This window comes from Vreelandella arcis (assembly GCF_900103865.1).
In the GTDB taxonomy this organism is placed as follows: domain Bacteria; phylum Pseudomonadota; class Gammaproteobacteria; order Pseudomonadales; family Halomonadaceae; genus Vreelandella; species Vreelandella arcis.
On record NZ_FNII01000008.1, the window covers coordinates 113,224 to 170,894 of the forward strand.

Annotated in this window: 46 protein-coding genes and 6 tRNA genes (1 of these 52 running past the window's edge); 16 read left to right on the top strand and 36 right to left on the bottom strand. The window is 57.0% G+C overall.

Features of this window, described 5'->3' with window-relative positions:
- Positions 1 to 15 precede the first annotated feature (15 nt).
- The 5 genes from BLR97_RS11280 to BLR97_RS11300 form a co-directional block, all read right to left on the bottom strand.
- Positions 16 to 92: transfer RNA gene (locus BLR97_RS11280), tRNA-Asp, on the bottom strand.
- Positions 93 to 161: 69 nt separating this feature from the next.
- Positions 162 to 237 (bottom strand) — tRNA-Val (locus BLR97_RS11285).
- A 40-nt stretch (positions 238 to 277) separates the two neighbouring features.
- Positions 278 to 354 (bottom strand) — tRNA-Asp (locus BLR97_RS11290).
- Between the two features lie 63 nt (positions 355 to 417).
- Positions 418 to 493, bottom strand: a tRNA-Val gene (locus tag BLR97_RS11295).
- Between the two features lie 90 nt (positions 494 to 583).
- The gene (locus BLR97_RS11300; protein ID WP_244511292.1) at positions 584 to 1,339 is read right to left on the bottom strand and encodes an alpha/beta family hydrolase; all 756 of its coding nucleotides are present in this window, start codon (positions 1,337 to 1,339) and stop codon (positions 584 to 586) included.
- A 116-nt stretch (positions 1,340 to 1,455) separates the two neighbouring features.
- On the opposite strand from BLR97_RS11300, the gene hemN reads away from it, so the two are divergent.
- Together hemN and fnr are read left to right on the top strand one after the other, a co-directional pair.
- Positions 1,456 to 2,871: an oxygen-independent coproporphyrinogen III oxidase gene (hemN, locus tag BLR97_RS11305; RefSeq protein ID WP_089706499.1), complete on the top strand. Its 1,416-nt coding sequence runs from the start codon at positions 1,456 to 1,458 to the stop codon at positions 2,869 to 2,871.
- Positions 2,872 to 2,937: 66 nt separating this feature from the next.
- Positions 2,938 to 3,675 carry a fumarate/nitrate reduction transcriptional regulator Fnr gene (fnr, locus tag BLR97_RS11310; RefSeq protein ID WP_170833018.1) on the top strand — a complete coding sequence of 246 codons (738 nt, stop codon included), beginning with the start codon at positions 2,938 to 2,940 and terminating at the stop codon, positions 3,673 to 3,675.
- Here the strand turns inward: fnr and ttcA are convergent.
- The 4 genes from ttcA to BLR97_RS11330 form a co-directional block, all read right to left on the bottom strand.
- Positions 3,672 to 4,583 carry a tRNA 2-thiocytidine(32) synthetase TtcA gene (ttcA, locus tag BLR97_RS11315; protein WP_089706503.1) on the bottom strand — a complete coding sequence of 304 codons (912 nt, stop codon included), beginning with the start codon at positions 4,581 to 4,583 and terminating at the stop codon, positions 3,672 to 3,674. The two genes, fnr and ttcA, sit on opposite strands and share 4 nt — an antisense overlap.
- Positions 4,584 to 4,703: 120 nt before the next feature.
- A complete protein-coding gene (locus BLR97_RS11320; protein ID WP_089706505.1) occupies positions 4,704 to 5,930 on the bottom strand; it encodes a cation:proton antiporter in 1,227 nt (408 codons plus the stop codon).
- A 174-nt stretch (positions 5,931 to 6,104) separates the two neighbouring features.
- Complete coding sequence (locus tag BLR97_RS11325; RefSeq protein WP_244511293.1) at positions 6,105 to 6,743, bottom strand: 3'-5' exonuclease family protein; 639 nt, start codon at positions 6,741 to 6,743, stop codon at positions 6,105 to 6,107.
- Positions 6,740 to 8,569: a putative nucleotidyltransferase substrate binding domain-containing protein gene (locus tag BLR97_RS11330; protein WP_089706734.1), complete on the bottom strand. Its 1,830-nt coding sequence runs from the start codon at positions 8,567 to 8,569 to the stop codon at positions 6,740 to 6,742. The genes BLR97_RS11325 and BLR97_RS11330 overlap by 4 nt, the downstream gene beginning before the upstream one ends.
- Positions 8,570 to 9,230: 661 nt before the next feature.
- Here BLR97_RS11330 and BLR97_RS11335 point away from each other — a divergent pair.
- The 4 genes from BLR97_RS11335 to BLR97_RS11350 all read left to right on the top strand — a co-directional run bounded on the left by BLR97_RS11335 (position 9,231) and on the right by BLR97_RS11350 (position 15,965).
- A complete protein-coding gene (locus BLR97_RS11335; protein WP_089706508.1) occupies positions 9,231 to 9,491 on the top strand; it encodes a DUF4212 domain-containing protein in 261 nt (86 codons plus the stop codon).
- 6 nt (positions 9,492 to 9,497) lie between these two features.
- On the top strand, positions 9,498 to 11,294 hold the full coding sequence (locus tag BLR97_RS11340) for a sodium:solute symporter family protein (protein WP_089706511.1): 1,797 nt from the start codon (positions 9,498 to 9,500) through the stop codon (positions 11,292 to 11,294).
- A 106-nt stretch (positions 11,295 to 11,400) separates the two neighbouring features.
- Complete coding sequence (locus BLR97_RS11345) at positions 11,401 to 11,916, top strand: hypothetical protein (RefSeq protein ID WP_089706514.1); 516 nt, start codon at positions 11,401 to 11,403, stop codon at positions 11,914 to 11,916.
- 107 nt (positions 11,917 to 12,023) lie between these two features.
- The gene (locus BLR97_RS11350; RefSeq protein WP_089706517.1) at positions 12,024 to 15,965 is read left to right on the top strand and encodes a NahK/ErcS family hybrid sensor histidine kinase/response regulator; all 3,942 of its coding nucleotides are present in this window, start codon (positions 12,024 to 12,026) and stop codon (positions 15,963 to 15,965) included.
- A gap of 112 nt (positions 15,966 to 16,077) precedes the next feature.
- Here BLR97_RS11350 and BLR97_RS11355 read toward each other — a convergent pair whose 3' ends face one another.
- The 3 genes from BLR97_RS11355 to BLR97_RS11365 all read right to left on the bottom strand — a co-directional run bounded on the left by BLR97_RS11355 (position 16,078) and on the right by BLR97_RS11365 (position 19,674).
- The gene (locus tag BLR97_RS11355; RefSeq protein ID WP_089706521.1) at positions 16,078 to 16,740 is read right to left on the bottom strand and encodes a LuxR C-terminal-related transcriptional regulator; all 663 of its coding nucleotides are present in this window, start codon (positions 16,738 to 16,740) and stop codon (positions 16,078 to 16,080) included.
- 264 nt (positions 16,741 to 17,004) lie between these two features.
- Positions 17,005 to 18,954, bottom strand: a complete 1,950-nt coding sequence (acs, locus tag BLR97_RS11360; protein ID WP_089706525.1) for an acetate--CoA ligase — start codon at positions 18,952 to 18,954, stop codon at positions 17,005 to 17,007.
- Between the two features lie 180 nt (positions 18,955 to 19,134).
- The gene (locus BLR97_RS11365; protein WP_089706527.1) at positions 19,135 to 19,674 is read right to left on the bottom strand and encodes a SprT family zinc-dependent metalloprotease; all 540 of its coding nucleotides are present in this window, start codon (positions 19,672 to 19,674) and stop codon (positions 19,135 to 19,137) included.
- Between the two features lie 68 nt (positions 19,675 to 19,742).
- Here BLR97_RS11365 and BLR97_RS11370 point away from each other — a divergent pair, with 68 nt between their 5' ends.
- Positions 19,743 to 20,402, top strand: a complete 660-nt coding sequence (locus BLR97_RS11370; protein WP_089706532.1) for a YecA/YgfB family protein — start codon at positions 19,743 to 19,745, stop codon at positions 20,400 to 20,402.
- 145 nt (positions 20,403 to 20,547) lie between these two features.
- On the opposite strand, the gene BLR97_RS11375 is transcribed toward BLR97_RS11370, so the two are convergent.
- The 7 genes from BLR97_RS11375 to ampD all read right to left on the bottom strand — a co-directional run bounded on the left by BLR97_RS11375 (position 20,548) and on the right by ampD (position 29,818).
- Positions 20,548 to 21,669, bottom strand: coding sequence for a phospholipase D-like domain-containing protein (locus tag BLR97_RS11375; RefSeq protein ID WP_089706535.1), 1,122 nt, complete (start codon positions 21,667 to 21,669; stop codon positions 20,548 to 20,550).
- A gap of 18 nt (positions 21,670 to 21,687) precedes the next feature.
- Positions 21,688 to 22,395 carry a class I SAM-dependent methyltransferase gene (locus tag BLR97_RS11380; RefSeq protein ID WP_089706537.1) on the bottom strand — a complete coding sequence of 236 codons (708 nt, stop codon included), beginning with the start codon at positions 22,393 to 22,395 and terminating at the stop codon, positions 21,688 to 21,690.
- The gene (gene tsaB / locus BLR97_RS11385) at positions 22,392 to 23,090 is read right to left on the bottom strand and encodes a tRNA (adenosine(37)-N6)-threonylcarbamoyltransferase complex dimerization subunit type 1 TsaB (RefSeq protein WP_089706539.1); all 699 of its coding nucleotides are present in this window, start codon (positions 23,088 to 23,090) and stop codon (positions 22,392 to 22,394) included. The genes BLR97_RS11380 and tsaB overlap by 4 nt, the downstream gene beginning before the upstream one ends.
- A gap of 113 nt (positions 23,091 to 23,203) precedes the next feature.
- Positions 23,204 to 23,857 (bottom strand): adenylate kinase, encoded by a 654-nt coding sequence (adk, locus tag BLR97_RS11390; protein ID WP_089706541.1) that lies wholly within the window; start codon positions 23,855 to 23,857, stop codon positions 23,204 to 23,206.
- Between the two features lie 237 nt (positions 23,858 to 24,094).
- A complete protein-coding gene (aceF, locus tag BLR97_RS11395; RefSeq protein WP_089706543.1) occupies positions 24,095 to 26,134 on the bottom strand; it encodes a pyruvate dehydrogenase complex dihydrolipoyllysine-residue acetyltransferase in 2,040 nt (679 codons plus the stop codon).
- Between the two features lie 57 nt (positions 26,135 to 26,191).
- The gene (gene aceE / locus BLR97_RS11400) at positions 26,192 to 28,864 is read right to left on the bottom strand and encodes a pyruvate dehydrogenase (acetyl-transferring), homodimeric type (protein ID WP_089706545.1); all 2,673 of its coding nucleotides are present in this window, start codon (positions 28,862 to 28,864) and stop codon (positions 26,192 to 26,194) included.
- Positions 28,865 to 29,239: 375 nt separating this feature from the next.
- Positions 29,240 to 29,818, bottom strand: a complete 579-nt coding sequence (gene ampD, locus BLR97_RS11405; RefSeq protein ID WP_089706736.1) for a 1,6-anhydro-N-acetylmuramyl-L-alanine amidase AmpD — start codon at positions 29,816 to 29,818, stop codon at positions 29,240 to 29,242.
- Between the two features lie 82 nt (positions 29,819 to 29,900).
- Here ampD and nadC point away from each other — a divergent pair, with 82 nt between their 5' ends.
- The gene (nadC, locus tag BLR97_RS11410; protein ID WP_089706547.1) at positions 29,901 to 30,755 is read left to right on the top strand and encodes a carboxylating nicotinate-nucleotide diphosphorylase; all 855 of its coding nucleotides are present in this window, start codon (positions 29,901 to 29,903) and stop codon (positions 30,753 to 30,755) included.
- 11 nt (positions 30,756 to 30,766) lie between these two features.
- Here nadC and BLR97_RS11415 read toward each other — a convergent pair whose 3' ends face one another.
- Complete coding sequence (locus BLR97_RS11415) at positions 30,767 to 31,288, bottom strand: GNAT family N-acetyltransferase (protein WP_089706552.1); 522 nt, start codon at positions 31,286 to 31,288, stop codon at positions 30,767 to 30,769.
- A gap of 116 nt (positions 31,289 to 31,404) precedes the next feature.
- Here BLR97_RS11415 and tsaA point away from each other — a divergent pair, with 116 nt between their 5' ends.
- A complete protein-coding gene (gene tsaA, locus BLR97_RS11420; RefSeq protein WP_089706555.1) occupies positions 31,405 to 32,142 on the top strand; it encodes a tRNA (N6-threonylcarbamoyladenosine(37)-N6)-methyltransferase TrmO in 738 nt (245 codons plus the stop codon).
- Here the strand turns inward: tsaA and purC are convergent.
- The 3 genes from purC to dapA all read right to left on the bottom strand — a co-directional run bounded on the left by purC (position 32,139) and on the right by dapA (position 34,848).
- A complete protein-coding gene (gene purC, locus BLR97_RS11425; RefSeq protein WP_089706558.1) occupies positions 32,139 to 32,855 on the bottom strand; it encodes a phosphoribosylaminoimidazolesuccinocarboxamide synthase in 717 nt (238 codons plus the stop codon). The genes tsaA and purC overlap by 4 nt on opposite strands.
- A 32-nt stretch (positions 32,856 to 32,887) precedes the next feature.
- Positions 32,888 to 33,883: an outer membrane protein assembly factor BamC gene (locus tag BLR97_RS11430; protein WP_089706561.1), complete on the bottom strand. Its 996-nt coding sequence runs from the start codon at positions 33,881 to 33,883 to the stop codon at positions 32,888 to 32,890.
- Between the two features lie 80 nt (positions 33,884 to 33,963).
- A complete protein-coding gene (gene dapA, locus BLR97_RS11435) occupies positions 33,964 to 34,848 on the bottom strand; it encodes a 4-hydroxy-tetrahydrodipicolinate synthase (protein WP_089706564.1) in 885 nt (294 codons plus the stop codon).
- Between the two features lie 249 nt (positions 34,849 to 35,097).
- Here dapA and BLR97_RS11440 point away from each other — a divergent pair, with 249 nt between their 5' ends.
- Positions 35,098 to 35,571: a peroxiredoxin gene (locus tag BLR97_RS11440; protein WP_089706567.1), complete on the top strand. Its 474-nt coding sequence runs from the start codon at positions 35,098 to 35,100 to the stop codon at positions 35,569 to 35,571.
- Positions 35,572 to 35,615: 44 nt separating this feature from the next.
- On the opposite strand, the gene BLR97_RS11445 is transcribed toward BLR97_RS11440, so the two are convergent.
- Together BLR97_RS11445 and BLR97_RS11450 are read right to left on the bottom strand one after the other, a co-directional pair.
- Positions 35,616 to 36,716, bottom strand: a complete 1,101-nt coding sequence (locus tag BLR97_RS11445) for an AI-2E family transporter (protein ID WP_089706570.1) — start codon at positions 36,714 to 36,716, stop codon at positions 35,616 to 35,618.
- Positions 36,713 to 36,976 (bottom strand): sulfurtransferase TusA family protein, encoded by a 264-nt coding sequence (locus BLR97_RS11450; RefSeq protein ID WP_089706573.1) that lies wholly within the window; start codon positions 36,974 to 36,976, stop codon positions 36,713 to 36,715. The genes BLR97_RS11445 and BLR97_RS11450 overlap by 4 nt, the downstream gene beginning before the upstream one ends.
- 150 nt (positions 36,977 to 37,126) lie before the next feature.
- Here BLR97_RS11450 and BLR97_RS11455 point away from each other — a divergent pair, with 150 nt between their 5' ends.
- Positions 37,127 to 38,584, top strand: coding sequence for a M48 family metalloprotease (locus BLR97_RS11455; RefSeq protein ID WP_089706576.1), 1,458 nt, complete (start codon positions 37,127 to 37,129; stop codon positions 38,582 to 38,584).
- Between the two features lie 57 nt (positions 38,585 to 38,641).
- Here BLR97_RS11455 and nadA read toward each other — a convergent pair whose 3' ends face one another.
- From nadA to radD, 7 genes are all read right to left on the bottom strand, one after another.
- The gene (nadA, locus tag BLR97_RS11460) at positions 38,642 to 39,670 is read right to left on the bottom strand and encodes a quinolinate synthase NadA (protein WP_089706578.1); all 1,029 of its coding nucleotides are present in this window, start codon (positions 39,668 to 39,670) and stop codon (positions 38,642 to 38,644) included.
- 244 nt (positions 39,671 to 39,914) lie between these two features.
- Positions 39,915 to 39,990, bottom strand: a tRNA-Lys gene (locus tag BLR97_RS11465).
- A 39-nt stretch (positions 39,991 to 40,029) separates the two neighbouring features.
- A tRNA-Lys gene (locus BLR97_RS11470) sits at positions 40,030 to 40,105 on the bottom strand.
- Between the two features lie 103 nt (positions 40,106 to 40,208).
- A complete protein-coding gene (gene rluB / locus BLR97_RS11475; RefSeq protein WP_089706581.1) occupies positions 40,209 to 41,072 on the bottom strand; it encodes a 23S rRNA pseudouridine(2605) synthase RluB in 864 nt (287 codons plus the stop codon).
- Positions 41,059 to 41,886, bottom strand: coding sequence for an SMC-Scp complex subunit ScpB (gene scpB / locus BLR97_RS11480; protein ID WP_089706584.1), 828 nt, complete (start codon positions 41,884 to 41,886; stop codon positions 41,059 to 41,061). The genes rluB and scpB overlap by 14 nt, the downstream gene beginning before the upstream one ends.
- Positions 41,883 to 42,869, bottom strand: coding sequence for a segregation and condensation protein A (locus tag BLR97_RS11485; RefSeq protein ID WP_089706587.1), 987 nt, complete (start codon positions 42,867 to 42,869; stop codon positions 41,883 to 41,885). Before BLR97_RS11485 ends, scpB begins: the two co-directional genes overlap by 4 nt.
- Positions 42,870 to 42,980: 111 nt before the next feature.
- Positions 42,981 to 44,759, bottom strand: a complete 1,779-nt coding sequence (gene radD, locus BLR97_RS11490) for a DNA repair helicase RadD (RefSeq protein WP_479694208.1) — start codon at positions 44,757 to 44,759, stop codon at positions 42,981 to 42,983.
- 122 nt (positions 44,760 to 44,881) lie between these two features.
- Between radD and BLR97_RS11495 the strand changes: the two genes are divergently transcribed.
- The gene (locus BLR97_RS11495; RefSeq protein ID WP_089706590.1) at positions 44,882 to 45,115 is read left to right on the top strand and encodes a hypothetical protein; all 234 of its coding nucleotides are present in this window, start codon (positions 44,882 to 44,884) and stop codon (positions 45,113 to 45,115) included.
- A gap of 55 nt (positions 45,116 to 45,170) precedes the next feature.
- Here the strand turns inward: BLR97_RS11495 and purL are convergent, their stop codons facing one another.
- A complete protein-coding gene (purL, locus tag BLR97_RS11500) occupies positions 45,171 to 49,106 on the bottom strand; it encodes a phosphoribosylformylglycinamidine synthase (RefSeq protein ID WP_089706593.1) in 3,936 nt (1,311 codons plus the stop codon).
- 184 nt (positions 49,107 to 49,290) lie between these two features.
- Between purL and mltF the strand changes: the two genes are divergently transcribed.
- Complete coding sequence (gene mltF, locus BLR97_RS11505; protein ID WP_089706596.1) at positions 49,291 to 50,754, top strand: membrane-bound lytic murein transglycosylase MltF; 1,464 nt, start codon at positions 49,291 to 49,293, stop codon at positions 50,752 to 50,754.
- 12 nt (positions 50,755 to 50,766) lie between these two features.
- Entirely contained in the window at positions 50,767 to 52,725 is a 1,959-nt protein-coding gene (locus tag BLR97_RS11510) for a GGDEF domain-containing protein (protein ID WP_089706599.1), read from the top strand.
- Between the two features lies 1 nt (position 52,726).
- On the opposite strand, the gene tadA is transcribed toward BLR97_RS11510, so the two are convergent.
- Positions 52,727 to 53,194 carry a tRNA adenosine(34) deaminase TadA gene (gene tadA / locus BLR97_RS11515; protein ID WP_211605125.1) on the bottom strand — a complete coding sequence of 156 codons (468 nt, stop codon included), beginning with the start codon at positions 53,192 to 53,194 and terminating at the stop codon, positions 52,727 to 52,729.
- A gap of 85 nt (positions 53,195 to 53,279) precedes the next feature.
- Here tadA and BLR97_RS11520 point away from each other — a divergent pair, with 85 nt between their 5' ends.
- Positions 53,280 to 54,101 carry an acyl-CoA thioesterase gene (locus tag BLR97_RS11520; protein ID WP_089706602.1) on the top strand — a complete coding sequence of 274 codons (822 nt, stop codon included), beginning with the start codon at positions 53,280 to 53,282 and terminating at the stop codon, positions 54,099 to 54,101.
- Between the two features lie 69 nt (positions 54,102 to 54,170).
- On the opposite strand, the gene BLR97_RS11525 is transcribed toward BLR97_RS11520, so the two are convergent.
- Both BLR97_RS11525 and rpmE read right to left on the bottom strand, forming a co-directional pair.
- On the bottom strand, positions 54,171 to 55,442 hold the full coding sequence (locus BLR97_RS11525) for a malic enzyme-like NAD(P)-binding protein (RefSeq protein ID WP_089706605.1): 1,272 nt from the start codon (positions 55,440 to 55,442) through the stop codon (positions 54,171 to 54,173).
- A gap of 372 nt (positions 55,443 to 55,814) precedes the next feature.
- The gene (rpmE, locus tag BLR97_RS11535; RefSeq protein WP_089706610.1) at positions 55,815 to 56,030 is read right to left on the bottom strand and encodes a 50S ribosomal protein L31; all 216 of its coding nucleotides are present in this window, start codon (positions 56,028 to 56,030) and stop codon (positions 55,815 to 55,817) included.
- 144 nt (positions 56,031 to 56,174) lie between these two features.
- Here rpmE and BLR97_RS11540 point away from each other — a divergent pair, with 144 nt between their 5' ends.
- On the top strand, positions 56,175 to 57,671 hold the 5' portion of the coding sequence (locus BLR97_RS11540) for a primosomal protein N' (protein WP_089706613.1). The gene runs 726 nt beyond the window's last position; only the first 1,497 of its 2,223 coding nucleotides appear in the window; the start codon lies at positions 56,175 to 56,177; the stop codon falls past the right edge of the window.

Genomic DNA, 57,671 nt, shown 5'->3' on the forward strand with positions numbered 1-57,671 from the left:
CGAATAAATGCTTAATGGCGGACCGGACGAGACTCGAACTCGCGACCTCCGGCGTGACAGGCCGGCATTCTAACCAACTGAACTACCGGTCCACGTTAAAGCACAAACATCAATCTGGGTCTTGCATCGCTACCATTTAAACGCGTCAGAGCGCTTTCAAATGGTGGGTGGTACTGGGTTCGAACCAGTGACCCCCAGCTTGTAAGGCTGGTGCTCTCCCAACTGAGCTAACCACCCAAGCCGTTGGAATACCAACAGTAATACAGCGTGTTTATCGTGGCGGACCGGACGAGACTCGAACTCGCGACCTCCGGCGTGACAGGCCGGCATTCTAACCAACTGAACTACCGGTCCGCTGTATCGCACTATTAACGCACTGCGTTTTCCTTACTATCACGTATCCAGATCATCATAAGATGGTGGGTGGTACTGGGTTCGAACCAGTGACCCCCAGCTTGTAAGGCTGGTGCTCTCCCAACTGAGCTAACCACCCGCTGGTTACGTGGCGCTGAATTCTACAGCAGATGCGAAGGAAGTCAATACGCTACGTTCAAATACTGTGTCCACAAACCAGGTTTACAGACTAAGATTTAAACGCACGCTTGGCTGACGCCTTACTGCAGGTCTGAGCGCGCACGAAGGATGCCCCATGAGCGGCAGCTTCGTCAATCAAAATCGTTTGATTCAGCCCCGATGCCCGACGGGGTTTAAAGTCATGATCACCATCGGACAGCCAGGCCAGGCGCAGGTTAGTTGGCAGCGCATACTGAGCCACCTCTTCGCGACCACCAAAGGGGTCACGCTCGCCCTGTAGTATCAAAGCTGGGGCGCTCACGTCCGGCCAGTGCGCCAGACGCAGCTTGTCAGGCGCTTTAGGCGGATGAAACGGATAACCGGCGATTAGCAACCCAGGGCACGACTGTTCACTGGCCAGCATGCTCGCGGCACGACCTCCCATCGACTTACCACCCAGCCAGAGCGGCAGCGGCGTTAGCGGTGCCAAACAGGCATACCAGCGCGCCAATTCTGCCACTGTGCGGGCAATGGCGGGCGGCGGACGGCGTTTACCCGTTGCCTGCATCTGCTGCATGTAGCCAAAATCAAAGGTGATGACCTGGAGCCCCTGTTGCGCTAAGGCGCTTGAGAACTGCTGCATAAACGCTGAGCGATGCCCGGCCCCCGCCCCGTGGGCCAACAATAAGCTGCCGTGAGTTGCCTGCCCATAAAGCCTCAGCGGGCCCAGGCCCTCGAGCCAAAAACAGCCGCTGACTTGCTCAGCGAGCGCCCCGCTTAGCACCTGCTCATCTACCACGGTTTCTTGCGGCCACTCGGCGTCCACTTCCCACCTCCCCTGTTGTTGCGCCCTTTAGCGCCTCTTTGTTTGACATGGCTCAACATTCGCCCGCCCCCCAGCGGCTACTATCGCTATAAGCTTTTGATTTGGAGCACGGCCCTATGCCAGCCAACATTCCCACAGCGCCTAACGACGCGCCAACCTCAGCGGCGTGGGCCGACGAGTTAATCCACCGCTATGCACAAAGTGGCCCACGGTATACGTCTTACCCCACGGCGCTTTCCTTTAGCGAAGGGTTTACCGCGGGCGACTTTACCGCCGCACTGGCCCGCAGCAACGCTGGTCAAAGGGCGCTGTCGCTTTATGTGCATATCCCATTCTGCCGTAAAATTTGTTTCTACTGTGCATGCAATAAAATCGCCACAAAAAACACCGCACTCGCCGAGCCTTACCTTGAGCGGATCGACCAGGAAATGGCTCTCACCTCGCGCCACCTCGACCACCAGCGCCCAGTCCAACAGCTGCATTGGGGTGGCGGTACGCCGACATTTTTAACCCTCGACCAGATGAGTCATTTAATTGACCGCCTGGACACTCGCTTCGGACTTTCCAGCGACCCTGATCGCGATTACGCTATCGAGATTGACCCTCGTGAAGCCGATGTATTGACACTGCGCCACCTGCAGTCGCTGGGCTTTAATCGCTTGAGTCTTGGCGTGCAAGATCTTGACCCGCAGGTGCAGCAAGCGATCAATCGTCATCAACCGCGAGTGCTGACCGAAACGCTAATGGACGAGGCTCAGCGGCTAAGGTTCCGCTCGCTCAACCTCGACCTGATCTACGGCCTGCCCCTGCAAACGGCGGACAGTTTTGCGAAGACCCTAGGCCAGATTATCGAGTTAAATCCAGCGCGCCTGTCGGTGTTTAACTATGCCCACCTGCCACAGCGCTTTCCCCCACAGCGGCGCATTAACCGCGATGACATGCCCAGCGCCGACGAGAAACTGGCCATGCTGCGTATCACCATTGAAATGTTAACCGCAGCGGGCTATGTGCATATCGGCATGGATCATTTTGCCCGGCCGGACGACAGCTTGGCCGTTGCCCAACGCAACGGCACACTACAGCGCAATTTCCAGGGCTACTCCAGCCATGCCCAGTGCGACTTGATCGGCCTTGGCGTCTCGGCGATTTCACGCATCGATGACAGCTACGCACAAAACAGCAGCGTGCTTGACCACTATGCAGCCGCCATTGATGAGGGACGTCTGGCCACTCAGCGTGGCCTACGCTTGAACCGCGACGACTTAATTCGACGCGATGCTATCGAGCGCTTGATGTGCGACATGCGACTGGATTTAGCCGCCCTCGGCGAGCGCTGGCAGATCGATGCCCCAGCATATTTCCGTCCGGCATTGGCATCGCTTGATCAGGCCCAGCAGGACGGACTGATCGTTCTACAAGACAATCAACTGCAGGTTACCCCTATGGGACGGTTACTTATCCGTCACTTAGCCATGGCGTTTGACACACACTTGCCTAATCAAGACAAACCGAATTACTCGAATATTGTTTAATGGTTGTTAATGATGCGCTCCAGCTTACATAATGAAGAGACGCCATCCCTCTCGGAGACTCTTATTATGGAACCCGTGCGTCGGCGTCGTGCCGTATTACACGAAGCGCGCTGTCAAACCTGCAGCCTAAGCTCGCTGTGCCTACCTCTGTCGCTCGAGATGGAAGATATGGATCAGTTTGACGCGATCATCCGACGGCGTGCTCCGCTTAAAAAGGGTGAGCACCTTTTCCGCCAAGGCGATGACTTTACCAGCGTTTATGCGGTGCGCTCGGGCAGCCTAAAGCAAATCACCAGCGAAGGGGCTGGCGTTGATCAATTGACCAATTTTTACCTGCCCAGCGAACTGGTCGGGCTGGATGCTATTGATGAACGCCACTATCCGGGTAGCGTCATTGCCCTGGAAACCACCACCGTATGTGAGATTCCCTTCGACCGTCTGGATCAACTATCCGAAAAGCTGCCCGAGCTACGCAACCAACTCTACCGCAGCATGAGCAAAGAACTGCGCGATGACCGGCGGATGATGCGCTTGCTATCGCGCAAAACCGCCGACCAGCGATTGGCGAGTTTCCTGGTTAAGCTCTCTGACCGCTTTCGTCGCCGGGGCTACTCACCCTACAGCTTTCGTCTCTCGATGCCTCGGGCAGACATTGGCAGTTACTTAGGTCTCGCCGTCGAAACCGTCAGCCGAATTGTGAGCCGCTTCCAGGCTCAAGAGATCCTGGCCGTCTCAGGCCGTGAGGTGCAGATTCTCAACATGGCGAAACTTCAGCAGTTCGCCGAAGAGGAAGACGTGTCTTAGCCGACGTTAAACGCCTGTATCCGCCCCGCCATCAGTTCGGCTTGCTTGGCTTCCAGCCCGGCAAAGTCGAATAAATCGCGATCCGCCAGCTGTGAGGGCGCCACGTTGGTGACCGCTTTGAACATGCTCTCTAAGCGGCCGGGGTGTTTTTTACCCCACTCCGCGAGCATGTCTTTCACCACTTGACGCTGCATATTGGGCTGGGAGCCACATAGGTTGCAGGGAATAATCGGGAACGCCATTTGCCGCGCATATTCTGCGATATCCGCTTCTTTGCAATACGCCAGCGGCCGAATTACAATATTCTTGCCATCATCGGAAAGTAATTTCGGCGGCATTGATTTCAGCGTACCGCCAAAAAACATATTCAAAAACAGCGTCTCAAGAATATCTTCGCGGTGGTGGCCCAGAGCAATCTTGGTCGCGCCAATTTCCTCGGCAAAGCCGTATAGCGACCCTCGCCGTAAGCGCGAGCACAGCGCGCAGGTGGTTTTGCCTTCGGGGGTTTTCTCCTTCACCACCGAATACGTGTCGCGCTCCAGAATATGGTATTCGACGCCGCGAGCGTCGAGATAAGCAGGCAATACATGCTCGGGAAAACCCGGCTGTTTTTGGTCCATATTGACAGCGACCAGCGAGAAATTCACCGGCGCGTTGCGCTGCAGGCTAAGCAGAATTTCCAGCATGGTATAACTGTCTTTACCACCGCTCAGGCATACCATGACGCGGTCGCCTTCATTGATCATGCGATAGTCGATAATCGCATTGCCCACTTCACGACGCAGACGCTTTTGCAGTTTATTCAGCTCACGCTTGCGCTTGGCATCGTCAAGCTCGGACGAGCCCTTCAGGTTATCAGCAAGCGTCGCCTCTGACGTTGCGGGGTCAAATTGATCTGGTTGTTGCATGGGGAGTAACCATTGCCGACAGTAGAAGAATGAACATATTCTAACAACTCTACGGACGCTCACCCAACACAACCCCAAACAATGCCGTTTAGAGACGACACCGAACACCCCGACGGCCGCTCAATAGGTATCGTTTTTGCCTGTGTCAGCCATGACGCGCTTGACCAGCAACGGGCCAAATAGCTCGAAGATGATGGTAGAGGTTACGACCGTCGCAACGATCAGCTGCCCTTGCTGGGGAAAGCGCTCGGCGGCGAGCAATGCCATCCCCATTGCGACCCCTGCCTGAGGCAATAGCGCAAGGCCGATGTCGGTATTTAAGCGCGGTTCTCGTCGGCGCATGGCCAACACCCCAAGGTACCCACCGAGATAGCGCCCGATACTACGCAGCACGATATAAGCGGCCACCAGGCCTAATGCCGTGCTCAAATACGCCAAGTTGAGACTCGCCCCGGCCAACACAAAGAAAAACACCAAAAACGGCCACTCGATTTGTTCAATTTCGCTAAACGAGCGCGTGTGGTGCGACGAGACATTGACGATCACAAATCCTGCCACCATCGCCGCCAGTAGCGCGGAGACATTGAGATAGCTTGAAAGTCCGGCTATCAAGAGCATCAGCGCCAAGGCCTCCGCCTGGGTTGGGCGTCCCGGCTTGAGCTGGCCCGTCAGCCACGCCGCCGGAAAGCCAAGTGCCGTTCCCAGCAGCAGCGCCCCGCCTAGCTCCCACAGCGCGTGTACTAAAGACGCCCCTCCGCTGGTGGCTCCTAACCAACTAAGCAGCGCCATGCTCAGGCCGAATACGATAATGCCCCAGGCATCGTCGATGGCCACAATGCCCAGCGTCACGCGGGCGGCAAGGCTTTTCTTACCGCTCTCCTGAATGGCCTCGCTTACCGCTGCGGGGTCGGTCGCCACGGAAATGGCGGCTAGGGATAGTGCCACGGCAAAGGAATAGTCCAATAGCCACAGACCGGTGAACACCATGGCCAGTGAACCGATCACTACTGCCGCAGAAAGCGCGAAAATTAATGGCCCTGTCGATTTAAGCCGGGATAATGTCAGCTCGCCACCCAGCAGAAACGCCACCATCACGAGGGCAAGGTTAATCAACGGCTCGCGTAGTCCGTTGAGCGGCTCAGCATTACCCCCTAACAGACCCTGCTGTATCAGTGCAAAGGCCACCCCCACCAATACAAGCAGCGAAATTCTGGGCAACGCGGTTCTACGCGAAATGGTGTCCACCACGATGCTAAGGGATAACAAAACACCAAGCATCAGCAGCGTCCACGCGCTTGTACTCATCGATTGGCTCTGCTCACTGACATACACCCATAGCGCCTCCATGAAACAAGCCTCTCCTTAGCTAAAAACCACCACAAAGAACCATGGTGGCAGAAGCGAAGACGACTAGTCACGCTTGCCAACACTGGCATGGCGTCGTCGCGTGTAAAAAAATTGACTCACGCTCTGCTATGCAGAGATGCTCAAGAGCGGGATGGCCGCCTAATTCGCCATCTATCAGACGACCTGATCGGCGTCACGCCTCAAATGCAGATAAAGCAGTGCACTAGCCGTCGCATCTTCAAGCGCCCGCTGAGGGGCCGCACTGGGCACTTGCCAGCAGCGTAGCGCACACGCTAGTTCGGCCTGCTGCTCAGCCTGGGGATGCAAGCGCCGCAAATAACGCTGGTGAAGCTTGGTGACATCTACCCGCGCATTGGGCAAGCCAAACCCCAGGTGTCGGCGTAGCTGTTGCTCAAGGGGAGCGAGACGCTGTTCGAGCTGCCAGCCAAGAATCGGCCGGTTACCAATAAACTCTATCAGCGAGCGCAGGCTTTCAATATTCAGCGGCAGCGTGGTGTCAACACTGTAGAGCAACTGATGGCGGCGCTCGGCCGCGGCGCTACCCGATGCAGTGTTGCTTAGTGCTGCCACCCAGGCACCGCTGGTGAGGATTTGATGTTGACGCAGCGTGACCGCCGCGACGCTGATTACCCCATGGTGGGCAAAGCACGAAAGCGCCACCAGCTCATTACCCAGGTAAGGCTGAAAGAGCCATGCATAGGGAGAGGCCGCATAGCGGCGGCGCTCGCTTCCCCGTCGTAGCATGCTGCCAAGCCAACCCAAGGGTGCGTCTAACGCGTGTCGACTGATCACGAATACTCCAGGTGGTAACGGTGCGATAGACGCTGTTTGAAATCTTTGACGATATGCAGGGCTTCTCTTAATAGATCTCGCTCTAACGACGATAAATCTTGCACGATGACCCGGTTAGAGCGTTCCTGCTGGTCGGCGGGTGTACCGTCGGATATATCCTGCAATTGGCGTCTGAGTCGTAACTCGGTAAATAGTGCAAGGGCTTCGCCAAGGTCGTCGGCAAAGCGTCGGTTAAGTCGGCCATCCTCGGCCAGCGCGTCTAGCCGATCAAACGTCGAGGTAGCGTAAATACGCCGCTCAAGCGCCATGGTACGGACGCCGTGGACAATCGGAAAAATGCCGCCTTTTTTAATATCGATACCGTGCTGGGGTTTCTTGAGGGAACCGAACAGCGTCAACGGGGTGGAAAAGCGCAGTGCCGTGCGGGCGAAGTAAGACAGCAGCAGCTCATCCCGTGAACAGCGCTCAAACAACTCTTCCCGGACGCTCTCCAGCAGGCTCGGGTTGCCCGCCACACCATGGGCATCCAACATAATCGCCAGCTTCATCAGACTATCGCCGTCCCGTGAGCTGGCCCACCGGGCGATGTGCCCTTTCCACTCGCTCACTGTGCCAACCCAGGCAGGGTTCGAGACCATGATATTGCCCGGGCAAGGTGGGTACCCCAGTTCAATCAAGGTGTCGGTGAGGCGTTGCATGTCGTCGCTCAAGCCAGGCCATTCGGCATCATCGGCCAAGATCAAGCCATTGTCCTGGTCGGTTTTTAGGATCTGCTCACCACGCCCCTCGCTGCCCATGACCATCATGCAGCTGTGCTGATGATGCGTTGTATCGATCGTAAACTCCCAGGCCTTGCTCATAATGCGGCCATTGAGAGCGGCCAGAAGATCCATGGCAAAGCGCAGTTTTACCCCTTGGGCCATTAATGCATTGACCAACTCTGGCGTGCGGTGGCTAGCGGCGGCCAAAGACGGCAAATCACCGGCCTGTTCAACCTGAAGGCTGACCACATAGCTACGGCTTGAGAAATAACTCAGCACGTCGGTTAACTCGACCACGCCGACGACCTGGGCATCATCAATCACCACCACACGCGTTACCTTGTGGCGCGTCATGCTGACCAAGGCTTCAAACAGATATTGGTTGGGTGTCACCGTTACCAGCGTGTACTGAGCGATATCGGCAAGCAGGGTGGTCACCGGATGCTCCGCCAGCACAATCGCATTGAGCAAATCGGTTTTGGTCACAATGCCCGGCTGGCTGGCGGTTTCCACTAACAGACTATCGGCATGACTGTCGTTGAGCGTGCGTACCGCTTTGCCGATATCGGCATCACTGGGCAACAGCAAAGGCGCGCGCATACACTCGCTAACACGAGCCAGCATAAACCCAGCCATCGTCACGCCGCCTTCCGCGCGCTTTTCTGTCAACAGGCGCGCCTTGTGGGCTAATGATTGGTGGAAGAATTGGTTAAAGTCGGGGTATTGGTCGCACAAGGCCTTAAACAGCGCCTTAGGCATCAGGTAGCACAAACACTCCTGCTCGGCTTGAAAGCGGTAGCGGCTTTTACCGTTCAATATGCTAATCGCACCGAATAGATCGCCCGCCGTATAGTGCCCAATACGCGAAACCGAGGCCGGCAAGGTGGGATCGAGCTCGGCGACTTCACCTTTATGGATTAAATAGACGTATTCACCCGCCTGGCCTGTCTCAACAATAATATCGTGGCGATCAAAGTAAGCCAGATCCATGCCGTGGCGCACTTGTTCCTTCCCCTTCGCATCCAGCAGCGAGAACGGGGGCTGGGAAAGGTCTACATCTACCATGGGCATGACCTCGTCAATATGGATGTGAAGTAAGCGAGCCTCGTTTACCTGAGGATTTTGAGCAGTGCTTATTAATGGTTGAGTAAACCAGCATACTTAACCCATATATCGCCACTAGACACTAAATTGAAACAAGCCAATAAACCGACTAATACTTTAGGTTATTGCGCTAATGTCTAATCACTGGATTAACATCTTGCATTCACTTCGGGGCACGAAAGAAACAAAACAAACTGCTGCTTTCTGACTTATTAAAAAACACCTGCTGCCCACTCTTTGAACATAGCAAACATCGCCGCCTTCCCCCCATATAGACCATCGTCCCATGAAGCTAAGTAAAACTTACTCAAAGACACTAAAAGCCAATAAATAAGCTCATTTTCAACTGATTGGCTACTTTTTGCTCACCACCAAAGTTTATTGATACCAAAGTCTGGGATTTATTTTTTGGATTTATTGCCCAGTATTGTCAGTAAGTCATGCAGGGTAATCACACGTCATTGCGCCACTCGAAATCCATCTTCGCCAAGTGACGTGTTAACAAACAGCTGATTCATGACAACGATAGCGAGTGGGTCGCAATACGTGCGATTGGCCTGATGGGTCATACGCTATTCCGAGTGAACTTTCCAACCTAAAAACACAAGTGGAGAGCAACACAATGGCAGACGACAAATCCAATGCTGCAGAATACTGGAAAGCCAACGTCCGTACGATTATTGGATGCTTGGCAGTCTGGGCATTCGTTTCTTACGGATGCGCTATTCTCTTTCGCCCGCTACTTGCCTCTATTCCAGTCGGTGGTACCGATCTGGGCTTTTGGTTTGCTCAGCAAGGATCAATTCTCACCTTCATCGTCTTGATCTTTTTCTATGCCTGGAAAATGAACAAGCTCGACGAAAAATTTGGCCTGGGGGAGTAAGCCGGTATGAGCCAATTTGCAATCAACCTACTCTTCGTAGGTGCCTCCTTTGCCTTGTATATAGGCATCGCGATCTGGGCACGTGCGGGTTCGACGAAAGACTTCTATGTCGCGGGGGGCGGTGTACACCCGATCACCAACGGGATGGCCACCGCGGCCGACTGGATGTCAGCGGCGTCGTTCATCTCAATGGCGGGTCTGCTGGCCTCAGGTGGCTACGCTAACTCGACCTTCCTAATGGGCTGGACCGGCGGGTACGTTATCCTCGCCATGCTGCTGGCACCTTACCTGCGTAAGTTCGGCAAGTTCACCGTGCCCGACTTCATCGGCGACCGGTTCTATAGCAACACCGCACGCCTTGTAGCGGTTATCTGTTTGATCGTGGCCTCGGTCACTTACGTTATCGGTCAGATGACCGGTGCGGGCGTGGCCTTCTCACGCTTCCTGGAAGTACCTAATACCGCTGGTATCTGGATCGCAGCAGCAATTGTGTTCTTGTATGCCGTCTTCGGCGGTATGAAAGGCATTACCTATACCCAGGTGGCTCAGTACGTTGTGCTGATCGTCGCCTATACGATTCCAGCGGTGTTCATCGCCCTGCAGCTGACCGGCAATCCCATTCCGATGTTTGGCATGTTCAGCACGCATACCGAATCGGGAATTCCGCTGCTTGCCAAGCTCAATGACGTGGTCAACGCATTAGGCTTCCAGGATTACACCGCCGACGTCGACAACAAGCTCAACATGGTGCTGTTTACCTTGTCGCTGATGGTCGGTACCGCGGGTCTGCCCCACGTTATCATTCGCTTTTTCACCGTACCCAAAGTCGCTGATGCACGCTGGTCAGCCGGTTGGGCTCTGGTGTTCATCGCGCTACTTTACCTCACCGCACCGGCGGTTGGCTCCATGGCGCGCTTAAACCTCGCCACGACAGTCTACCCAGAAATGGCGGGGCAAGTAGAAGACTATGACGCCGCTGCAGAACAGGCACTTATCTACGAAGATCGCCCTAACTGGATCCGCACCTGGGAAGAAACCGGCCTCATCAACTTTGATGACAAGAACAATGATGGTCGCATTCAGGTCTACAACGATAGCAATGAAGAATATGCCGAGATTGCTGAGTCGCGTGGTTGGGAAGGTAGCGAGCTGACCGTCAATAACGATATTCTTGTACTCGCAAACCCCGAAATTGCCAACCTGCCCGGCTGGGTCATTGGCTTGATTGCAGCAGGCGGTATTGCGGCAGCGCTATCGACGGCCGCCGGTCTTCTGCTCGCGATCTCGTCGGCCATCAGCCACGATTTGATCAAGACCATGATTAATCCCAAAATCACCGAGAAAGGTGAAATGTTGGCAGCGCGTATTTCCATGGCGGGTGCCATCCTGGTAGCAACGTACCTTGGCCTTAATCCACCCGGATTTGCCGCGCAAACCGTGGCCTTGGCATTCGGTATCGCAGGTGCATCGCTGTTCCCTGCACTGATGATGGGTATCTTCTCCAAGAAGATGAACAACTCAGGCGCCGTTGCCGGTATGCTCGCCGGTCTGGGCTGCACCCTGCTGTACATCTTTACCTACTTGGGCTGGCTCTTCATCCCGGGCACCAATATGCTGGCCAACACGCCCGAAAACTGGCTGTTCGGCATTTCACCACTGTCCTTTGGTGCGGTTGGTGCGATGATCAACTTCATCGTAGCCTTCAGTGTCCGCAGTGTGACCCAAGAGCCGCCGCAAGAAATCCAGGACTTGGTCGAAAGCGTTCGCTATCCGAAAGGCGCTGGCATGGCAGTCGACCATTAAGTCATAATTATTCCCTTACCTGCTGACCCAAGCGTCACAGGCTTTGGAATCGACCCGCCATCGGGCTTCCTCCGGGAGGCCCGATGGCTTTTTAGAAGGACATATTATGATTTGGCATCTGATTGCCGCGGTGTTTGCTGGTCTAGCGGCAGCGGGGATTGGCTTGTTGCTGCGCGTACTGAGCGGTAAGCGACTTCCCAAGTGGATCGTCCCCGTGTGTGGTGGGCTGGGAATGATCAGCTACCAAATCCATATGGAGTATTCATGGTTTGAACATAAGCAGGAACAGCTTCCCGCCACCGCTGAGGTTATCTCTAGCGATGTTAGCCAACAGGTATGGCGCCCCTGGACGTTCTTCTTCCCGGTGACCACCAAGTTCAGCGTCATCGACAGCGACAATATTCAATTGGGTACCAGCGGCGATGACCGACTGGCAGAGTTTATTCTCTACCAGTTTGAACGCCACTATACCGATGTCATCACCCACCAGCCGTATTTGCTCAACTGCGATACTCGTGAGCTGATTCCTCTCGAACAGAATACTCAGGAACCACAAGTCGACCAAATGCGCACCTTACGTGACTCCTCACCCCTGCTTATCAATGTGTGCGACGGCGCGTAACATCACCCGTTTCACGCCTGACGATCAACGACTTTTCCCCTAGAATAGTGCGCTGGACGAGCAGCCTCATAGTGGCTTGATCGATAAGCATAAGGCGGGAGAAGGCTATGTTTCATGGTGGCGTGTTAGTCGCGGTATCGCTAGTGTATATCGCGGTGCTATTCGCTATCGCCTGGTACGGCGACCGTCGAGCCCGCACCGTCGGGTCTACCCGGCGCCGACCGATCATTTATAGCCTTACCCTGGCTATTTATTGCACCTCCTGGACGTTTTACGGAGCCGTGGGACAGGCGGCGACGGACGGCTGGTCGTTTGCCAGTATTTTTGTGGGGCCCATCCTCACCTTTTTATTATTTTGGCCCGTGCTAGCGAAAATGATCCGCGTGGCCAAGCATCAAAACGTTACCTCCATCGCCGATTTTATTGCTTCGCGCTACGGTAAAACTCAGTCACTCGCGGCCTTTGCCAGCCTTATTGCGCTGGTCGGCACCCTGCCCTATATCGCCCTACAGCTAAAAGCCGTGTCGACGACCTTCAGCGTATTAACCGCCGAAGGCGATATGACCAATACGCCGCTGTTTGGCGACACCGCCTTTTATGTGGCGGTGGTCATGGCGATTTTCGCCATCTTGTTTGGCACGCGGCACACCGATGCCACCGAGCATCACGAAGGGTTGATCCACGCGGTAGCCTTTGAGTCGGTGGTCAAATTGCTCGCCTTTGTCGTGCTCGGCGCGTTCGTCACCTGGGGCATGTTCGACGGTTTGGCTGAGCTGATGGGCTATGCGGAAACGCAACTGGAACTCCAGCGCCAGCTTGCCAACCAGGACTTTGGCCAAAGCTTTTGGGCACAAACGCTGCTCGCCATGCTGGCGATTCTCTGCTTGCCCCGCCAGTTCCATGTGGCGGTCGTGGAGAACACCCACCGCGACGACGCCACCAAAGCGCGCTGGCTGTTTCCGCTCTACCTAATTGCCTTTGCCTTTTTTGTCGTGCCGCTAGCCGCCGCCGGGTTAATGCTGTTTTCCGACAGCTCGGTTGAGCCCGACACTTACGTACTGGCGCTATCAATGGCGTCCGGCCATGAATGGCTAACCCTACTGACGTTTATCGGTGGCTTTTCCGCCTCCACTGGGATGGTCATCGTCGCCGCGGTGGCCGTATCAATCATGATTTCCAATGAAATCGTGATTCCCGCCCTATTTCGTCTGCGCTGGTTCGATACCAAAGCGCGCGATTACGGCCGTTTGGTACTGCGCGCCCGTCGACTGACCATCGTGGGCGTATTGGCGATGGCTTACGGCTTCTACCAGATGATTGCCGAGTTCACCACGCTGGCCTCGATTGGCATGCTGTCTTTTGCGGCAGCGGCCCAGTTTGCCCCAGCGCTAATCGGCGGGCTGTATTGGAAGCGCGGCAACCGGCTGGGGGTTATTGTCGGCCTGAACGTGGGCTTTGCCATTTGGGTTTACAGCTTGCTTATGCCGGCCATGATCAACGCCGACGTACTGCCTGCCAACTGGCTGGACGGCGGCCCATTAGGTCTTGCCTGGCTGTCGCCGACGGCGCTTTTCGGCCTAAACATGGGCGATAGTTTTACCCACGGTGTGATGCTCTCCCTGGGGCTCAATCTGTTTGGTTATATTTTCATCTCTCAGGTGACCTCTCAGCGGGTGGTCGAGCGTATTCAAGCATCGCTGTTTGTGGATAGTGTTGAAACCCGCCAAACCTCGGTCAACCGCCCTTGGACAGGGGCCACCACGGTGGGCGATTTAAAAGTGCTCTGCGAGCGCTTCCTAGGCGCCGGGCAAGTCGGTCGCGCCTTTGAGGATTACGCACGGCGGACGGGCAAACCACTGGATGACGGCACCCGCGCCTCCATCGATGTTATTCAGTTCACCGAACGCTTTCTTGCCTCCGTGTTGGGCGCGTCATCGGCACGTATTGTGGTCAACTCTGCCCTCCAAGGCCGTGGGATTGGCATTTCCGACGTTATCTCGATTGTCGACGAAGCCTCCCAGGTACTGGAATTTAACCGCGCGCTGCTTCAGGCGACGATCGAGAACATTAACCAGGGCATTAGTGTTGTCGACCAGAACCTACGCCTGGTGGTTTGGAATCAGCGTTATTTAGAGCTGTTCCGCTTTCCTGACCACCTGATTCGCGTGGGCGCGCCGATAGACCGCATCTTCCGCTACAACGCCCACAGCGGCGAGTACGGCCCCGGTGACCCCGAAGAACACGTCCAACTGTTGCTGGACAACATTCGTGACGGCCAGCCCCATCGCTATGTGCGCTATCGCCAAGACGGCAGCGTGCTGGAAGTACAGGGCAATCCGATGCCTGGCGGCGGTTTCGTGTATACCTATCAGGACATTACCCAGCAAAAACGCATCGAAGAAGCACTGATTCGTTCCGAGAACAATATCCGTATTTACACCGATAATGTTCCCGCTCTGATCGCCTATTTTGACAAGGAGTGCCGCTACTTATTTACCAACCGCGCCTACGAGCAGGCCTTTGGTATCGACCGGAACGCGGTAATCGGCAAGCGTTACGAGGATGTTCTGCCCGCGCGACAGGCCCAAGAACGCGCCCCCTGGGTAGCCCTCACGCTGAACGGCGAGCGAGTCAGCTTTGAGGTAGCCATGCAGATGAACGACGCCATGCGCTACATGCTGGTGACCTACACGCCCCACTTCGGGGATAGCCAGTCGATTTTGGGCTTTTTCGCCCTCTACCAAGATATTACCGAACGGCGGCAGGCGGAAATCGCCCTCAAAGAAACCAATGAAACTCTTGAAGAGCGCGTCCGCGAACGTACCCAGGCGCTCTCAGAAGCCAACGCGGCGCTGCGCCAGGAAAACCGCGTGCGTGCCGAAGCCGAGCAGGCGTTACGCCAAGCCAAGCAGTTGGCCGAAGATGCCAACGCGTCCAAAACCCGCTTTTTGGCGGCGGCAAGCCACGACTTACTGCAACCGCTGAATGCCGCAAGGCTGTTCACGTCGGCGCTAATGCAAAATGTCACGGTACCGGATACTCAGCGCACCATTGGCCATATCGATAATTCGCTGCAAGCCGCGGAAGAACTACTAAGCACCTTGCTGGATATTTCCAAACTCGACGCGGGCGCCCTGACACCGCGTCGCAGCCACTTCGCGCTATCCGATATTTTCCGTCCGCTACGCGCCGAGTTTGACGTCATGGCCGATGACCGAGGGCTTGACCTGGTCGTGGTGCCCACCCGGCGGTGGGTCGACTCCGACCCGCAAATGCTGCGCCGTATCGTGCAAAACTTTCTCTCCAACGCGATTCGCTATACCCAGGAAGGTCGCGTACTGCTGGGCTGCCGCCGTCAAGGCGACCGACTGCTCATCGAAGTATGGGATAGCGGCCCGGGTATTCCCGACTCGAAACTTAGCGAAATTTTTCAGGAGTTTCGTCGGCTTGATCAGGCCTCACGGCATAAAGAGAGTGAAAAAGGCCTCGGGCTTGGGCTCTCGATTGCCGACCGGATGAGCCGCGTACTCGACCACCCCATCAAGGTTCGCTCATGGGAAGGCATCGGCACCGTTTTCTCGGTCAGCGTACCCTGCGTTGAAGCAAGGGAGACGAAAGCTGACGATCATGAACAGGGCCCGCGCCGCAGCGGCAATAAGCTCGCGGGCACCCGCATTGTGTGCATCGATAACGAAACGCTGATTCTCGAAGGAATGACCGCCATGCTCACCGGCTGGGGCTGTGAGGTATTCACCGCGACGAGCATTGGCGGCGCCAAGTCGATTCTGCGCAATATGGACGGCGACCCGGATGCGATTTTAGCCGACTACCACCTAGATAATGAAGTCACCGGCTTAATGGCATTGGAGGCGCTCAGCGAGCGTTTGGAGGGTGCCGTTCCCGGCATCGTGATTACCGCGGATCGTACCGAAGGGGTGGCCGAACAGGTTAAGCGCGGCGGGTATCAACTGCTGCTTAAGCCAGTGCGTCCAGCGGCACTGAGAGCGTTGTTAACGCGTACGCTGCAGGCGAGCCGCGCCAAGCCATAACAACTCTATAACAACAAATTGAGAGGCCAAAACAATGACACCGCGCTTGTGTCGCCACAAGCGCGGTGTTCGGGAGGCTACCGGAGAAGACGCCGCAAGCAAGGCGTAGTAACTACGACTCGACTTTCGGTGGCTCAACTTCCAGTTTCTGCGCCGCAATAACTGCCTGGGTACGCGAGTGAACGCCCAGCTTACGCAAAATAGCCGTGACGTGGGCTTTGATAGTCGCTTCGGAAACGTTAAGTTCGTAGGCGATCTGCTTATTCAGCAAGCCTTCCGTCAGCATATTAAGCACACGAAATTGCTGTGGCGTTAGCGACGCAATCGCTTCAGCAAAGCGCGATTCTTCTTCGCTGGTTTCTTCCAGCACGCCGGCCAAGGCCTCAGGCAACCATACCTCGCCCTGCAGGATTTCCCCCACCGCTTCGGCAATAAGCTGTAACGACGACGATTTGGGGATAAAACCAGACGCGCCATAGTCGATCGCACGACGCACTACGTAAGGTTCGTCACTACCCGACACGACCGCAACGGGAACATCGGGCATCTGGCCACGCAATTGGATGAGGCCTGAAAACCCATGGGCACCCGGCATATGCAAATCCAGCAGGATGAGATCAGCGTCCGGGTGTCGATTGACCACGTCAGTGGTGGCCTCCATGGTATCGGCTTCGACGATTTCTGCCTGCGGCGCCAGCTGGCGCAACGCCTGGGTGAGCGCTGCGCGAAACAGCGGGTGGTCGTCTGCGACGATAAATTTGTGGGCTACTGCCATGGATATTCCTCCGGTTCCTCAAGCAGCGGGGTTTGCTGCTGCCGCGACGCTAGGCTCATACGGTTGAAGCATGGTACCCCATGGGCTTCCTCATGCCCAAGCATCACATGCACAATTTATGATGGATTATTCATCACACTCAACATAGCAGTGCCGGCTCGTTGGCCGGCACTGACATTTCACTGCCCTTAGGAGGCAGGCCGAAACGCTCGGCCTGCCCTCTCTCACTCGCCCTTCCGTGATAACAGCGGGCAAGTGAGTGGGCTATTGATTAACGCGATGCTCGATGAGTTCATCCACTACCGAAGGATCGGCCAGCGTGCTGGTATCCCCCAAGCCATCGCACTCATTGGCCGCGATCTTGCGCAGGATACGGCGCATGATCTTGCCCGAGCGGGTTTTGGGGAGCCCCGGTGCCCACTGAATGACATCCGGCGAGGCAATGGGCCCGATATCCTTGCGCACCCATTGAGTGAGCTCTTTTTTCAGCTCGTCAGTCGGGTCGATTTCATCGTTCAAGGTAACGTAAATATAGATACCCTGACCTTTAATATCGTGAGGAAAACCCACCACCGCGGCTTCGGCCACGGCGGAATGCGCGACGAGCGAAGACTCAATCTCGGCGGTGCCCATACGGTGGCCCGAGACGTTCAAGACGTCATCAACACGGCCGGTAATCCAGTAATAGCCGTCTTCATCACGGCGACAGCCATCACCAGTGAAGTACATGTTGTCGTAGGTCGAGAAGTAAGTTTGCACAAAGCGATCATGGTCACCCCAAATAGACCGCGCCTGACCAGGCCAGGCATCCAGGATCACCAGGTTGCCTTCCGCAGCCCCTTCCAGCAGGTTGCCTTCGTTATCGACCAGCGCCGGCTGAACGCCAAAGAACGGCTTGGTCGCTGACCCGGGTTTCAGCGGTGTTGCGCCGGGAAGCGGCGAAATCATGATGCCGCCAGTCTCGGTCTGCCACCAGGTATCTACAATCGGACATTTTTCGTTACCAATCACGCGGTAAAACCATTCCCACGCTTCAGGGTTAATCGGCTCGCCGACCGACCCCAGCAGGCGCAATGAATCGCGCTTGCTGGAATCCATAACGTTTTCGCCATGAGCCATTAGCGCGCGCACCGCCGTTGGAGCGGTATATAGGATGTTGACGTTGTGCTTGTCGACAATGTCACCCATCCGACCATGGGTCGGGTAGCTGGGCACACCCTCAAACATCAGTGTCGTAGCACCATTGGCAAGCGGGCCGTAAACGATATAGCTATGCCCGGTCACCCAGCCCACATCGGCGGTGCACCAATAGACTTCGCCGTCTTGGTAGTCGAACACGTACTGGTGGGTCATCGCCGCAAAGGTGAGATACCCGCCGGTGGTGTGCTTCAGGCCTTTGGGGGCACCGGTAGAACCCGAGGTGTAAAGGATAAATAATGGATCTTCCGCGCCCATTGCTTCGGGCTCGCATTCTGTGGACTGTTTGTCGACCAGGTCGCCAAACCACAGGTCGCGGCCTTCTTTCCATTCGATATCGCCACCGGTGCGCTTGACCACCAGCACGTTTTTGCACACGTCGGTGCCATCGCGGGTCAGTGCCGCATCAACGTTGTCTTTCAACGGTACTTGCTTGCCACCGCGAACCGACTCGTCAGCGGTAATCACTAGCTTAGAGTCGGCGCCAATGACCCGCTGGGCCACCGCGTCGGGCGAGAAGCCGCCAAACACGACTGAGTGAACCGCGCCAATGCGGGCGCAGGCCAACATCGCCATCGCAGCTTCAGGGATCATCGGCATGTACAGCGTAACGGTATCGCCTTTGCCGACACCCAGCTCTTTCAAACCGTTAGCCAACTGATTGGTACGTTCGTAAAGCTCGCGGTAGCTAATATGCTTGGAGTCGTTCGGATCATCGCCTTCCCAAATAATCGCGGTCTGATCACCGCGTTTCTCAAGGTGGCGATCCAAACAGTTCGCACTTACGTTGAGCTGGCCGTCTTCAAACCAGCGAATATCGACATTGTCACGCGCGAAGGAAGTATTCTTAATACGAGTAGGCGCTTTGATCCAGTCAAGCCGCTTGGCCTGCTCGGCCCAGAAGCCTTCCGGATCGTCTACCGATTGCTGATACATGGCCTGGTAAGTGGCTTCATCAGCCCATGCGTTGGCGGCGATATCTTCGCGCACCGGATAGACGTTCTGCTGTTCGCTCATGAAATTGCCTCTGTCCGTGGAAATGCACTCTCTAAAGAAATGTAGCCGATATTAGCGTTTATGTTATCGGCACCTCATAATGACACCCAGCATAAACCTCTCAGCGCAGGCTTCCCTTTAGACATTGGTATTAACATTTTTAACCTAAATTACAATAACTTATAATAAAATACTGCAGAATTATTCGGCACAGTAGACCAAGGTCTGAGCACAGTGGCGGCAACGATAGCGGCGTCCTTTTACCACCAAAGCATGACGCCGTGGGGTCAACTGATGCTGCTGGCAGCCACACTGGTATCGGTATGGCGCTGGCTGCGCCCGGGAGATATCAAAGCGATGGGTAACCCGTGGGGTTAAGCCAAACAGATCGCGCATGACGGTCTTCCATTCCCGCCCGTGGGGCTTTAAGCGAGTACCATCCTGTAAATGAAAAACCAGCCAGTGCGCCATCTCATGGGGAATGACCTCATCGAAGAAGGCGCGACGATTTTCATTTAGCAGTACCGAATTAAAGCGCAAGCCGCCACGGCCCAGGTGCGCCTGACCGGCGGATGCCCCAGTTAAGTCAAACCATACCGATGGATTAGGTAGCGCTGGGTAGACTTCACGACAGAGCTGCCATGCAATAGCAGCACGTTCACGCGCGGCCTGATGCAATGCGTCAGGCGACAAGTCCGCTAGCGCATCATCGCTCCAAGGGGGGAGTGGCGTGGTCTTCATAAGTGATAAACTAGCTGTCGTTGTGTCATGTTGACTGTTTGTATCCGATGCTTATTGACGAGGCTCTTATGCCAGCGCCCCCCCAAACTCCCGAAGACTCCAACCCACCACAGCCGCTGCTTGACGACGAGCAGCTCGACAGGCTGGACGATTTCCTCGCTTCCGAGCAGGTCGATGAAGATGCCCTCGACCTGATTTCGGCGCATGGGTTTCTCGTAGCGCTAGCCGTCGGCCCTAGCGAGGTTCCCCCCGCTCAGTGGCTCGCCGAGCTATTTCATGGCGAACCACGCTACGTCGATGATACCCAGCGCGATGACATTATCCAGCTACTGAGCCGGTTACGCGATAACGCCATGGCCGTGTTGGAACAAGGTGGACTGCCCGAGCTACCTTTCGAGCTGACCCTTGACGGCATGCCCGCCGAAGAAACGCCCATCGGTGACTGGTGCGCCGGGTTCATGGAAGGCGTGTTCTGCGACGAAAGCGCTTGGTTTCAAGACGATGAAGAAACCGCTGCCACGCTGCTATTGCCCTTTATGTTGCTGTCGGGGCTATTCGACGACGAACCCGACATGGCCGACATGGTGGGCGACTTACAGCGCCAAGAAGCTCTTGTAGCCCAGCTGCCGGAGCTGGTGCTCGACCTGTATCTGCACTATCGCGTGCCACCAGAAACTACCAAACCCAAGCCGCGTAAGAAAACGCCCGCCAAAGGCAAAAAACGTTAGGCTTTGTCTGAAAAGTCGGCGAGCGAAGGCCAGACAAGGCAAAAATCGGCGAAAAGACGGAGTTTACGTAGTGTAAATGAGTACTTTGAGCCGATTTTTAACGCCGTATGGTCGAGCGCAGCCAGTTTTCAGATAGAGCCTAGGGTTATTTAAGCCGGGTTATCAACCCATCTAGCGTGCCGAATAGCCACTCTTTAACACGTTGCGGCCATGGCCGAGCCGCCCAAGCGGCGGCATCTACTTCGTCACTGGTGACAAAGTTACGCTCAAACAGGTCGCGCACTTCCTTAGCGAAGTGCGGATCATCGACTTCCTGATTGGCTTCTAAATTCCAATGCAGGTTCCAGTGATCGAAATTACATGAACCGATACTCACCCACTCATCGGCCAGCACAAATTTGGCATGAATAAATGTCGGTTGAAATTCAAAAATACGCACCCCGGCTTTGAGCATCGCCTGATAAAACCGCTGCCCCGCATAACGCACGCTGGGATGATCGTGTTTAGCACCGGGTAGCAACAGCCGCACATCGACGCCACGCTTAGCAGCACGCGCCAACCGCCAGCGTAATCGAAACGTGGGCACAAAATAGGGCGTGCACAGCCACAGTTGCTTCTGGGCCAACCCCACGCGTTGGTGCAGCGAATAACGAATCGCCTGGTAGCGATAGCCCCTTGCCGGCATCACCCGCCCGCGTACGCCGTCATTAAACGGGGGCGGCGTGCGCGAGACAGGTAACGGTTGGCGGCGCGCTTGCCTTTGATCAGCCTGCGTCAATTTGGAGCGCCACAGCCGCCTGAACAGGGCTTCCCAGTCGGCCACCACCGGCCCATCAGCCCGCAGGGCAACTTCATACCAAGCGCTTAAAAATTCGTCGACCGCGCCAAATCCGCCGGTGAACGCAACCTCGCCATCCACTACCACGATTTTGCGGTGATCCCGGCTCAAATTGCGCGCCAGGGAATGAAAGCCCAGTGGGTTAAAAAAGCGCAACTGCACGCCCGCTTGCGTCAGACGCTGGCGGTCTGCGTTGGACAATCCCATGGAGCCAAAACCGTCTAATAGCAAGCACACCGGCACGCCCCGCTCGGCAGTACCGATCAATGCATCGCTAACTTGACTGGCCAATGTCCCCGTCTCCATTAAATAGAGCTCCACCAGCACATAATACTGCGCATGGTGGATAGCCTCGAACATCGCCGGCAAAAAGCGCGAGGCCTCGGGAAGCAACGTAAAGCGATTGCCCTCACGCCACACGGGCTGCATAAGGACTCCTTGATAGGGTTAGCGGGTCAGGGCGCGATGTACATACATATCGTACCGGCTGGTTTTGCCTTCCAGGGTGTGGTGGGGCGCAGGCCCGTTAATCGGCGGCGCTTTGCGTGGGCGCTTTACCACCACCCGATGCGTCGCTACGTCCAAGGCGGCTTCCAGTAGACGCGGTGCGTCGTCGTCATCCCCGGCCAGTTCACGAAACAAACGCATTTCCTTTTTGACCAGCGCCGATTTTTCGCGGTGCGGGAACATCGGGTCAAGATGGATCACCTGAGGCTCAAAACCAGCGTCAGCCACCAGCGCCCCCAGTGCCTGGGCAGCATCCCCATGGCGCAGGGTCATGCGTGCGGCAATCGGAGCAGTGGCGTCGGCCTTGGCCGCGCGTGCCAGCCCATCGGCTAGCAGTGCAGCAATCGCTGGCACACGCTCGATCAACAGCACCGGTGAGCCAAGGCTGGCGAGCACAAAAGCATCGCGCCCCAACCCGGCGGTGGCGTCGACCACGTGAGGGCTAATGCCTTTACTCAGTCCGCAGGCTTTGGCGATTAGCTGTCCGCGCCCGCCGCCAAATTGGCGCCGATGAGCCGCCCGTCCCGTGACAAAATCAACACTGAGCGGGTTGCCAAACTGCCGCTCGTCTCCTTGCAGCATTAGCTGTCCATCGTGGTAGGCTAGCGTTAACCCTAAGGGTAGTGCGCCGACATCGGGCACGCTCATGCAGGCTTCTTCCACGCCACTTGGTTGCGCAGGTAAACCGGTTGAACGGCATGGGCGGCTTGCCCTAATCCGGCGGCATAGTCCCGAGCCGCCAGCCAAACCATCTCTTCGGCACGCGGTTCAAGGTCGCTCAAATGGTGCGTCATGGCGGCCTGCAACGGCGTATTGAACTGCTCCCAGAGCGTAAACCCTGAGCCCACCCCCACCCAATCGGTTTCATCGTCTGGCAGGATCACCTTATCCGGCGCCATAACGGCTTCCTCGTCTTGTCGACGTATGGTGTCCTTTAAACAGTGCCATGTGGCTACATAAACCTCCCCCATGCGGGCATCCAGCGCGGTCACCACATGCCGCAGGTGATAGCGGCGATGCCCTTGAAGGGCAAGCGCTTCGAGCGTGGAAATACCCAGCAACGGGCGGTTCAATCCGAATGCTAAGCCCTGGGCCGCGCCCGCTGCGATGCGCAAACCGGTAAATGCGCCCGGGCCACGGCCAAAGGCGATAGCATCGAGTTGACTGGTCGTGACCTGGGCGTCAGCCAATACGTCATCGACCATCGGCAACAGCCGCCGCGTGTGCCCTCGCGGGGTCATTTCAAAGCGCGCCACGCACTCGCTGTGGCCATTGTCCTGGCGCAGCAACGCCGTCGAACAGGCACTGGATGACGCATCAAGGGCGAGAAGATATAGCGACATAACGATTCAGCACTCGTAAGAAATAATTAGCATTGTACCTTTGCCATGCCCAAACAACGATGGCCCGCTGTTGGCGGGCCATCGCGTATTCGCAGTTCAACCCTAAAGAGGGCTTAACTCAGTGCGTTTTTCACCTGGCGGGTAATGTCATCAACGCTGCCAACCCCTTCAACGCGATGGTATTGCGGGGCGGCTGCGGGGTCTTCTTTGGCCCACTGCTGGTAGTAGTCTACCAGCGGCGCCGTTTGATCGTGGTAGACGGCCAAGCGATTGCGCACGGTGGACTCTTGATCGTCTTCGCGCTGAATCAGCGCTTCGCCGGTCACGTCATCCTTGCCCGGTTCTTTGGGTGGATTATGCTCAACGTGGTAAACCCGACCCGATGCCGGGTGCACGCGCCGACCGGCCAAACGCTCGACAATCTCCTCGTCGGGCACGGCAATTTCCAGTACGTGATCGAGCTTAACACCGCCTTCTTTCATGGCGTCCGCCTGAGGAATAGTGCGCGGGAAGCCATCGAACAGAAAGCCATTTTCGCAGTCGGGCTGGCTGATACGCTCTTTGACCAAGTCGATGATGATATCGTCCGACACCAGACCACCGGTGTTCATGATTTCTTTAACTTTGAGGCCCAGTTCGCTGCCGTCCTTGATCGCCGCGCGTAGCATGTCCCCGGTAGAAATCTGGGGGATTTTATACTGCTCGCAGATAAATTTTGCTTGAGTCCCCTTCCCCGCCCCGGGGGCACCCAACAGGATTAAACGCATGGCACTGCTCCTTGGTAATATAAATACAATAAATCAGTTAACCGACAATAACCGTGCCTTTCAGGCGACACAACTCTCCAAAAGCCTGAAAGCACTGCTCTGAAGGCATTTTTTTTAAGTAAAAACAGCTAAATGACGCCCGCCTCGTACTTTGGTCGTCCTCTTATTCAACCTCTAGTGACCCCAAACACAAGCGGCGCCCTTTCGGGCGCCGCTAGCAAGACCGTTCGTTGTCACTTAAAGCAGTAAACGACGGATATCGGTCAGCGCATCCGCGAGGAAGGCGGTGAAGCGTGCTGCATCCGCTCCGTTAATCGCGCGGTGATCATAGGAGAGCGACAGCGGCATCATTAAGCGCGGCTGGAAGGCGCTGCCGTCCCAGACAGGTTTTATCTGCGACTTAGAAACCCCAAGAATCGCCACTTCCGGCGCGTTGACGATCGGTGTAAAGGCCGTTCCACCAATCGAACCAAGGCTCGAAATGGTAAAGCAGCCGCCGGTCATCTCATCACGCTTGAGCTTTTTGGTCTGCGCTTTTTTACCCAGCTCGGCCATTTCCTTGGCAATTTCAACCAGGGATTTTTGATCGGCGTTACGCACCACCGGCACCATCAAGCCCTCAGGTGTATCCACGGCGATACCGATATGGACGTAGTTCTTCCATACCAGGGTTTCGCCATCGCCCTTCAAGCTGACATTGAACTGCGGGAATTTACGCAGCGCAAACGCACAGGCTTTTACCATAAACGGCAGCGGCGTCAGCTTAGCGCCCTGGGCTTCCACTTCGGCTTTCATTGCCTTGCGGAAGTCCTCAAGCTCGGTAATGTCCGCTTCGTCAAACTGAGTGACGTGGGGTACGTTGAGCCAACTGCGATGCAGGTTGGTCGCGCCCATCTTGAGCAGACGGCCCATCGGCTTTTCTTCGACCTCGCCAAACTGGCTGAAGTCGACTTCCGGGATCGGTGGAATGCCTGCTCCGCCGGTTGCGGCGGGGGCAGCACCTGCCTGGGCCTTGCCCTGACTGGCAATGGCCTGCTTAACGTAAGCCTGAACGTCTTCTTTCAGCACCCGGTCCTTCGGTCCGCTGGGCTTAACAAGACCCAGATCCACGCCGAGTTCGCGTGCCAGCATCCGCACCGCAGGACCTGCGTGAACCAACTTGCCATCACGCGGCTTGTGCGACGCCATCTGCGCTTCAGGACTCGGCGTTCCGGCCGATGCCTCGGCGGGCTTGGCGCTAGGCTGACTCGCACTGCTCTGAGAGGCTTTTTCTGGCGCGGCCTTTTTGGGTGCCGCTTTTTTCGCGCCACCGGCCGAGGCCACTTCGATATAGCCAATCACATCGCCTTCAGAGACGGTGTCACCCTCTTTAACGGTTAGCTCCAGGAGCTTACCCTTGTAGGGGCTGGGCACGTCCATAGAGGCTTTGTCGGACTCTAAAGTGATCAGCGGGTCTTCTTCGTTGACCTCATCGCCTGCCGCCACACCGATTTCAATAATCGGCACATCTGATGAGCCAGATAGATCCGGTACGCGAATCTCTTTGCGCTCCGGTTCGCCGCTAGCGGCTTCTTCTTGCTCATCGCCATCAGCCGCCTCTTCCGGCTCGCTGCTGGCTTGGCTAGAGGCTTGCTCTGCCGGCGCGTCATCGCTGTCGCCACCGTCGTCGCCAGCGATCTCCATCTGGCCGATCACATCGCCTTCGGAAACGCTGTCGCCTTCTTTGGCGGTGAAGCTAACAATTTTGCCGCTGTAGGGGCTGGGCACATCCATGGAGGCTTTATCAGACTCCAGGGTAATCAGCGTATCTTCAGCCTCGACCTCATCGCCTTCGCTAACCGCGACTTCGATAATTTCAACGCCGTCATCGCCACCCAGATCCGGTACTTTGATATCAACCGTCTGCTTACCACCGGCTGACTTTTTAGCCGCGGGCTTCTGCTCTTGCGGTTTTTCTTCTTTAGGCTTTTCTTGTTTCGCTGGGGCCTCTTCGGGCTGGCTATCAGACGAGCTTTCTTCGCTACTCGTTTCGCCGCCGCCTTCGACTTCCAGCTCAACGATATCGTCGCCTTCGGAGACGCTATCGCCTTCTTTGACCAGTACTTTGAGAACCTTTCCGCCTTTCGGGGCGGGGACGTCCATACTGGCTTTATCGGATTCAAGCGTGATTAGGGTGTCTTCCGCTTCAATGACATCGCCTTCCGACACCGCAATCTCGATGATTTCGACATCGGTATCGCCACCAATGTCGGGAACTTTGATGATTTCGCTACTCAAGGTCGCGCTCCTTTAAAATCGGATCGAGCCGGCGGGCATTGCCCGCCGGGCAGCGGATCAGCTGGTCAGCGGGTTCGGCTTGTTGGCATCAATGCCGTATTTCTTCAACGCTTCGCCGACGTGCTTGCGATCAATGTCACCACGATCAGCCAACGCGCGCAGCGCCGCGACGGTCACGAAGTAACGGTCTACCTCGAAGAAGTAACGCAGCTTCTCGCGGGTGTCCGAACGACCAAAGCCGTCCGTACCCAGCACTGTGTACTCACTCGGCACCCAAGCGCGCACCTGGTCAGCGTAAAGCTTCATATAGTCGGTAGACGCAATAACCGGCCCTTCACGGCCTTCCAGGCATTTCGTTACATGGGGCTTGTTGGCGTCGGCATCCGGGCTTAAGAAGGCCTCACGTTCCAGCATTAGCGCTTCACGGCGCAGCTCGTTGAAGCTGGTCACACTCCAGATATCAGCACCGACACCCCAGTCGTTTTCCAGCAGCTCGGCGGCATGCTCAACTTCGCGCAGGATCGTGCCAGAGCCCATCAGCTGGACGCGGCCCTTTTTACCCTTAGTTTCGCGGAGCAGGTACATGCCTTTGACGATGTCCTCAGTGGGCACGTTTTCAAGCTCTGGATGCTCGTAGTTCTCGTTCATGACCGTGAGGTAATAGAAGCAGTTCTCCTTGTCGGTGAACATGCGCTTCAGGCCATCCTGGAGAATCACCGCGACTTCGTGGGCATAGGTCGGGTCATAGCTCCGGCAGTTGGGAATGGTCGATGCCTGAATCAGGCTGTGGCCATCCTGGTGCTGCAGACCTTCGCCGTTAAGCGTGGTGCGGCCTGCCGTGCCGCCAACCATAAAGCCACGCGCCTGAAGATCACCTGCCGCCCAGGCCAAATCGCCAATCCGCTGAAAGCCGAACATCGAGTAATAGACGTAAAATGGCAGCAGCGTGACGTTGTTATTGCTGTAGGAGGTAGCGGCAGCAATCCACGCCGACATCGCCCCTGCCTCAGAAATGCCCTCTTCGAGAATCTGCCCCTTCTGGTCTTCACGGTAGAACATGATCTGGCCTTTATCGACCGGCTCATACTTCTGACCTTCAGAGGTGTAGATCCCTAGCTGACGGAACATGCCTTCCATGCCGAAAGTACGTGCTTCATCAGGAATGATCGGCACGACTTTTTTACCGATTTTCTTGTCTTTGACCAGCCCGTTGAGTACGCGCACAAACGCCATCGTGGTCGACACTTCGCGCCCTTTGGAGCCGCCCATTTGCGAGGCAAAGGCTTTGTCTTCCAACGTAGGAATTTCCAGCGCATCAAAACTACTACGCCGTTTAGGCAGGTAGCCACCCAAACGCTCACGCTGCAGGTGCATGTACTTAAGCTCGGGCGAATCGTCTTCCGGCTTGTAATACGGCACATCCTTGAGCTGCTCATCGGTCAATGGAATGCCGAAACGATCGCGGAAAGTCTTCAGCGCTTCGTGTTCCATGCTCTTGACCTGGTGCGCTTCGTTAGCCGCTTCGCCATCGCCGCTACCCATACCGTAGCCTTTAACGGTATGCGCCAGAATCACCGTGGGCTTGCCGTTTGAGGTATTCACCGCTTCGTTGTAAGCCGCATAGACCTTAAACGGATCGTGGCCACCGCGGTTGAGCTTCCAGATATCCTCGTCGGAGAGGTCGTTGACCATCGCCTCCGTTTCGGGATATTTGCCAAAGAAGTGCTCGCGAGTGTACGCGCCACCGTTGGCTTTATAGTTCTGATACTCGCCGTCGACCGCTTCATCCATGCGTTTTTGCAGGACGCCTTTATTATCCTTCTCGAACAGCGGATCCCAGTGGCGGCCCCAAACAACTTTAATGACGTTCCAGCCCGCGCCGCGGAAAACGCCTTCAAACTCGTCCATTACCCGCGAGTTACCCCGTACAGGGCCGTCTAAGCGCTGCAGGTTGCAGTTAATCACGAAGATCAGGTTGTCGAGGTTTTCGCGACCAGCCAGGGAAATAGCGCCCAGGGATTCCGGCTCGTCGCACTCGCCGTCACCCATAAAGCACCAGATCTTACGGTCGTACATGTCTTTCAGCTCGCGGTGATGCAGGTACTTCATCACGTGAGCCTGGTAGATCGCCTGGATCGGGCCTAGCCCCATGGACACCGTGGGGAACTGCCAGTAATCCGGCATCAGCCACGGGTGCGGGTAAGACGACAGGCCATCGCCATCGACTTCCTGGCGGAATTTATCCATCTGCGCTTCGCTCAGACGGCCTTCCAGGTAGGAGCGCGCGTAAATGCCCGGTGCCACGTGGCCCTGGATGTATACCAGGTCGCCTTCAAAGTCGCCCTGGGGCGCGCGGAAGAAGTGGTTAAAGCCCACATCGTAAAGCGTCGCCGACGACATAAAGCTGGCAATGTGCCCCCCCAGCCCCGGCTTGGCGCGGTTGTTGCGAATGACCTGGGCAATGGCGTTGTAACGAATCAAAGAGCGAATGCGACGCTCCATGAACAAGTCGCCGGGCATAGGCGCTTCGCGATGAACCGGAATCGTATTGCGGTGCGGGGTTGTCACCGAGAAGGGCACCCTCATCCCGTCCCGGCGCAGGCGATCCGCCAAGCGGGTCATCAGGTAGCGGGCACGATCTTCGCCCTCACGATCCAACACCGATTCCAAGGAATCTATCCATTCCGTAGTTTCGACCGGATCGAGATCTTCTCTTGACTCCAGACTCATAGAGGTCTCTCCGAATGACAATAAATGACGATGAGCCCCGCTAACCCTTTGGGCCTGGGGCGGCTGCAGTGTAACGCCACCACAGGCAAGTAGTTGCCGGCACCGAGGTGCCATGCAGGGGGTTTTCGTTCTACATTCAATAAGCTACGCGTTTTTGAATGTAGTAAAGCTACATAAATGTTGTGAAAGTTAGCCTTTTGTACAGATGAAGATACCGCAAAGTCGCCACGCTGCCAATTCCAGCGAGACCAAAAAGGCTATCGAAAACAATCTATTGCACCGCAGCATAAGACTTTTCTGAGGCATTGAATAACGCGACCAAGGGGTAACTCAATGTAGTCAAACTACCGTTTTATTGTCTTCAATCACCGCCACTTAGCTAGTGTTCAAGGCAGCTAACCGCTGGTACAAATACGCCCAATCGAAGGCTGGCCCTGGGTCTGTTTTGCGCAGTGGTGCCACCCGTGCGTGACTTGTCATGCGGGCTTGGGTGATTGCAGGGTAACGCGTCTTGAGCCACTCAACCGCCTTCGCCAACGTGACATACTGAGCTTTGGTAAAGGGGGTCAAATCGTCCCCTTCCATTTCAATGCCTACCGAGAAGTCATTGAGTGCCTGCCGCCAGCAAGCCTCGCGCGGATCCCACCAGCGAGATCGACCCGCGTGCCATGCGCGCTGATCAGTATCGACAAACTGAACGCACTCGCCATCGCGGCGAATTAACAAGTGGGCTGACACCCGTAAATGGGCAATGGCCGCAAAATAAGGGTCTGCCTCTGGATCCAGCTGATTAGTGAACAAGGCTTCAATCGCGGGGCCATGAAACTGACCGGGCGGTAAGCTAATCGCGTGGATCAACAGTAGCGATACCTCATCATGGGGACGCTGATCCGCATTCGGCGAAGCCACCTGGCGTGCGGTTTGCCAGCGGCCAGGGGAAGATTGTCGGTCAATCACGCGAAGGACTCCTCTACGTTGGCGCAGTCTTTCACTATAATGCCGGGCATCGACGCAAACGCCCAGAGAATTGACCGCTATGCATTATCAAACCGCACTTGCCGAAGAAATCCGTTCCAGCGCTGCCCGCTTGCTCGCCGAAGACATGGGCCCTGGTGATATTACGGCCGAATTGATCCCCGATAAGCAATGGGCAACGGCCGAGGTTATCACTCGGGTGCCTGCCGTGCTTTGCGGTGTGGCCTGGGTCGACGATATTTTTCGCCGTTTGGATGGCCGCGTCGCGCTGCATTGGCACGCCGCCGACGGTGACCGGCTGGACGCCGACCAGTGCTTCCTCACCTTGGAGGGGCCCGCACGCAGTCTATTAACCGGAGAGCGCGCCGCGCTCAACGTGCTGCAAACCTTATCGGCCACCGCAACGGCCACGCGGACTTACGTGGATCTTATCGCCGACACCGGCGTGCGCTTATTGGATACCCGTAAGACACTGCCTGGCATGCGGCTGGCCCAAAAATACGCAGTAACCTGTGGCGGCGGCCATAACCACCGCATTGGGCTCTGGGATGCCTTTCTCATTAAAGAGAACCATATCGCCGCGTGTGGCGGGATTCAGGCCGCGGTAAAGCAGGCACGCAAACTGGCCGCCGAGCTTCCCGTTGAAGTAGAAGTCGAGAACTTTGACGAGCTTGAGCAAGCCCTGGCGGCTAAGGCGGATACCATCATGCTGGATAACTTTAGCTTGGATGAACTGCGTAAGGCGGTTGAGCTGACAGCCGGTAACGCAACGCTTGAAGCCTCGGGCAATGTTGACGCCACCACTTTGCGCGCCATTGCCGAAACGGGAGTCAACTGTATTTCCTGTGGCACGCTGACCAAAGACATCCAGGCCATTGACCTGTCGATGCGCATTACCCGCCAAGAGCCCGTATAGCCGACACGCGCTTAAGTTTCGACAGCGTTAAGCCGCTTCTGCAAACGAAATCGCTGAAGCGGCTCACCGCCTCGCTCTACCCACTGCTCGCCCAGGTTATCCCAACCGCGCCGAAGCAGCCGCTCGTAAAGCGTTAAGCTCGCTTCGATCTGGATGCGGGAGACACCTTGTTCTAACAGCCATCTTTCGGCGTGAATCAGCAGCGTGGTGCCAATTCCCCGTCCGTTGAGCGAAGGCCAGACGTATAACGTTTCAACCCGGCCATCGGGCACATCTAGCTCTAAAAACCCCACGCAGCGTCCATCGCAGTGAGCAACAAGGGTGGTATACAGCGCTTGACGGGCAGACCAGGCACTGGCCTCCCGGGGCAAGGCGCTTGCCCAAGCTCGCCGCTGCCCTAACGTGTAGCGCGTCGCAGCACCTTGCATCACGGCATGGTAAAACACTTCCGCTTGATCGGCAGCGTCCCGCGCACGCGCCAGACGGTAGGTCACGCGAGTCGTCGGGGGCTTGGCAGTCTGATCGTCTGTCATGTTTCACCTTGTGGGCGTTAACGCTTTCTTTTTCAAGGCATGTCCTGCGCCACTGCGCTAAGAACACGGCTGTTTTATACTCGGCTACCTGGTTTTCCCTTTGATGAGGCAGTGTGATGCAACAGGCCCCTCCCGGCGAGCACTTTTCGCTGACCCCCGTTGGCTACGTGATCAGCGATTACGCCGATAAATTTGGCGTTCCCCGCCAGCCTGGGCTTGCCCCGGCGGCTAACGCACAGCTGGTAATGCATCCACCCTACGACGATCCCCTCGCCGTGCGAGGCCTGGAGGCCTTCAGCCACGTCTGGATCAGTTTTGTATTCCACCAAAGCCCTGAGCGTTGGTCACCCTTGGTTAGGCCACCCAGGCTCGGCGGAAATCGCAAAGTGGGCGTCTTCGCCAGCCGCAGTACACATCGCCCTAACCGGCTTGGCCTTTCGCTCGTGGCGCTGAGCGGCATCGATACCCACCAGGGCGTTCGCTTAATGCTCTCCGGCTGTGACTTGGTCAATGGAACCCCCGTCGTGGATATTAAGCCTTATCTGCCTTGGGCTGAAGCACTCCCCAAGGCCCAGGCAGGCTTTGCCCCTGCCCCTCCCAGCCAATTGGCGGTGCACTTCAGTGCCACGGCCCTCGCTCAACTCGCTATGCGCGACGACCATGCCTCGCTACGGGCGCTGATTGAGCAAGTGCTCGGCCAAGACCCCCGCCCCGCGTATCAGCACGGCAAGCCGTCTGAACGGGTCTACGGGGTGCGTCTTCGCGATGTGGACGTTAAGTTTCGTCCGCACCAGAACGACGAAGCCACCACGTTGGAAGTGGTGGCTATCGAGACATTGAACGCTACGCGTTAACGGGGAAAGGTAATCCCCAGGCGGCGGCCCACCTCTTCGTAGGCCTCGATCACGCCGCCAAGCCCCTGACGGAACCGGTCTTTATCAAGCTTTTCACGGGTGTTGGCATCCCACAAGCGGCATCCATCGGGGGAGAATTCATCGCCTAGCACCACGTTGCCGTTAAACACGCCAAATTCAAGCTTGTAATCCACCAGTAGCATATCGCCTTCGGCAAACAACTGTTTTAGTACATGGTTCACTTTGAAGGTAAGCGTTTTCATCCTGGCAAGCTGCTCGGGGGTCGCCCAACCAAAGGTTTCGGCCAATGAGTCGTTAATCATCGGGTCGCCTTTGTCGTCGTTCTTCAAGAACAATTCAAACGTCGGCGGCGTCAAGGCAATGCCTTCCTCAACGCCCAGGCGTTTCACAAGCCCGCCCGCCGCGATATTACGCACTACGCATTCCACCGGGATCATTTGCATTTTCTTGACCAGGCTTTCCGTATCAGAAAGCTGTTTCTCAAAATGCGTTGGGATACCGGCATCTTCTAATCGCTCCATGATGAAAGCGTTAAAGACGTTATTCACCATGCCTTTCCGCGCTAGCGACTCTTTTTTCTTGCCGTCAAAAGCACTGGTATCGTCACGAAAGTGCATGACCAGCAGATCCGGATCATCGGTGGTATATACAGATTTTGCCTTACCGGCGTAGAGTTCTTGGCGCTTTTCCATGGGAGCTCCGAAAAGAGACAAAGGGCTTTCAGTTAACGTAAATAGCCGGATACCCGCTCAAGCAACTCGCGCTGAGCGTTTTCGCTTAACCGTTGGTCGCCGGTGGCCTCAGCGCGCAACACGCTTTGTTCGCCGCGAGGCTCAACGTCAAGGCGCACTTCTTGGGCCAGCGTGCTGACATCGGTAAATAGCACCACCTGTAGTAGGCTTCGGTCGCGCTCTTCACGCGCTAAGTAATCGACCAAGAAGTCGTAATCAGCCGGGTTAGCGGCAAGTAATTCACGCTCGCCTGCTTGATCAAAGTCTTGTGCCAAATAGTGATGAATTTCCGCCCATACACGGTCAGCATCATAAGGCACCGCCACTTCCCATGCGTCTCCCTGTCGACGCAAGGCTAGCGGCTCGTCGTTATCCAGGCGCTGCGCATTCCACGAAGACGCGGTGGCTGATGCCGACTGAGGCGAGGCGGCGTTATCGCTTAGGTAGGCTTGCAACGCATTAAGGCAACTCGCCATGCTTTGGCCTCCACGTTCACAGCGCACTTCACTGCTGCCGTCACGCAGCGCGCTTTGCAAACGAAATGTCGCCTGCGAGGTCAGCATCACGCCTTCAGACGGACGACTTTCTTGCACATTTAAATTGCGCACACGCGCAAAGCGCTCAAGCTGTGTCCATACGCTACCCGGATTGGCGGCGACCACCAGCCAACGCTGATCGCCGATTTCACGAGATTCAACGTAATCGGCATCCGCACTACGCCCGACCGTAAGCGGCCGAGGCGGACGCACCTCGGCGACATCCCCCTGGGAGCGCTGGCTCGCAGCTTCCGGCACCGGCAATGCATTGCGGTAGCGTTGGGTATTACGGGTATCAGGTAATACCAATGGCGACGCAGATTCGACATCTACGTAATCTAAATTACGATCATCGTAAAAACCTTCATCACGAGCGCAACCGGCAAGCGTCACGGCCGCTGCCAGAGCCAGCGGTATCCATTTAAGCACACGTTTTTCAAGCACAGAGCTCATCAAGCCACCTTAAGTCGACTGTTCGGTTCCCTGGCGCATGAGGACGACATACCGCCAGATAGCAAAGAGTATTTCGCGGATTATTCCTCAACCACCCCGGCGAGTTGAAGGGCTTCGCTGACCGTGGCGTGATATTTGTCTGAAAGCCAGGTTAGCGGCAAGCGGATGCCCGCCTCTGCGTAGCCCATACGATGTAACGCCCACTTGACCGGAATAGGATTGGACTCGATTCCCAAATTGGTATGCAGCGGCATTAAGCGCGTATTAATTTGGTGCGCTTTATCCGCATCTCCCGCTACCGCCGCAACGCACAGCTCATGCATGGCATTGGGGGCGACATTAGCCGTCACTGAAATATCGCCATGCCCACCCATCAACATGAAATCACAGGCAGTCGCATCGTCACCTGAATACAGCATGAAATCGCTGCCTTTAAGGCGAGCGATCAGGTCTTCCGCGCGCTCCAGGTTACCCGTAGCGTCCTTCAAGCCAATAATATTATCGACTTCGGCAAGACGTAACACTGTCTCGTTGTAGATATCCGAGCAGGTGCGGCCGGGTACATTGTAAAGAATGACCGGCAGGTCACTGGCTTCGGCGGTGGCCTTAAAGTGCTGAAACAAGCCTTCCTGAGTTGGCTTGTTGTAGTAAGGCGCGACCGTTAGGCAGTAATCGGCGCCTACCTCTTTGGCGTAGCGGGTCAGTTCCACTGCTTCGGTAGTGTTGTTCGAGCCGGTACCCGCAATGACGGGGATGCGCCCATTCACTTCTTCTACCACACTGCGAATGACGTCAAAGTGTTCCGCGAAGGACATGGTCGTAGGCTCACCCGTAGTGCCAGCAGCCACGATGGCATCAGTGCCATTTTCGAGATGGAAGTTCACCAGGCGACGGAGCGCCTCCCAGTCGATGTCGCCATTAACTTTCATCGGCGTCGCCAGGGCGACGATGCTGCCTGTGATCATCCGTTTATTCCTCACCTACTAATGGTTAAATCAAGCCTCTATGTATCACGCGACAAGGAGCAGTTGGTAGTTAACGCAACGCGCCATCATCTCAACAGGGATCCACAGAGGACAAATGGTACTCAGGCGACTCGACCCTGTACAGCGGAAAGCACGGCGAGTTTGCACCTTGGGACGTTTTCGCCTTTGACACATGACGCAAGCTTGCGTGTAATCGCCTGTGAAAGCCACTACGCAATAGGAACCTTTATGACACTTGAAGAAGGCCAACCGGTCCCCGATTTTTCGGCACCGGCGACAGGGGATACCACCCTGACATTATCCGAACTTCGCGGCCGTCAGGTCGTGGTGTATTTCTACCCTAAAGCCAGCACGCCGGGGTGTACCACGGAAGGCGGTGATTTCCGCGACCGTAAAGCCGATTTCGACGCGGCGAACACCGTCATTGTGGGTGTTTCCAGGGATGGCTTACGCGCCCAGGAAAACTTCAAAGCCAAGCAAGACTTCAACTTTACGCTAGTGTCGGATAAGGACGAAAGCGTCTGCCGACTGTTCGACGTTATTAAGCTCAAGAAGCTTTACGGTAAAGAGCACTTGGGTATTGAGCGCAGCACCTTTTTAATCGATCGCGACGGCAAGCTAGCCCAAGCGTGGCGGGGCGTCAAAGTCCCCGGCCATGTAGACGAAGTGCTGGCCGCGGCACAAGCGCTTAACGCAGCGTAAACCACTCCGCCCCATCCGCATGCCGGATGGGGCGGTCAATGACACTACTTGTCGCTCGTCACCGCGACCTGCCTTTTTTCTTCTCGCTCGTGTAATCCCCGGGGCCACGCATGCACCAACGCTTTTAACAGCGTCGCCAGTGGAATGGCAAAGAACACACCCCAGAATCCCCATATTCCACCAAAGAACAACACCGCGACAATGATCGATACCGGATGGATATTGTTGGTTTCCGAAAACAACACCGGTGCAAGTACGTTGCCATCCAACGCCTGAATAATGCCGTAGGCCACTAACACATAGACGAAGTCATCACTCAAGCCAAAATGGAACCCCGCCACCGCTGCGACGGGCAACGTTGCCACCGCTGCGCCGATATAAGGCACCAGTACTGAAAAGCCCACCAGTACCGCTAGCAATGCGGTATACGGCAGCTCAAAGAACGAGAACGTGATGAAAGCGACCGTGCCCACAATGATGATTTCGATAAACTTACCGCGAATATAGTTGGCAATTTGATCGTCCATTTCACGCCAAATACGCGACATTAACACCCGCTTTTGAGGCAATAACGATAAGGTAAAGCCAACTAGCGCCTCGCGGTCTTTAAGCATAAAAAAGACTAAAATCGGCACCAGCACCAAATAAATGATCAGCGATAAAATATTGCCTAACGACGCCAGCGACAGCGTTAAAGCGCGCTGACCCAACTGGCTAATTTCACGGCTGGCCACACCAATCCAGTTCTGCATTTGATCAGGTGTAATCAGGTTAGGATAGCGCGCCTGTAGCTCATCCAACCAGTTTTGGCCGCTGGCAAACATCCGCGGTGTCTCCTGAACCAGACTAATCAACTGATCCCAGATCAACGGCATCAGAATAAAGGCCAACGCCAGCAGCACACTGAGAAACGCCAGGAAGACTAAAATGACGGCCAGCAAATGAGGCACATTGCGGCGCGTTAATGCACCCACCACTCCCTGGAGTAAAAACGCAATCACCAACGCGGTAAAAAACGGCGCTAGCATACGGCCAAACCAAATCACCGCAGCGAATCCCACGATGAGCACCGCCAGCAAGATGAGCGCTTCTTCATCCGAAAAATAGCGCTCCACCCAGCTTTTCAGGATCGTGCGCAGGGTCATGAACTCGTGCCCTCGGCCTTGCGAAGCCAGTAATGATAAATGTCACCGCGCTGCTCGCGGGCTTCTAAGCGGTGTGCGCTCTGCTCGGCGAAAGCCTCTATATCGCGCCACGAGCCTGCATCAGTGGCGCGAACTTCCAGCAACTGACCCGGCGCGAGTCCTGCCAGTGATTGCTTGGCTTTTAACAGCGGCAACGGGCAGTGCAGCCCACAGGCGTCGAGCACTTTATCAGGCTGAAAGTGCGTCGTTTGCTCTACCATTTTACTCCCCCTTAAAAAGACGCTGCACGCATCCGCCATTGTTGCATAGACTGTACAGTGTTCATTGCGCAGTTGATTTAACGGCACTTCTATTCGTGAATCAATGTCATAAGTAATTACTTAGCGCTTTACATCACCAACGAGGATGCCATGCCGCGCTTTTGTATCCCCTACACAGGCTGGACGCGCGCCCTAGCGCTCGCCTGCAGCACCTTATTATTACCCCTGCCGGCCGTCAGTGACGAGCAGCAGTTGCCCAGTTTAGGCAGCACCTACTCGTCGGGAACCAGCGAGGAATATCGCCTTGGCAGAGCTTGGCTTCGTCAGTTCCGTGCCCACGCGCCCCAATGGCAGGATCCAATTGCCCATGATTATTTAACCGGCCTGATTGATCGGCTAGCCCCCCATAGCCAACTGAGCGACCTGGATGTCATCACGGTAATGGTCGACCACCGAACGCTCAATGCATTTGCCGTTCCTGGCGGCATAGTGGGCATTAACGCCGGCTTGTTTGCCTTTGCAGAAGACGAAGGGGCGTTTGTCTCGGTAATCGCCCACGAGCTGGGCCATCTATCGCAACGCCATTATGCGCGCAGCAGTGCGCGCGCCGAACAAACACAGCTACCGGCGATGGCCGGAATGCTGGCAGGGTTATTAATCGCGGCAGGCGGCGGTGGTAATGCAGGAATCGCCGCCGCCATGGGGTCTCAAGCCGCCCTCATTCAGGATCAACTAACCTACTCGCGTCGTTATGAGCAGGAAGCCGACCGCGTGGGCCTTCAGGCGATGGCCGATGCCGGGTACGACCCTAACGCCATGGCACAGATGTTCCGCACCTTACAGCGGATGACCAGCCTCCAGGGCGGCACCCCCCCGGAGTTTTTATTGACCCACCCGGTGTCGGAATCTCGCTTGAGCGACGCCCAATCGCGCGCCGCCCAGATGGATATTGCGGCAAGCTACTCAAGCGATACGCTCTACGACATGATTCGCGGCCGAGCACTACTGCAGATTCACCAGCAGTCGCCCCAGCAAGCACTCTCTCGGTTGAGACAGGAGGACGCCGACGACACCGCGCAGCGCTACGTAAGCGCTCTGGTCGATGCCAAGACCGGGCAAGTCGATACAGCGCTTCAGACGCTCGACCAGTTGGCCAACCAACAGCCTGATTTAGCGATGCTGCCCGCCTCAGCGGCCGAGGTTGCCCTTGAGGCACAGCGCTTCGATGAGGCGATCCGGCGCAGTCAGCAGCTTTTGCGCTTAATGCCTGATTACATCCCGGCCCAACTGATACTGGCCGAAGCGCAGCTTCAACGCGACCCTGACGCGGCTTACGATGTATTGCGCGACGTCACCGCGCAACATCCGGAAAATCCACAGGGGTTCAACTTACTGGCAGAAGCCGCTGGACGCAGCGGACGCAATGGCTGGGGCCATTTGGCTCGGGCAGAATACCTTCAGCTAACCGGCCGAATGGATAGCAGTATTCGCCAGTTGGATATTGCCGAAGATGCTGCCGAGCAGGAAAACGATCGCCAGGCACTGGCGAGAATCGAGCAGCGGCGCGAGGATTTCATGGACTATCGCGAAGCACTGGAAGCCTTTTAGCCGCAACAAATACGGGCTCGCCAGGCAGGCCCTTAGAGCCCGCCTGGCCATGAACGGCTAAGCGTTGAAGTTCAACATTCGCTCCAGCGGCTTAAGCGCCTGCTGGCGCAGCTCGCTGCCGACGTGAATTTCACCGCTACCCTCACGTAGCGCGCCCGCCAGGTTATCGAGCGCGTTCATTGCCATCCACGGGCAATGCGCGCAGCTGCGACAAGTAGCGCCATTACCCGCCGTTGGGGCCTCAAACAGCGTTTTACCCGGCACCGCTTGCTGCATTTTGAAGAAAATGCCGCGGTCGGTGGCCACAATTAATTGCTCGTTGGGCAAGGTTTTGGCGGCGTTAATCAACTGCGACGTAGAGCCTGCCACATCGGCTAACTGAACGACCGGGGCGGGCGACTCAGGGTGAACCAGGACGGCGGCATCCGGATAAAGACGCTTGAGATCCTCGATACCTTTCGCCTTAAATTCCTCGTGGACGATACAGGCGCCGTCCCACATCAGCATATCGGCACCGGTTTTTTCCTGAATGTAGCCGCCCAGGTGTTTATCGGGCGCCCAGAGGATTTTTTCACCTTTCGCCTGTAGATGCTCAATCACGTCGACGGCAATCGATGAAGTCACCACCCAATCGGCTCGCGCCTTAACGGCCGCTGAGGTGTTGGCGTACACGACCACCGTGCGGTCGGGGTGGGCATCGCAAAAGGCGCTGAATTCATCGGCGGGGCAACCGATGTCCAATGAACAGGTGGCCTCCAGGGTCGGCATCAGTACGCGTTTTTCAGGCGAAAGAATTTTCGCCGTTTCGCCCATAAAGCGCACCCCGGCGACAACCAGCGTGGTGGCGTCATGGCGTGCCCCAAAGCGCGCCATTTCCAGCGAATCGGCAACACAACCACCCGTCTCTTCCGCCAACTGTTGAATGGCATCGTCGGTATAATAGTGAGCGACCAACACGGCATTGTGCTGCTTAAGCAATTGCTTGATTTCTGCCACGCGCGCTTGGTCTTCGGTGGGAATGCGGGTCGGGCAGTACGGGCTGGGGAGCGGAGCATCGAGCTCAGCTTGAGAAGTCATAATAGTCATCGTGTCTACCACTGTGACGAACAGGGAATCCCCCTGTTAAACACCAGTCACGGCGTATGCGCTCCGCACGCGCCGCTCTCGTTGGCAATGAGCCGCTGCGTCTTTCGCGGTGGGCTCATCTGCCGGTTACATTGATGTGACCATTTTGGCGGGAAATGGTTGCTAACGGCAAGTCCAATCTCCCGACTTTCATTTCCCACATAGCAAAACACCCCTGGCAGTAAACTACCAGGGGTGTCGAATTTGGTGGGTCGTGCAGGATTCGAACCTGCGACCAATTGATTAAAAGTCAACTGCTCTACCAACTGAGCTAACGACCCAGATGCACGCGACGGCACATAAGGCTTTTTCTGTTCGGTTGGTGGGTCGTGCAGGATTCGAACCTGCGACCAATTGATTAAAAGTCAACTGCTCTACCAACTGAGCTAACGACCCGCCCGAACGGATGCATATACTACGGACGACCTACGCTATCCGCAAGTCTTTTTTGAACTTTTGCCTAATCCGCCGAACCTTGCTTATCGCTTTTGCGTGGTCATTAGGAACGCTTTGGTTTACGCATCGCCTGTACAGGGCGGCGCTTATTTTTATCGCGACTCCAGCGATTTTTTTCGTCCGGCGTCAATTCTGGAACTTTACGCGTTTCCAGGTTTGCGAGCGCGGCTAAGTCGTCCACCTCAGCCTGCGAAAGCTCGACCCATTCACCCGCTTTGGCGCGCTTATCGAGGAAGATGTTGCCATAACGGACCCGTTTCAAACGACTCACCGTCAGTTCCTGCGATTCCCAAAGGCGACGCACTTCGCGGTTGCGACCCTCTAAAATCACCACATGAAACCAGGTGTTGATGCCTTCACCGCCGAATTCTTGAACGTCGGTGAAGCGCGCGGGGCCATCTTCAAGCATTACGCCGTCGACCATCGCCACCACATGTTCGCGCTTGACCTCGCCCATAACGCGCACCGCGTATTCACGCTCCACCTGGGTGGAGGGATGCATCAAGCGGTTAGCGAGTTCGCCATCGGTAGTGAACAATAAAAGGCCGCTGGTATTGATATCCAGGCGTCCAATGGCGATCCAGCGCTCGCCTTTCAATCGCGGTAGTCGATCAAAGACGGTGCGGCGGCCTTCCGGGTCTTTACGGGTACACAGCTCGCCTTCCGGCTTGTTGTACATAATGACCCGACGCGGCGTTTCATCTTCCGGGCGCAGCGCCACAGGCCGGTCATCAACGCTGACCTTATCGCGGGCGTCAACGCGATCGCCCAACTTGGCGACCTGGCTATTGACCTTAACACGGCCGTCGGCGATGACGGTTTCCATCTCGCGCCGTGAGCCAAGACCGGCACGGGCGAGTACTTTTTGCAGTTTTTCACTAGCGGAAGGGGTATTACTCTGACTCATGGTCGTCTGACCTCTCATCATGGGTCTGCGTGCGCGCGCTTTGATCATCAGAGCGCTGCGCACGTGCCGCCAGGCGTGCCTCTAAATCGGCAAAGCTCAGCGGCTGGGTTAACGCCGTCTCGGCGTGCGTCTCGGCACTATCGGCCGTTTCGGGTGGCGCATCCTGCACGGTTTCAGGCGCGCCGTCCAGTCCTTCTTGGCCGTCAGGGGGCTGGGGCTCAGTTGATGGCGTCTGTTGATTGAGGGTATCGGAGGCTTCACCGCTATCGTGCTCACTATCTTCCCCGCTAACCAGCGCGTGCATCGGCGGCAGCGCATCCAGGGTTTTTAGCCCAAAATCATCCAGAAAGCTCCGCGACGTGGCATACACGGCGGGACGCCCCGGCACATCGCGATGCCCGACTACGCGTATCCAGCCCCGCTCCATCAGCGTGCGCATAATTGAGCTACTCACGCTCACCCCGCGTACGTCTTCGATGTCACTGCGGGTCACCGGCTGGCGATAAGCGATGAGCGCCAGGGTTTCGAGCAGCGCCCGCGAGTAGCGCTGCGGGCGCTCGTCCCATAAACGGGAAACCCACCGGGAAAGTCGGGGGCGAATACGCAGTTGATAGCCTGAGGCGGTTTCGACCAGCTCCAAGGCCCCCGCCCCATGGCGTTCACCCAAGCGCGCCAGCACCTCGCGAAGCTCGCCTCGTGAAGGGCACTCCCCATCGAGAAACAACGTTTCTATACGTTCCAGGGGTAGCGGTTCGCCCGCCGCCAATAACGCGGCTTCTACAATATCGTCCAAAGCCGAGGTGACTTCACTCATGGCGCATCCTTGTCGGCCTGATTATCGGGTTCATCGGCGCGCGTCTCGAATGCGCTTTCTTGCTGGGCATTCTCGCCGGCGTCATCCATCTCAAAAGCGCCTTCAGGGTCGCTTGCGTCGCTAATCGCTGCGGGTCTTGCCCGTACATGGATCGGCGAGAGCGGCGCATTCTGCACGATATCGATCATCGCCTCTTTGGCAAGCTCCAAAATCGCCATGAAGGTCACTACCACACCCGCGCGACCCTCCTCGAGGGTAAACAGCGCGGCAAACGGCGTATAGTGCGGCTGACCGTCTTCCCCTCCGCTGAGCTGCTCCATAATCTTCAGCATGCGCTCACGGGTGGACAGCACTTCGCGGCTTATATGGTGAGCCTTGGCAAGCTCGGCGCGTTTAAGAATATCGGCCAGCGCTCCCAATAACTCATCGAGCTCGACCGGCGGATGAATAACTCGGGCTTCCAGCGGCGGCAAGCCTGCCTGCACGCTGAACCAGTCGCGGCCGACACGGGGCAGCGTATCCAGCGACTCGGCCGCTTCTTTCAGGCGCTCGTACGCTTGCAACCGGCGAATCAGCTCTGCCCGGGGATCTTCTTCCTCCTCGCCTTCGGCTTTAGGCGGGCGCGGCAGTAGCGTGCGCGATTTGATTTCAGCAAGCATCGCGGCCATGAGCAGATATTCGCCGGCCAGCTCGATTTCCATCGCCTTCATCAGTTCCACGTATTCGATGTACTGATGGGTGATGGTGGCCACGTTAATGGTCAAAATATCCAAGTTCTGGCGGCGAATCAGGTAAAGCAACAGATCCAGCGGCCCTTCAAACGCCTCCAAAAAGACACGCAGCGCTTCCGGGGGAATATACAAATCCTCCGGCAATTGGGTAATCGGCTCATTGAATAGCCGCCCCAGCGCCTCGGCCATCGGCTCAGCGGCCGAGGTATCCGTGCTGGCTGGAGCGGCATTGACGCTTGGCGTCTCGCTCACGCGGGTCGGTTTCCTTGGTTAATCAACGGGGTTTATAACGACGTTTAGGTTGTCTGGCTCATACCAACGGGCAGTGTAACAAAGTCGCTGAACGTCGTGGCTGACGCCACTTTATCCTGCTTCAGCGGCTTTACGGTAGCGCCCCTGATAATCAAACAGCTTATCGCGAAGCTGCCAATGACGCCCGACTTTGCGACCGACGACGAAATCGGGATGGCGCAGGCGGCGCTGCTCGCTGACCACCTCCTGTGGGGTCATAGGTTGCCACGCCGACGCAGGGGCGCGTATATGGTCGCGCAAAAAAGCCGCATAGAAAGCGCGGCGCTGCGCCGATGTCTCCAGCGCAAACCATTCCGCTAAGCTCGCGCCGTCTTCGTCGTAATAGGTGACTTTGAGGCGCGGCAGACCGCGGCCGTTAGTCGTCGCTTCCAGCGCCATGCCGCTGACCCTTAACACCTTGGCGTCTTTCAGCTTTAGGGCATCCTTGAGTTTGTTATCGGCGTCGACCAGCAGCGTCTCACAACCGTGGCATCGCCGGGCGGCGATATCATTTTCGGCGCCGCACTCATCGCAGACCTTGAAGCGAAAACGGAAGTCGCACTGATGACGCTTGCCTTCATCCTTTTCAATTAACCCCTGACAACGGCGACCAAAGTGTTCAATGACAAGCTCGCCATCGCGCTTGCCCCAAAACAGATTGGCATGGCCGCAGGCGGGGCATTCGACCTGAACGGGCTCGCTATCACTATCCGGCTTGGGCTCACCGACTTCCGGCGCATACAAATCCCAAGGGTTGCCCGCGTAGTCGAGCACTAAGCAGTCCTGCTTGCCCGGCGCAAGGCGGAGCCCCCGCCCCACCATTTGCTGATACAGGCTAACCGACTCGGTGGGTCGCAGAATCGCGATAAGATCCACATGGGGCGCGTCAAACCCGGTGGTGAGCACCGCCACATTGACCAAGTATTTAAGCGCTTGAGCCTTGAACGACTCAATAATCGCCGTGCGCTCTTGCGATTCCGTACCACCGGTAATCAGCGCTGACTGCCCCGCTGGCAGATATCCCATGATTTCTTCGGCGTGGGCCACCGTCGCGGCAAAGATCATTACGCCTTGGCGCTCCACGGCGTATTCAATAACCTGCTGAATAATGCCCGGCGTGGCACGGTTGCCCGCCACCACCTGGTTGAGCGCCGCCTCGCTATAAATGCCATTAGCTGCCGGCGCCAGGCGCGAAAAATCGTAGCCCTCAACCGCCATATCGCGTCGTTTGGGTTCAGCCAAAAAGCCTTGTTTGACCATCAGCCTAAGCGGCTGTTCAAACACACAGTCACGAAAGAAACAGGCATCACTGCCTTTCACCATGCCGTGATAATGGCGGTGATAGATAAACCCCTGCCCCAGCCGATAGGGCGTTGCCGTTAGGCCGAGTATTTTAAGCTGCGGATTTTGCCGTTGCAGGTGGTCAATCACCTGGCGGTAGCTGGCATCTTCATCCAGCGAAACGCGATGGCACTCGTCGATCACTAGCAGGGTAAAATGGCCATCGGCAAACCGATCAAGATGTCTAACCACCGACTGCACCGAGCCAAACACCACCTGACGCGACGCCTCCTTGCGCTTTAGCCCGGCGCTAAAAATATCGGCTTCCAGACCGTAAGCCCGATACTTGGCGTGGTTCTGCTCGACCAGCTCACGCACATGCGCCAGCACCAGCACCCGGCCACGGGCCAGCCGAGCAAGCTCGGCAATCACCAGCGACTTACCGCTCCCCGTGGGCAACACCACCACCGCCGGCTCGTGGGAGGCACGAAAGTGCGCCACCACGCGGCTTACCGCTGCTGACTGGTAAGGGCGTAGCTGGGGTATGGGCAATGGATAAGAAGACGGCAAATTGATTAGCCTGCTATTGAACTATTTAGACATTCGTCTAATCTTAAGACGTACAGGGAAATAAAACGCCGACTCATTAAGCGTCAGCTTATCGATTTTGTCATCTATATAGGAGATTACTCATGACAACCTCTCACTTCAGTCCCGAGTGCCCCGAGTGCCAAAGCCGGTTCAAGAATTTACCCGCCACGCGTCGTGGTAAAAGTCATGTGTACTGCTCAGAATGTGGGCATGACTTTGGCCGCTACGAAAGCCTGGTGAAACGCTATCGTCACGAGCTTGATACCCTGGAAACGCAGTTGGGCATAACGCCAGCCGCCAGCGATAACGCAGCCCTGGCCTCGCCTCAACCGTAACCTGACGCCACCTGATGCGGCGGCGCTCGCCGCCGCATCAAACCCGTCGCAAGCGCTACTTCAACCAAGCACGCGCGTTGCGGAATAGACGCAGCCAGGCGCCATCCTCAGTCCATTCGCTGGGGCGCCAGGAGTTGGTCACTGCCCGCGCCACACGCTCGGGGTGAGGCATCATAATCGTGGCGCGCCCATCGGTTGAGGTGAGCCCGGTGATCCCGGAAGGTGATCCATTGGGGTTAGCCGGGTAACGGGTGGTTACCTGACCGTAATTATCCACGAAACGCATTGCCACTTGGCTGCTCGACTGCATGCGCCGCAGGTGGGCACTGTCGCGGAACGCCGCCTGCCCCTCACCATGAGCCACCGCAATAGGCAACTGCGAGCCTTCCATACCGGCCAGCAGGATGGAGGGGCTTTTTTCAACCCGCACCATGGAAAGACGCGCCTCAAACTGCTCGGATTCATTACGCACAAAGGCGGGCCAGTCTTCCGCGCCCGGGATTAACGTTTTAAGCTGCGAGAGCATTTGGCAACCGTTGCACACACCAAGCGAAAAGCTATCGTCACGGTTAAAGAACCCGGCGAACTGGTCACGAGCGCGCTCGTTGAACAGCACTGATTTTGCCCAGCCGCCGCCCGCGCCTAACACGTCGCCGTAAGAGAACCCGCCGCAGGCCACCATGCCTTTGAATTCATCGAGCGACACCCTGCCTTGCAAAATATCGCTCATATGCACATCTACGGCATCAAAGCCCGCTTTGTCGAACGCCCAGGCCATTTCGACCTGGCCATTGACGCCCTGCTCGCGGAGCACGGCCACGGCCGGTTTGGTAGTGTTGATAAACGGCGCGCTGATATCGTCGTTGATATCAAAGGTCGGCGACGCGGACAGCCCCGGGTCGCGAACGTCGAGCAAATTATCGAATTCGTTTTTCGCGCACTCGGGGTTATCGCGCAGCGCCTGCATGCGGTAGCTGGTTTCGGACCAGGTACGCTGCGTGAGCTGACGCGTGGTTTCGAGCAGCGGCTCTTCGAATAGCGTGACGCGCACTTGATCATCGTAACGCGGGCGCGCAATAACCCCGCAGGTTTCGATGCCGGCCACGGCGAACTGGGTCAGCACCTCTTCGGTATCTTTACGGTTAACCTGGATCACCGCGCCCAATTCTTCCGAGAACAGCGCGCTAAACGCTTCCACGGGTTCGTCGACCAACCAGTCGAGCTTGATCTCGAGCCCGGCGTGGGCGGCAAAGGCCATTTCCAGCAGGGTGACCAGCAGGCCACCATCGCTGCGATCATGGTAAGCCAGCAGCTTGCCATCGCGGTTGAGCCCCTGGATGACTTCAAAAAACGCCTTGATGTCCTCGGCGTCATCCACGTCCGGGCATTCGTTGCCTACCTGTCCGTACACCTGGGCCAAGGCCGAGCCACCTATACGGTTCTGGCCATTACCCAGGTCGATCAAAATAAGATCGGACTCGTCCTGCTCAAGATTGATCTGAGGTGTCAGCGTCGCCAAGGCATCGGTTACCGGGGCGAACCCAGTGACCACCAGCGACAGCGGCGAAGTAATGCTCTTGTCTTCCGTCTCGCCCTGGGGGTTCTCGTCTTGCCAGGCCGTGCGCATCGACATCGAGTCTTTGCCTACCGGAATGGCAATGCCCAGCGCCGGGCACAGCTCCATGCCCACGGCGTGAACGGCATCAAAAAGCGCTTGGTTTTCACCCGGATGGTCAGCAGCACTCATCCAGTTGGCCGAGAGCTTGATATCGCCAAGCTTGGCGATCGGCGCCGCAGCCAAGTTGGTGATGGCTTCAGCCACGGCCAACCGAGCACTAGCGGCAGGGTCAATCAAGGCCACTGGTGGGCGCTCGCCCATGGCCATCGCCTCACCCGCGTGGGTATCAAAGCTGGCAGTGGTCACCGCCACGTCGGCCACTGGCACCTGCCAAGGCCCCACCATCTGGTCGCGGGCGACTTGCCCGGTAATCGAACGGTCGCCGATGGTAATCAAGAAGCTTTTAGACGCCACCGTGGGCAGGCGCAATATACGGTCGAGCGCTTCGCGCAGGTCGAGATTATCCAGCATCACACCCGACAAAGCGGGCGTTCGGCGGTTAAATTCACGCTGCATTTTGGGCGGCTTGCCAAACAACACGCTCATCGGCAGGTCAACCGGCTTGGTCTCAAAATGGCCGTCGCGGACTTCCAGATGGTGCTGCTCAAGGGCCTCGCCAACGACCGCAAAAGGGCACCGTTCACGGGCACATAGCGCTTCAAAGGTGGCAAGGTCTTCGGCGGCCACCGCCAGCACGTAACGCTCTTGGGCTTCGTTGCACCAGATTTCCAGCGGGCTCATGCCCGGCTCGGCATTAGGCACGGTGCGCAGATCAAACAGCCCACCGCGACCGCCGTCTTTGACCAGCTCCGGCAGCGCATTGGACAGCCCACCGGCCCCAACGTCGTGGACAAAGCGGAGAGGGTTATGGTCGCCAAGCGCCCAGCAACGGTCGATGACTTCTTGTGCGCGGCGTTCCATTTCCGGGTTTTCCCGCTGCACGGAGGCGAAATCCAAATCCGCACTGGAAGCACCGGACGCCATGCTGGATGCCGCCCCGCCGCCCAGGCCAATGAGCATTGCCGGGCCGCCCATGACGATGAGCTTGCCCCCCACCGGAATGTCGCCTTTTTGCACGTGTTGAGCGCGAATATTACCGTAGCCGCCGGCAATCATAATCGGCTTGTGAAAGCCGCGCCGCTCGATGCCCTCTTCGCTGAGCACGTCCTGCTCGTAGGTGCGAAAGTAGCCGGTCAGGTTGGGCCGGCCAAATTCATTGTTAAACGCCGCACCACCGATGGGGCCATCAAGCATAATCGCAAGTGCCGACTGCATGCGCTCGGGCTTGCCGTAATCGAAGGCCTCCCAGGGCTGAACAAACTCAGGAATACGCAGGTTAGAAACACTAAAGCCGGACAGACCCGCCTTGGGTTTGCCGCCGATGCCGGTGGCCCCTTCATCGCGAATTTCACCGCCTGCCCCGGTCGCCGCCCCCGGGAAAGGCGCAATGGCGGTCGGGTGGTTATGGGTTTCCACCTTCATCAGGATGTGAATCGGTTCCTGATGCGTATCGTACAGCGCGCGTTCATCTTCCGCGCCGGTCAGTGGCGTGGCAAAGAAACGCCCCGCCTGACTGCCTTTGATCACCGCGGCGTTATCGCTGTAGGCAGACAGAACATTATCCGGCGCGGTGGCAAAGGTGTTTTTGATCATTTTGAACAGCGAATGGCTTTGTTGCTCTCCATCGATCCGCCAGTCGGCGTTAAAAATCTTATGCCGGCAGTGTTCGGAATTCGCCTGGGCGAACATCATTAGCTCAACGTCGCTGGGGTTTCTATCCAGCTCGTTAAACGCCTCCACGAGATAGTCAATCTCGTCATCTGCAAGCGCCAGCCCCAGCTCGCGGTTTGCAGTCGCCAGCGCATCGCGCCCACCCGTGAGAATATCCACGCTACCCAGCGGGGCCGGGTCGTGACGGGCGAACAGCGCAGCGACCTGGTCGGCGTCAGTCAGCACGGTTTCAGTCATGCGGTCGTGAAGGCAGGCAGTCACGGCGTTAAGCGCGTCTTCGTCGGGCGGCGAGCTAAACGCAATGCGGTAATCCATACCGCGTTCGATCCGTGAAATGCCCGTCACGCCACAATTGTGGGCGATATCCGTGGCTTTAGATGACCAGGGGGACTGAGTGCCGATTCGCGGCACCACCAAAAAACGCTGTGCGCCCTTGGGTGGTTCAACCGCCGCCTCGTGGCCGTAATCCAACAGCTGCGCCAACCGCTCCCGGGTGGCCGCGTCTAACGCCTCGTGGTGGTCAATAAAGTGGACGTAATCAACGGATAACGCCTCGACCTCGGGAACACGTTCACGCAGCACCGCTAATAGCCGAGCATGACGGAAGGCAGAAAGGGCGGGCGCGCCTCGCAGTTCGAGCATATCCAGAAGCCTCTAGAGCAGGAAGAATTCGAGCAGGGAAATCACCAGGCCGCAGTGCGGCCCTCTTTTACGACACTGATTAGGCCCTATGATACTGGAAAGCGTCGGTCACACGAAATCTACAAGGTGACAGCCTGGGAACGGCTGGGTATCGTGGCAGCTTTCTCCATGACCAAAAGACGCCATGCTGACGTTGATTTGCCGACATTTTATCGCCCAATCGAGCTATTACTTTGCGCTCATCGCCATCGCGTTGTTAGTGATGATGCCGACCTTTTCGTTTGTGCCGGAAGGCGAACACCTAGCGCAGATTCGCCAGCGTGATTTCATTACCATTCATACCCGCAACACACCCACCACCTATTACCAAGGCCGCCACGGACCCACGGGATTTGAGTATGAACTGATGCGCCGGTTTGCCGACAGCCTGGGGGTCAGCCTCAACCTGAACGCCGACCACCACCCGGAAAGCGTGCTCCCGGCCGTGCGCGAAGAGGGCGACTTAGGCGCCGCGGCGCTACCGCTACTCACCGATACACCCGGCATTCACTTCACTCGCCCCATTATCCAAATGCAACCCTTGGTGGTTTACCGTCGCGGCCTTAACGGCATCGCTACGCCAAGCGACCTGGTGGGGCTCTCATTGGGCACCCTAAGCGGCGCGGGCACCAGTAATGCCTTGCGCACCCTGCAGCGCGATCACCCTGAACTGAGCTGGAACGAATCCCACGAACTGGAGGTCGCCGAACTGCTTGCCCAAGTCGAAGATGGGCCGCTCGACGCGGCAGTGATTTTCGACCACCAGTTCCGCATCAACCGACTGTTTTTCCCCAACGTGGAACGCGGCTTTACGCTAGGCGACCCCCTCTCAATGGCCTGGGCAGTGCCCAGCGGGCGAGGGCTAGGGTTGCTTAACGCGGCAAATAGCTTTCTGGAAGATCTACAGCAAACCGGCATCCTTGATCAGCTGGTCGAGCGCTATTTCGGCCACGACGATTACCTTGAGTATGTCGGCACCCGCACCTTTCTCACCCACCTGGATGCCCGTTTGCCTCGCTTTACTGACGAGTTCAAACAAGCCGCCAAAACAACCGGTTTTGACTGGAAGCTGCTCGCGGCGGTTGGCTACCAGGAGTCCCATTTGGATCCCGACGCAGTGTCCCCCACCGGCGTACGCGGGCTAATGATGCTCACCCGTCCTACCGCCAAAGAAATGGGCATTGAAAACCGCCGGGATCCTGCCCAAAGCATCGACGGCGGATCACGCTACCTGCGCAGCGTCATGGATCGCTTACCCGACGAAATTACCGGCGACGACCGTCTGTATATGGCGATGGCCGCCTACAACGTCGGATTAGGACACCTATATGACGCCCGCGATATCGCCGAGATGCGCGGCGGCAATCCCAACCTCTGGGCCGATGTGCGCGAGGCTCTCCCCCTCTTACAACAGCGCGAATGGCACAGCAAAACCCGCCATGGCTACGCCCGCGGCGGCGAACCGGTCATCTACGTCCGCAACATTCGCCGCTATTACGAGATGATCGAGTACGTTGAGCGCAGCCGCCAGCAGTTTTTCCAGTTAGAACAAACGCCTGTCAACGCAAATCCGCTGTTAATGTTTGAACCTGTACCGCCGCTTGATTAAATCGAGACCGCAATGCCCCAATGGCTTTTCCCACGCACAGCACTTAGCTTAACCGTCGTCGCCTTAGCAAGTGCGACGGGGTTGCTATTGGTGTCGCCCAGCGTCACCTGTTTGGCGTTGGGGCTATTGAGTCTCGCGCAGTTGGCCGCCATGCGCAGCGCATGGCGGGTGGCGTGCTTGATCGCCGCTGCCACTCTGGGCTTACTCACCCCAGGAATGATGAGCTACCTGCTGCCAGAGGCCTGGGTTGCCACGACCACTTGGCAATCGCTAGCCGCGCGTATTTTGCCGGGCGCGACAATTGAAACCCTTAGGGCACCGTTACTCGCCACAGTGTCGCTCCAGCTAACCGCCCTGGCGCTCATACTCCGCTCACGGGCACGGCTCGGGGCTCCGCTGCTGATCATTGCGGCCACTTTGCTGATCGGTTTGCAAGCCATAGAACCGGCGCTGCATCCCGACTTTATACCCTTACTTCACTACGCCACGGTTTGGCCGGCGCTGCTCGTCCATGCAGTCTTACTGCTGGCTCACGTCGTTTATGCCCTCCCTTATTGGCGCGGCAAACAGTATTTGACCACCGCCTTATGGTTGCCCCTTGGCTTAGTCATCGTATCGCTACTGCTTTGGCAACAGTCACACCTTCAGGCCGAACGCACGCTCCATCAACGCGCTGAAGCCCGCGTTCAAAGTGTGATGACCCAGCTCAACCGTGAACTTACCGATCATCTTGACGCGATGCGCCGCTTTACGCGCTCATGGGCACTACAGACTGCCCCACCTGACTACCGGCAATGGGCGCATCAAGCGGAGGGCTACCAACGCGATTTTGACTACTTGATTAATATTGCCTTCATCACGCCCGACAGCGGCATTCGCCAGGTTTACCCCGCCACACCAGATAATTTAAGTCTCTTAGGGCTACGCCTGTTCGATGTTCAGCCGGCAGGCCGTCGCGCGCTTGAACCGGCACTGCGCGATAACCGAGAAGGCAGCACCGACATCATCGAACTACTGCAGGGCGAGCGCGGCATGATTCACTATCTTCCCGTCATGAACGCGCAACAGACCCATATAGGCGCAACGGCGATAGCGTTGAGCTTTCCGTTGCTCGCCGACACCCTATTCAAACCGCTACCCAAGGCGGAAGGCTTAATCCAATGGCACGCCAACGGCCAAATACTCGCCCAACATGGCGATGCTACTCGCCCCGGCCCATGGACTTACCACCATCGCATTGCGCTCGGCGATAAAAGGCTGACGCTTTCCGACCAACCGCGTCGCGACCACTTATTAAGTCAACTGCCCAGGCTGCCGACGATCAGCTTGGTGCTGGGGCTGGCATTCGCGTATTTGGTCTACTTGGTGATATACACCCTCAAACAGCTGGGCCACCATCACCGCGCCATGCAGCACAGCAACCAGTCACTACAGCAAGAAATACGCACCCGCAGCGAACTGCAGCGCGAGGTCGAGTGGCTGGCGCGCCACGACGAATTAACCGGCGTCGCCAATCGCCGCTATTTTCTTGATCATGTCAGCGAGCACCAAGACAAACGACCGCTCAGCTTGGCATTGTTTGATATTGACCATTTCAAGCGCGTGAACGACCAGTTGGGGCACCTCGTGGGCGACGACTACCTGAAACGCACGGCTTGGTTAGGAGAGAAGCTGATTGGGCAGCACGGCGGCATTTTTGCACGCTACGGCGGCGAAGAGTTTGTTGCCTGGCTGCCCGGCCTCGACGTCGAGGCCGCACAACGCGTGGCTGATACGCTGCGTTTGCAGCTGGCCGACGCTCACCTGCCCCATGCCGACGGCAACCCCATCACCCTAAGCGCTGGCGTGGTAAGCGTTAACGATCCGCAGCCGGTCGATATGACGCGCATGATGCAAACCGCCGATGAAGCGCTTTATTACGCCAAACGCGCTGGCCGGAACCGTGTCGTTCCCGGTCGCCTCGGCGGCTAACTCACCTCTCAGCGTCAACGCGCCTGGCAGCAAAAAACGCTTTTAAACATTTTTTGGCCGGTACCGCCAGGATACCGCCCTGCACCTCAATGGCATGATTGAACCATGGCTGCGCCAGTAGGTTAGCTTTTGATTCGATCATCCCCGTGCGCGGCTCGGCGGCCCCGTATACCAAGCGTCTGAGCCGTGCGTGAACCATCGCCCCGGCGCACATCATACAAGGCTCCAAGGTGACAAATAGCGTGCAACCGGCTAAGCGATAATTGCCCTGGTACTGGGCGGCGGCGCGAAGGGCAAGAATTTCCGCATGGCCGCTGGGGTCGCAGTTGACAACGGGTGCATTGCCCGCCTCACCGATAATCCGGCCCTCGGCGTCGACCACCACAGCCCCCACCGGCACTTCGCCCATATCAGCCGCTAAGTGAGCTTGATCAAGCGCCCGGTGCATATAAAATTCATCGCTGCGAATCACGGCAAACTCCGCTAAGGTAGCTAAACGATCGTATGAACGGTGCCCTAAGCGCCGCTGAATTAGACACTACAGGATACCGAGAATGGCAGACGCGCTGAATACGCTGGTCAATTTACTGGAGCTAGAAACCCTGGAAGACACACTCTTTCGAGGCCAAAGCCAAGACTTAGGCTTCCCTCAGCTCTACGGCGGGCAGGTATTGGGGCAGGCATTAGCCGCCGCAAGCCGCACCGTACCCGACGAGCGCCGCCCGCACTCTCAGCATGGCTACTTTCTTCGCCCCGGAGACCCTCACCGCCCGGTGGTCTACCAGGTCGACACGATTCGCGACGGCGGCAGCTTCACCACCCGCCGGGTCACGGCGATTCAAAAAGGCCGCCCCATCTTTTTCTGTAGCGCTTCTTTTCAGAGTCACGAAACCAGTTTCAGCCACCAGCGTGCGATGCCCGACGTCCCAAGCCCGGAAGCACTGATAGAAAGCGGGGATGTTAAACACGCACGTTTTCCCGGCCACCCTATCGAATTTCTGCACCTCAAGGGCAATCCCGATCAAGCAATACCCACCGGTCAGTGCCTGTGGTTTCGCTTAGCGGGCAGCCTGCCCAACGACGCAGCACTCCACCGTCATTTGCTGTCTTACGCATCCGATTTTAATTTACTGACCACCAGCCTAGTGCCCCATGGCATCCGCTACACCGACCCGCAGTTGCGCATTGCCAGCCTCGATCACACGCTTTGGCTGCACGAAGACACACGACTGGATGACTGGCTGCTTTACGTCATCGACTCGCCCTGGGCGGGCGGTGCGCGCGGCTTGGCGCGGGGGCATATTTACCAACGCGATGGCCGCCTGGTGGCATCGACTGCTCAAGAAGGTCTAACGCGCTACCAAAGCGCCGACTAAGTCACAAACAAACGCCCGCTTTTAAGCGGGCGCTGCTATGCAAGGCATCAATACAGGGATGACAGTGACTTATTCTCCGTAAACGTCATCAATGGTGCCGAGCGGGTAATGCGCCGGGTACGGCTTACGCGCCACACCTGAGTCGACCGCTGCCTGGGCCACCGCTGAGGAAATACGCGCCAGCAGCCGCACATCAACAGGTGTGGGGATAATATACTCGCGCCCAAACTGCATGTCGGTGCGCTCGTAGGCATCCAGAACTTCCTGAGGCACCGGCTCGCGGGCCAAGTCTTTCAGGGCATGAACCGCCGCCAGCTTCATGGCTTCATTGATGCGCGTTGCGCGTACGTCCAACGCCCCGCGGAAAATAAACGGAAAGCCTAAGACGTTATTCACCTGATTGGGGAAGTCCGAACGACCAGTGGCCATGATCACATCCGGGCGTGCTTCGCGGGCAACGTCGGGATGAATCTCGGGGTCAGGGTTGGTGCAGGCAAAAATCACCGGATCCGCCGCCATTTTCTGGATCTGCGCCGCCGACAACAACCCTGGACCAGACAACCCAATGAACACATCGGCCCCGTCGATGGCGTCGTCCAGGGTGCGCATGTCCGTGTCCCGGGCGAATTCCGCTTTATATTCGTTGATGCCCTCGCGGTCGCTATGGATAACCCCGCGACGATCCAGCATCACCAGGTTTTCTTTACGCGCCCCACAGGAAACCAGCAGGCGCATACAGGCGATAGCGGCAGCCCCAGCGCCCATGCAAACGATTTTCACGTCTTGGATGGCTTTCCCTGCAATATCCAGCGCATTGAGCATGCCGGCTGCGGTGACAATCGCCGTACCGTGCTGATCATCGTGAAAAACCGGAATACGACAGCGCTCAATCAGCGCTTTTTCAATTTCAAAACATTCCGGCGCTTTAATGTCTTCTAGGTTGATACCGCCCCAGGTATCGGCAATGCGTGCAACAGTATCGATAAACGCCTGCGGACTCTCTGCGTCCACCTCGATATCCACCGAATTAATCCCAGCAAAGCATTTAAACAATACCCCCTTGCCTTCCATCACCGGCTTGCTGGCTAGCGGCCCCAGGTTACCCAATCCCAGAATGGCACTGCCATCCGAAATGACGGCGACCAGATTTCCTTTACCGGTATAGCGGTACGCATTTTCGGCTTCACGGGCAATTTCACGAACCGGCTCCGCCACGCCAGGACTATACGCCAGCGCCAGATCCCGTGCCGTAGCAGTGGGTTTGGTCAACTCCACTGACAGCTTACCGGGGATCGGCCGAGCGTGGTAATCCAAAGCAGCCTGCTTATTTGCATCCGTCATGGTTAAGGGTCCAGTTGCATAAAAGGAAAGTAAGCGCCCTCAGAATATAGAAAAACCCCAGCACGCTCAAGCCAGCTGTAAACCTGCCAACAAAACGGCCGTTTAATCGACTTTTCCTTCAGTTTCGCCACATTTGAGCGATATTTAATGAAATTTACTCTCAATCACCTCAGGCGTAATGGCCACTTTCATGGATGCAGCGCAGCATTTTTGGAAATATTTTTCACCTTTATGTTTTTACGGCTCACCAGCAAAGCACCCTACCGACGCTGTTTATCGACAACGCGCTAGCCACCTATAAAAAAACCCACGCCGAAGCGTGGGTTTTTCGCAAGCACCTGGATGCTGGCGAGATGGCGAATCCGGACTGGATTAGCCGCGCTTGATGGCAGCGCCAAAACGCTTGTTGAAGCGCTCTACACGGCCACCCGTGGTCGCTTGCTTCTGCTTACCCGTATAGAAAGGGTGGCAGTTGGAGCACACGTCCAGAGAGAAGTCCTGACCCGAGGTAGAACCGACCTGGAATGTAGCACCGCAAGAACAACTGGCGTTGACCGTGTTGTAATTCGGATGGATACCTTGTTTCATCTTGAGCCTCATCAGCGGTATGCCGCCACCTGATCTCGTGCCAGGCACCGCATACGGGTTTAAAAAACGACTAACCGGTTAATCGCTCCATCGTTTAGATTTAGAGCGGCCGCATATTCTAGCAAAACTAATGCCGGAGGCCAATTGTCCGACGCTGTTTCTGCCCAGGTGCTGAAAATCGCCCTGCCGTCGCCGTTGCGACGCTTGTTTGACTACTTACCCAGCCGCCAGACGCCCCCTGGCGGCTGGCAGCCGGGTCTGCGCGTTCGCGTACCGTTTGGCCGTCGAGACGTTGTGGGGGTCATCGTCGAGCTGGCAGACCACAGCGACCTGCCGCGCTCCCAGTTGCGCAGTGTTCACGAGACACTAGACGATGGGCCACTGCCAGCCGATTGGTTCTGGCTTTGCCAGTTTACGGCGCGCTATTACCAGCACAGCCTCGGCGATACGCTGCACTTAGCAATGCCCGCAAGGCTCCGCCAAGGCCACCCTATGGCCGGCCGAACACAAACCCTCTGGCTTTCGTCAGGTGCGCCCGACGATGAACGCCTTAGCCGCGCCCCAAAGCAGGCCGAGCTACATGCATTACTGCGCCAGCACCCCCACGGGTTACCGGGCCGCGCAGTGAATGCCCATGGCTTTAGCCGCGACCAATTACTCGCCCTAGAGAAAAAGGGCCTCGCCCATGCGCAGGACATTACCCTCACCGCCCCCACGCCTCCCGGCGGCAGCCTACTGGCTAGCCCGGCACTGCCGCTTAACCGCGAACAGGCCACCGCGCTGGCCGCGCTGCACGAAAAGCTCGATGGCTATCACCCTTGCTTGCTAGAAGGCGTCACCGGCAGCGGTAAGACCGAAATTTACTTACAACTGATAGAGGCCGTAGCGGCCAAGGGCAAGCAGTCGCTGGTATTAGTGCCGGAAATTGGCCTCACCCCGCAGACGCTTGCGCGCTTTAAAAGCCGCTTTCGCGTGCCGGTTCTGGCGCTACACTCCGGACTCACCGACCCGGAGCGCCTGGACGTGTGGGAGGCCGCCGCCAGCGGGCGCGCACTGATCATCATCGGCACTCGTTCGGCGATTTTTACGCCGCTGGCCAACCCCGGCGCGATCATCGTCGATGAAGAGCACGACGGCTCCTATAAGCAGCAGGACGGCCTGCGTTACCACGCCCGCGACTTGGCCGTTGCCCGTGCCCACCACCATAAGATTCCTTTATTAATGGGCAGTGCCACGCCATCTCTGGAAAGTTTACAGCAGGCGCTGACTGGCACTTATCGGCATTTACGCTTAACCCAGCGCCCCAGCCGTCACCCGCCTGCCAAACTCGAACTGGTCGACATGCGTCACCAGCGCCGCCAGGGCGGGTTGTTACCAGCCGCCCTAACAGCCATCAAAAACACCCTGGCTGCCGGCAAGCAGGTACTTATTTTCATCAACCGGCGTGGCTTTGCGCCGACGCTTGCCTGCCATGCCTGCGGCTGGATAGCCGAGTGTGGCCAGTGTGATTCGCGCATGACACTGCATCGCCAGCCTCCGCTACTCGCCTGCCACCATTGCGATAGCCGTCGCGGCTTGCCGGACGCCTGCCCGGAATGCGGTAGTGGCGATTTGCGTGCGCTGGGCAGCGGCACCGAGCGC

What these genes read in the sequence shown, in the direction of transcription:
- hemN (WP_089706499.1), top strand. Translation starts at nt 1,456, where the DNA reads ATGCCAGCCAACATTCCCACAGCGCCTAACGACGCGCCAACCTCAGCG.
- fnr (WP_170833018.1), top strand. Translation starts at nt 2,938, where the DNA reads ATGGAACCCGTGCGTCGGCGTCGTGCCGTATTACACGAAGCGCGCTGT.
- ttcA (WP_089706503.1), bottom strand. Translation starts at nt 4,583, where the DNA reads ATGCAACAACCAGATCAATTTGACCCCGCAACGTCAGAGGCGACGCTT.
- BLR97_RS11320 (WP_089706505.1), bottom strand. Translation starts at nt 5,930, where the DNA reads ATGGAGGCGCTATGGGTGTATGTCAGTGAGCAGAGCCAATCGATGAGT.
- BLR97_RS11330 (WP_089706734.1), bottom strand. Translation starts at nt 8,569, where the DNA reads ATGGTAGATGTAGACCTTTCCCAGCCCCCGTTCTCGCTGCTGGATGCG.
- BLR97_RS11335 (WP_089706508.1), top strand. Translation starts at nt 9,231, where the DNA reads ATGGCAGACGACAAATCCAATGCTGCAGAATACTGGAAAGCCAACGTC.
- BLR97_RS11340 (WP_089706511.1), top strand. Translation starts at nt 9,498, where the DNA reads ATGAGCCAATTTGCAATCAACCTACTCTTCGTAGGTGCCTCCTTTGCC.
- BLR97_RS11345 (WP_089706514.1), top strand. Translation starts at nt 11,401, where the DNA reads ATGATTTGGCATCTGATTGCCGCGGTGTTTGCTGGTCTAGCGGCAGCG.
- BLR97_RS11350 (WP_089706517.1), top strand. Translation starts at nt 12,024, where the DNA reads ATGTTTCATGGTGGCGTGTTAGTCGCGGTATCGCTAGTGTATATCGCG.
- BLR97_RS11355 (WP_089706521.1), bottom strand. Translation starts at nt 16,740, where the DNA reads ATGGCAGTAGCCCACAAATTTATCGTCGCAGACGACCACCCGCTGTTT.
- acs (WP_089706525.1), bottom strand. Translation starts at nt 18,954, where the DNA reads ATGAGCGAACAGCAGAACGTCTATCCGGTGCGCGAAGATATCGCCGCC.
- BLR97_RS11365 (WP_089706527.1), bottom strand. Translation starts at nt 19,674, where the DNA reads ATGAAGACCACGCCACTCCCCCCTTGGAGCGATGATGCGCTAGCGGAC.
- BLR97_RS11370 (WP_089706532.1), top strand. Translation starts at nt 19,743, where the DNA reads ATGCCAGCGCCCCCCCAAACTCCCGAAGACTCCAACCCACCACAGCCG.
- BLR97_RS11375 (WP_089706535.1), bottom strand. Translation starts at nt 21,669, where the DNA reads ATGCAGCCCGTGTGGCGTGAGGGCAATCGCTTTACGTTGCTTCCCGAG.
- BLR97_RS11380 (WP_089706537.1), bottom strand. Translation starts at nt 22,395, where the DNA reads ATGAGCGTGCCCGATGTCGGCGCACTACCCTTAGGGTTAACGCTAGCC.
- tsaB (WP_089706539.1), bottom strand. Translation starts at nt 23,090, where the DNA reads ATGTCGCTATATCTTCTCGCCCTTGATGCGTCATCCAGTGCCTGTTCG.
- adk (WP_089706541.1), bottom strand. Translation starts at nt 23,857, where the DNA reads ATGCGTTTAATCCTGTTGGGTGCCCCCGGGGCGGGGAAGGGGACTCAA.
- aceE (WP_089706545.1), bottom strand. Translation starts at nt 28,864, where the DNA reads ATGAGTCTGGAGTCAAGAGAAGATCTCGATCCGGTCGAAACTACGGAA.
- nadC (WP_089706547.1), top strand. Translation starts at nt 29,901, where the DNA reads ATGCATTATCAAACCGCACTTGCCGAAGAAATCCGTTCCAGCGCTGCC.
- BLR97_RS11415 (WP_089706552.1), bottom strand. Translation starts at nt 31,288, where the DNA reads ATGACAGACGATCAGACTGCCAAGCCCCCGACGACTCGCGTGACCTAC.
- tsaA (WP_089706555.1), top strand. Translation starts at nt 31,405, where the DNA reads ATGCAACAGGCCCCTCCCGGCGAGCACTTTTCGCTGACCCCCGTTGGC.
- purC (WP_089706558.1), bottom strand. Translation starts at nt 32,855, where the DNA reads ATGGAAAAGCGCCAAGAACTCTACGCCGGTAAGGCAAAATCTGTATAT.
- BLR97_RS11430 (WP_089706561.1), bottom strand. Translation starts at nt 33,883, where the DNA reads ATGAGCTCTGTGCTTGAAAAACGTGTGCTTAAATGGATACCGCTGGCT.
- dapA (WP_089706564.1), bottom strand. Translation starts at nt 34,848, where the DNA reads ATGATCACAGGCAGCATCGTCGCCCTGGCGACGCCGATGAAAGTTAAT.
- BLR97_RS11440 (WP_089706567.1), top strand. Translation starts at nt 35,098, where the DNA reads ATGACACTTGAAGAAGGCCAACCGGTCCCCGATTTTTCGGCACCGGCG.
- BLR97_RS11445 (WP_089706570.1), bottom strand. Translation starts at nt 36,716, where the DNA reads ATGACCCTGCGCACGATCCTGAAAAGCTGGGTGGAGCGCTATTTTTCG.
- BLR97_RS11450 (WP_089706573.1), bottom strand. Translation starts at nt 36,976, where the DNA reads ATGGTAGAGCAAACGACGCACTTTCAGCCTGATAAAGTGCTCGACGCC.
- BLR97_RS11455 (WP_089706576.1), top strand. Translation starts at nt 37,127, where the DNA reads ATGCCGCGCTTTTGTATCCCCTACACAGGCTGGACGCGCGCCCTAGCG.
- nadA (WP_089706578.1), bottom strand. Translation starts at nt 39,670, where the DNA reads ATGACTATTATGACTTCTCAAGCTGAGCTCGATGCTCCGCTCCCCAGC.
- rluB (WP_089706581.1), bottom strand. Translation starts at nt 41,072, where the DNA reads ATGAGTCAGAGTAATACCCCTTCCGCTAGTGAAAAACTGCAAAAAGTA.
- scpB (WP_089706584.1), bottom strand. Translation starts at nt 41,886, where the DNA reads ATGAGTGAAGTCACCTCGGCTTTGGACGATATTGTAGAAGCCGCGTTA.
- BLR97_RS11495 (WP_089706590.1), top strand. Translation starts at nt 44,882, where the DNA reads ATGACAACCTCTCACTTCAGTCCCGAGTGCCCCGAGTGCCAAAGCCGG.
- purL (WP_089706593.1), bottom strand. Translation starts at nt 49,106, where the DNA reads ATGCTCGAACTGCGAGGCGCGCCCGCCCTTTCTGCCTTCCGTCATGCT.
- mltF (WP_089706596.1), top strand. Translation starts at nt 49,291, where the DNA reads ATGCTGACGTTGATTTGCCGACATTTTATCGCCCAATCGAGCTATTAC.
- BLR97_RS11510 (WP_089706599.1), top strand. Translation starts at nt 50,767, where the DNA reads ATGCCCCAATGGCTTTTCCCACGCACAGCACTTAGCTTAACCGTCGTC.
- BLR97_RS11520 (WP_089706602.1), top strand. Translation starts at nt 53,280, where the DNA reads ATGGCAGACGCGCTGAATACGCTGGTCAATTTACTGGAGCTAGAAACC.
- BLR97_RS11525 (WP_089706605.1), bottom strand. Translation starts at nt 55,442, where the DNA reads ATGACGGATGCAAATAAGCAGGCTGCTTTGGATTACCACGCTCGGCCG.
- rpmE (WP_089706610.1), bottom strand. Translation starts at nt 56,030, where the DNA reads ATGAAACAAGGTATCCATCCGAATTACAACACGGTCAACGCCAGTTGT.